The 57056-nt window shown below is 75.4% G+C and carries 46 protein-coding genes and 2 pseudogenes (2 of these 48 only partly in view); 27 read left to right on the top strand and 21 right to left on the bottom strand.

Going from position 1 to position 57056, the window contains the following annotated elements; translation table 11 throughout:
- Positions 1 to 1027: the 5' portion of an MFS transporter gene (locus tag ACOTKD_RS32610; RefSeq protein ID WP_424892596.1), read on the bottom strand. 242 nt of this gene lie to the left of the window's left edge; only the first 1027 of its 1269 coding nucleotides appear in the window; the start codon lies at positions 1025 to 1027; its stop codon lies off the left edge, out of view.
- A 49-nt stretch (positions 1028 to 1076) separates the two neighbouring features.
- Between ACOTKD_RS32610 and ACOTKD_RS32605 the strand changes: the two genes are divergently transcribed.
- Complete coding sequence (locus ACOTKD_RS32605) at positions 1077 to 2399, top strand: aminotransferase class I/II-fold pyridoxal phosphate-dependent enzyme (RefSeq protein WP_424892595.1); 1323 nt, start codon at positions 1077 to 1079, stop codon at positions 2397 to 2399.
- An 81-nt stretch (positions 2400 to 2480) separates the two neighbouring features.
- Here ACOTKD_RS32605 and ACOTKD_RS32600 read toward each other — a convergent pair whose 3' ends face one another.
- Positions 2481 to 4508, bottom strand: a complete 2028-nt coding sequence (locus ACOTKD_RS32600) for an acetoacetate--CoA ligase (RefSeq protein ID WP_424892594.1) — start codon at positions 4506 to 4508, stop codon at positions 2481 to 2483.
- Between the two features lie 326 nt (positions 4509 to 4834).
- On the opposite strand from ACOTKD_RS32600, the gene ACOTKD_RS32595 reads away from it, so the two are divergent.
- The 3 genes from ACOTKD_RS32595 to glpK all read left to right on the top strand — a co-directional run bounded on the left by ACOTKD_RS32595 (position 4835) and on the right by glpK (position 9671).
- Positions 4835 to 7204: a glycoside hydrolase family 31 protein gene (locus ACOTKD_RS32595; RefSeq protein WP_424892593.1), complete on the top strand. Its 2370-nt coding sequence runs from the start codon at positions 4835 to 4837 to the stop codon at positions 7202 to 7204.
- 55 nt (positions 7205 to 7259) lie between these two features.
- A complete protein-coding gene (locus tag ACOTKD_RS32590; protein ID WP_424892592.1) occupies positions 7260 to 8084 on the top strand; it encodes a M15 family metallopeptidase in 825 nt (274 codons plus the stop codon).
- Between the two features lie 90 nt (positions 8085 to 8174).
- On the top strand, positions 8175 to 9671 hold the full coding sequence (gene glpK, locus ACOTKD_RS32585; RefSeq protein WP_424892591.1) for a glycerol kinase GlpK: 1497 nt from the start codon (positions 8175 to 8177) through the stop codon (positions 9669 to 9671).
- Positions 9672 to 9704: 33 nt separating this feature from the next.
- Here glpK and ACOTKD_RS32580 read toward each other — a convergent pair whose 3' ends face one another.
- The 4 genes from ACOTKD_RS32580 to ACOTKD_RS32565 all read right to left on the bottom strand — a co-directional run bounded on the left by ACOTKD_RS32580 (position 9705) and on the right by ACOTKD_RS32565 (position 13740).
- Complete coding sequence (locus ACOTKD_RS32580; RefSeq protein ID WP_424892590.1) at positions 9705 to 10304, bottom strand: GTP-binding protein; 600 nt, start codon at positions 10302 to 10304, stop codon at positions 9705 to 9707.
- A 159-nt stretch (positions 10305 to 10463) separates the two neighbouring features.
- Entirely contained in the window at positions 10464 to 10886 is a 423-nt protein-coding gene (locus tag ACOTKD_RS32575; protein WP_424892589.1) for a DUF742 domain-containing protein, read from the bottom strand.
- Complete coding sequence (locus tag ACOTKD_RS32570; RefSeq protein ID WP_424892588.1) at positions 10883 to 11338, bottom strand: roadblock/LC7 domain-containing protein; 456 nt, start codon at positions 11336 to 11338, stop codon at positions 10883 to 10885. Before ACOTKD_RS32570 ends, ACOTKD_RS32575 begins: the two co-directional genes overlap by 4 nt.
- Positions 11335 to 13740 (bottom strand): nitrate- and nitrite sensing domain-containing protein, encoded by a 2406-nt coding sequence (locus tag ACOTKD_RS32565; protein WP_424892587.1) that lies wholly within the window; start codon positions 13738 to 13740, stop codon positions 11335 to 11337. The genes ACOTKD_RS32570 and ACOTKD_RS32565 overlap by 4 nt, the downstream gene beginning before the upstream one ends.
- Positions 13741 to 13998: 258 nt before the next feature.
- Here ACOTKD_RS32565 and ACOTKD_RS32560 point away from each other — a divergent pair.
- From ACOTKD_RS32560 to ACOTKD_RS32550, 3 genes and pseudogenes are all read left to right on the top strand, one after another.
- Positions 13999 to 14337 (top strand): annotated as a pseudogene (locus tag ACOTKD_RS32560) (hypothetical protein); the annotation flags it as partial.
- A 99-nt stretch (positions 14338 to 14436) separates the two neighbouring features.
- On the top strand, positions 14437 to 15573 hold the full coding sequence (locus ACOTKD_RS32555; protein ID WP_424892586.1) for an L-histidine N(alpha)-methyltransferase: 1137 nt from the start codon (positions 14437 to 14439) through the stop codon (positions 15571 to 15573).
- Positions 15574 to 15585: 12 nt separating this feature from the next.
- Entirely contained in the window at positions 15586 to 16176 is a 591-nt protein-coding gene (locus tag ACOTKD_RS32550; RefSeq protein WP_424892585.1) for a hypothetical protein, read from the top strand.
- Positions 16177 to 16205: 29 nt separating this feature from the next.
- Here the strand turns inward: ACOTKD_RS32550 and ACOTKD_RS32545 are convergent, their stop codons facing one another.
- From ACOTKD_RS32545 to ACOTKD_RS32520, 6 genes are all read right to left on the bottom strand, one after another.
- Positions 16206 to 20951, bottom strand: a complete 4746-nt coding sequence (locus ACOTKD_RS32545; protein WP_424892584.1) for a hypothetical protein — start codon at positions 20949 to 20951, stop codon at positions 16206 to 16208.
- A 71-nt stretch (positions 20952 to 21022) separates the two neighbouring features.
- Entirely contained in the window at positions 21023 to 21934 is a 912-nt protein-coding gene (locus ACOTKD_RS32540; protein ID WP_424892583.1) for a hypothetical protein, read from the bottom strand.
- A 454-nt stretch (positions 21935 to 22388) separates the two neighbouring features.
- Positions 22389 to 23912, bottom strand: coding sequence for a hypothetical protein (locus tag ACOTKD_RS32535; RefSeq protein WP_424892582.1), 1524 nt, complete (start codon positions 23910 to 23912; stop codon positions 22389 to 22391).
- A gap of 67 nt (positions 23913 to 23979) precedes the next feature.
- On the bottom strand, positions 23980 to 24624 hold the full coding sequence (gene pcp / locus ACOTKD_RS32530; protein WP_424892581.1) for a pyroglutamyl-peptidase I: 645 nt from the start codon (positions 24622 to 24624) through the stop codon (positions 23980 to 23982).
- A gap of 52 nt (positions 24625 to 24676) precedes the next feature.
- Positions 24677 to 25645: a DUF979 domain-containing protein gene (locus tag ACOTKD_RS32525; RefSeq protein WP_424892580.1), complete on the bottom strand. Its 969-nt coding sequence runs from the start codon at positions 25643 to 25645 to the stop codon at positions 24677 to 24679.
- Positions 25642 to 26349, bottom strand: a complete 708-nt coding sequence (locus ACOTKD_RS32520; RefSeq protein WP_424892579.1) for a DUF969 domain-containing protein — start codon at positions 26347 to 26349, stop codon at positions 25642 to 25644. The genes ACOTKD_RS32525 and ACOTKD_RS32520 overlap by 4 nt, the downstream gene beginning before the upstream one ends.
- Before the next feature lie 126 nt (positions 26350 to 26475).
- On the opposite strand from ACOTKD_RS32520, the gene ACOTKD_RS32515 reads away from it, so the two are divergent.
- The 4 genes from ACOTKD_RS32515 (at position 26476) to ACOTKD_RS32500 (ending at position 29517) form a co-directional block, all read left to right on the top strand.
- Complete coding sequence (locus ACOTKD_RS32515) at positions 26476 to 27129, top strand: GntR family transcriptional regulator (protein WP_424892578.1); 654 nt, start codon at positions 26476 to 26478, stop codon at positions 27127 to 27129.
- A complete protein-coding gene (locus ACOTKD_RS32510; protein ID WP_424892577.1) occupies positions 27126 to 27899 on the top strand; it encodes a LamB/YcsF family protein in 774 nt (257 codons plus the stop codon). Before ACOTKD_RS32515 ends, ACOTKD_RS32510 begins: the two co-directional genes overlap by 4 nt.
- Positions 27896 to 28525 carry a 5-oxoprolinase subunit B family protein gene (locus ACOTKD_RS32505; protein ID WP_424892576.1) on the top strand — a complete coding sequence of 210 codons (630 nt, stop codon included), beginning with the start codon at positions 27896 to 27898 and terminating at the stop codon, positions 28523 to 28525. Before ACOTKD_RS32510 ends, ACOTKD_RS32505 begins: the two co-directional genes overlap by 4 nt.
- A gap of 86 nt (positions 28526 to 28611) precedes the next feature.
- Positions 28612 to 29517, top strand: coding sequence for a biotin-dependent carboxyltransferase family protein (locus tag ACOTKD_RS32500; protein ID WP_424892575.1), 906 nt, complete (start codon positions 28612 to 28614; stop codon positions 29515 to 29517).
- A gap of 81 nt (positions 29518 to 29598) precedes the next feature.
- Here the strand turns inward: ACOTKD_RS32500 and ACOTKD_RS32495 are convergent, their stop codons facing one another.
- Positions 29599 to 29754 carry a hypothetical protein gene (locus ACOTKD_RS32495; protein ID WP_424892574.1) on the bottom strand — a complete coding sequence of 52 codons (156 nt, stop codon included), beginning with the start codon at positions 29752 to 29754 and terminating at the stop codon, positions 29599 to 29601.
- A 197-nt stretch (positions 29755 to 29951) separates the two neighbouring features.
- Here ACOTKD_RS32495 and ACOTKD_RS32490 point away from each other — a divergent pair, with 197 nt between their 5' ends.
- The 5 genes from ACOTKD_RS32490 (at position 29952) to ACOTKD_RS32470 (ending at position 35592) form a co-directional block, all read left to right on the top strand.
- Positions 29952 to 30383, top strand: a complete 432-nt coding sequence (locus tag ACOTKD_RS32490; RefSeq protein WP_424892573.1) for an SPW repeat protein — start codon at positions 29952 to 29954, stop codon at positions 30381 to 30383.
- Positions 30384 to 30621: 238 nt separating this feature from the next.
- The gene (locus ACOTKD_RS32485; RefSeq protein ID WP_424892572.1) at positions 30622 to 32073 is read left to right on the top strand and encodes a cytochrome P450; all 1452 of its coding nucleotides are present in this window, start codon (positions 30622 to 30624) and stop codon (positions 32071 to 32073) included.
- Positions 32070 to 33455, top strand: a complete 1386-nt coding sequence (locus ACOTKD_RS32480; RefSeq protein WP_424892571.1) for a hypothetical protein — start codon at positions 32070 to 32072, stop codon at positions 33453 to 33455. Before ACOTKD_RS32485 ends, ACOTKD_RS32480 begins: the two co-directional genes overlap by 4 nt.
- Positions 33456 to 33511: 56 nt before the next feature.
- Positions 33512 to 35287 (top strand): peroxidase family protein, encoded by a 1776-nt coding sequence (locus tag ACOTKD_RS32475; protein ID WP_424892570.1) that lies wholly within the window; start codon positions 33512 to 33514, stop codon positions 35285 to 35287.
- Positions 35287 to 35592: a hypothetical protein gene (locus ACOTKD_RS32470; protein ID WP_424892569.1), complete on the top strand. Its 306-nt coding sequence runs from the start codon at positions 35287 to 35289 to the stop codon at positions 35590 to 35592. Before ACOTKD_RS32475 ends, ACOTKD_RS32470 begins: the two co-directional genes overlap by 1 nt.
- Before the next feature lie 253 nt (positions 35593 to 35845).
- On the opposite strand, the gene ACOTKD_RS32465 is transcribed toward ACOTKD_RS32470, so the two are convergent.
- Positions 35846 to 36283, bottom strand: a complete 438-nt coding sequence (locus ACOTKD_RS32465; protein WP_424892568.1) for a hypothetical protein — start codon at positions 36281 to 36283, stop codon at positions 35846 to 35848.
- A 172-nt stretch (positions 36284 to 36455) separates the two neighbouring features.
- Here ACOTKD_RS32465 and ACOTKD_RS32460 point away from each other — a divergent pair, with 172 nt between their 5' ends.
- The 7 genes from ACOTKD_RS32460 to ACOTKD_RS32430 all read left to right on the top strand — a co-directional run bounded on the left by ACOTKD_RS32460 (position 36456) and on the right by ACOTKD_RS32430 (position 45039).
- Positions 36456 to 37139 carry a response regulator transcription factor gene (locus ACOTKD_RS32460; RefSeq protein ID WP_424892567.1) on the top strand — a complete coding sequence of 228 codons (684 nt, stop codon included), beginning with the start codon at positions 36456 to 36458 and terminating at the stop codon, positions 37137 to 37139.
- A gap of 498 nt (positions 37140 to 37637) precedes the next feature.
- Positions 37638 to 38684 (top strand): sensor histidine kinase, encoded by a 1047-nt coding sequence (locus ACOTKD_RS32455; RefSeq protein ID WP_424892566.1) that lies wholly within the window; start codon positions 37638 to 37640, stop codon positions 38682 to 38684.
- Between the two features lie 62 nt (positions 38685 to 38746).
- A complete protein-coding gene (locus tag ACOTKD_RS32450; protein ID WP_424892609.1) occupies positions 38747 to 40129 on the top strand; it encodes an FtsW/RodA/SpoVE family cell cycle protein in 1383 nt (460 codons plus the stop codon).
- Between the two features lie 131 nt (positions 40130 to 40260).
- Positions 40261 to 41451: a cytochrome P450 gene (locus ACOTKD_RS32445; protein WP_424892565.1), complete on the top strand. Its 1191-nt coding sequence runs from the start codon at positions 40261 to 40263 to the stop codon at positions 41449 to 41451.
- Positions 41445 to 41708, top strand: a complete 264-nt coding sequence (locus tag ACOTKD_RS32440) for a ferredoxin (RefSeq protein ID WP_424892564.1) — start codon at positions 41445 to 41447, stop codon at positions 41706 to 41708. The genes ACOTKD_RS32445 and ACOTKD_RS32440 overlap by 7 nt, the downstream gene beginning before the upstream one ends.
- Before the next feature lie 107 nt (positions 41709 to 41815).
- Positions 41816 to 43456 (top strand): carboxylesterase/lipase family protein, encoded by a 1641-nt coding sequence (locus ACOTKD_RS32435; RefSeq protein ID WP_424892563.1) that lies wholly within the window; start codon positions 41816 to 41818, stop codon positions 43454 to 43456.
- Positions 43457 to 43497: 41 nt separating this feature from the next.
- Positions 43498 to 45039 carry an ATP-dependent DNA ligase gene (locus ACOTKD_RS32430; RefSeq protein ID WP_424892562.1) on the top strand — a complete coding sequence of 514 codons (1542 nt, stop codon included), beginning with the start codon at positions 43498 to 43500 and terminating at the stop codon, positions 45037 to 45039.
- On the opposite strand, the pseudogene ACOTKD_RS32425 reads toward ACOTKD_RS32430, so the two are convergent.
- Both ACOTKD_RS32425 and ACOTKD_RS32420 read right to left on the bottom strand, forming a co-directional pair.
- A pseudogene (locus tag ACOTKD_RS32425) lies at positions 45029 to 45214 on the bottom strand (hypothetical protein); the annotation flags it as partial. The gene ACOTKD_RS32430 and the pseudogene ACOTKD_RS32425 sit on opposite strands and share 11 nt — an antisense overlap.
- Before the next feature lie 444 nt (positions 45215 to 45658).
- Positions 45659 to 46072 (bottom strand): ankyrin repeat domain-containing protein, encoded by a 414-nt coding sequence (locus tag ACOTKD_RS32420; RefSeq protein ID WP_424892561.1) that lies wholly within the window; start codon positions 46070 to 46072, stop codon positions 45659 to 45661.
- Between the two features lie 343 nt (positions 46073 to 46415).
- Here ACOTKD_RS32420 and ACOTKD_RS32415 point away from each other — a divergent pair, with 343 nt between their 5' ends.
- Together ACOTKD_RS32415 and ACOTKD_RS32410 are read left to right on the top strand one after the other, a co-directional pair.
- The gene (locus ACOTKD_RS32415; RefSeq protein WP_030365431.1) at positions 46416 to 46610 is read left to right on the top strand and encodes a hypothetical protein; all 195 of its coding nucleotides are present in this window, start codon (positions 46416 to 46418) and stop codon (positions 46608 to 46610) included.
- 50 nt (positions 46611 to 46660) lie between these two features.
- A complete protein-coding gene (locus tag ACOTKD_RS32410) occupies positions 46661 to 48202 on the top strand; it encodes a hypothetical protein (protein ID WP_424892560.1) in 1542 nt (513 codons plus the stop codon).
- A gap of 596 nt (positions 48203 to 48798) precedes the next feature.
- Here the strand turns inward: ACOTKD_RS32410 and ACOTKD_RS32405 are convergent.
- The gene (locus ACOTKD_RS32405; protein ID WP_424892559.1) at positions 48799 to 50322 is read right to left on the bottom strand and encodes a PLP-dependent aminotransferase family protein; all 1524 of its coding nucleotides are present in this window, start codon (positions 50320 to 50322) and stop codon (positions 48799 to 48801) included.
- Positions 50323 to 50475: 153 nt separating this feature from the next.
- On the opposite strand from ACOTKD_RS32405, the gene ACOTKD_RS32400 reads away from it, so the two are divergent.
- Entirely contained in the window at positions 50476 to 51141 is a 666-nt protein-coding gene (locus ACOTKD_RS32400; protein WP_424892558.1) for a YczE/YyaS/YitT family protein, read from the top strand.
- Between the two features lie 256 nt (positions 51142 to 51397).
- Positions 51398 to 51772, top strand: a complete 375-nt coding sequence (locus ACOTKD_RS32395; protein WP_004948858.1) for an RNA polymerase-binding protein RbpA — start codon at positions 51398 to 51400, stop codon at positions 51770 to 51772.
- Between the two features lie 72 nt (positions 51773 to 51844).
- On the opposite strand, the gene fxsA is transcribed toward ACOTKD_RS32395, so the two are convergent.
- From fxsA to ACOTKD_RS32375, 4 genes are all read right to left on the bottom strand, one after another.
- Complete coding sequence (fxsA, locus tag ACOTKD_RS32390; protein ID WP_424892557.1) at positions 51845 to 52444, bottom strand: FxsA family membrane protein; 600 nt, start codon at positions 52442 to 52444, stop codon at positions 51845 to 51847.
- A gap of 70 nt (positions 52445 to 52514) precedes the next feature.
- The gene (locus ACOTKD_RS32385; RefSeq protein ID WP_424892556.1) at positions 52515 to 53276 is read right to left on the bottom strand and encodes a polyprenol monophosphomannose synthase; all 762 of its coding nucleotides are present in this window, start codon (positions 53274 to 53276) and stop codon (positions 52515 to 52517) included.
- Positions 53273 to 55018, bottom strand: coding sequence for an apolipoprotein N-acyltransferase (gene lnt / locus ACOTKD_RS32380; protein WP_424892555.1), 1746 nt, complete (start codon positions 55016 to 55018; stop codon positions 53273 to 53275). Before lnt ends, ACOTKD_RS32385 begins: the two co-directional genes overlap by 4 nt.
- A 512-nt stretch (positions 55019 to 55530) precedes the next feature.
- Positions 55531 to 57056, bottom strand: partial view of an amidohydrolase gene (locus ACOTKD_RS32375; RefSeq protein WP_424892554.1) — the 3' portion only. It continues 118 nt past the right edge of the window; 1526 of the gene's 1644 nt are visible here — the last part of the coding sequence; its start codon lies beyond the right edge, outside the window; its stop codon occupies positions 55531 to 55533.

Below are 57056 nucleotides of genomic sequence, written 5' to 3'. Positions count from 1 at the left end.
GTTCCCAGGACACGGTGGCGTGGAGCATCTCGGCGACGGTGAAGGCGACGGCGGCCAGGGTCAGTGCCGTTGCGGCGAGCCAGGGGGTGCTGGTGGCGGAGGCGGCGAGGGCCGCTCCTCCCGCGAGGAAGGCGGCGGCCAGGGGGAAGAGCGTGCCGCGTGCTTTCGCCGGGGTGCTGCCGAAGCGGGCGAAGGGGACCTGGAAGCAGACGACGAGGACGTTGTTGAGGACGAGGAGGAGGGGAACGGCCTCGTGGGGGAGGGTCGTTGCCGTGACGGCCCACAGGGCGAGGCCGACGTTGAAGACGGAGTCGTCGAGGAAGAGGACGGCTTCGGTGGCGGTGTAGGCGAGGTAGCGGCGGTCGCGCCAGGGGCTGGGTCCGGGGGCGGGGGTCTTCTCCCCCGCTGCCGGGGTGCCGGCCTTCGCTCCGGTGCCGCCGGTGGCGACGACGCGCGACGGCGACGGCGGTTCGCCGCAGCGCAGGGTGAGGAGGGCGATGGTGGCGAAGGAGAGCGCGTCGCCGGTCAGCAGCCAGCGGTAGACGGCGGTCGTTCCGGTGCTGAGGGCCGCGGCGGCGACGAGTCCGCCGACGGCCCAGCCCAGGTTGGAGACGGTGCGGTTGAGGGCTTGGTAGCGGCTGCGGTCGGGGCCCGCGATGCGTGTCGCGTAGAGCTTGGTGAGGACGGAGGACGCGCGGTCGCCGAGGCTGCCGGCGGCGGTGACGGCGAGCAGGAGCCGGAGGTCCGTGGTGGTGAGGAGGGCGAGGGAGGCGACGGCGCGGAGGGCCTGGACGGCGGCGAGCAGCGGCCGGAGGGGGACGCGGTCGGCGAGGAGGCCCGCGAGGGGCGGGCCGGCGATGCCGACGGCGCCGGCGACGCCGAGCAGCAGGCCGATCTCGGTCGTGCGGAGGCCGGCGACGTAGGTGAAGTACAGGGCTGCGGTGGCGGCCCAGAGGCCGGAGCCGGCCTTGTCGACGAAGGTGACGGCCAGCATGCGGCGGCCGTCGCGTCCCCCCGGTATCTGCATGTGCTGATCCCCCTTGACCCGGATATTGTATTGATACATACTCAGATCTGTGGCAACACAATACGAGTTCACGGGGATGAACGCCAAGGGAATCGCCGCGTCCATCGAGCGCGGTGTCGCCGACGGCGCCCTGGCCCCGGGGAGCCCGCTCCCTCCGGTGCGCGCGCTGGCCGAGCGGCTCGGGGTGAGCCCGGGAACGGTCGCCACCACGTACAAGGAGCTGCGCCGCCGGGGCATCGTCGTCACGCGCGGGCGCGGCGGCACGGTGGTGGCCGAGGCCCCCGCGGTCGCCTCCCGGCGCCCGCCGAAGGTGCCGGAAGGGCTGCGCGACCTGGCGGGCGGCCATCCCGACCCGGCCTTCCTGCCCGCGCTCGTGCCGCCCGGGCAGCCGGCTCACGGGGCGCGCTCGCACCGCTCCGCGCCGCGGCTGCCGCGGCTGGAGGAGATCACCCGCGCCTGGTACGAGCGCGACGGCGTCCCGTCCGCGCACGTGACGTTCGCGCACAGTGCGCTCGACTGCGTGGCCCGGCTGCTCTCCACCGAGCTCCGCCCCGGTGACGCGGTGGCGATGGAGGACCCCGGCTACCACCACATGCTCGACCTCGTGCCCGCGCTCGGCCTGCGGGTCGTGCCGGTCGCGGTGGACGACGAGGGGATGCGGCCGGAGGAGCTGCGGGCCGCGGTGCGCGGCGGAGTGCGGGCCGTCATCTGCTGCCCCCGGTCGCAGAATCCGTACGGGGGCGGCTTCACCGCCGGGCGCCGGGACGCCCTGGCCGCGGTGCTCGCGGAGGCGCCGGAGGTCCTGGTGATCGAGAACGACTACGCCGCGGAGGTCTGCGGTGCCCCGCTGCACAGCCTGACCGCCGGGGGCGGTCCGCCGCGCTGGGCCCAGGTCCGTACGGTCACCAAGCACTTGGGGCCCGACCTGCGCTGGGCGGCGGTGGCCTGCGACGCGACCACGCTGGCACGGCACGACGGGCGGCTGCTGCTGACGTCCGGCTGGGTCAGCCACCTGCTGCAGGAGACGGTGGCCGGGCTGCTGACCGATCCGTCGGCCCTGGCCCTCGTGGAGGAGGCACGCGCCGCCTACGCCGCGCGGCGCGAGGCGCTGATCGGGGAGCTGGCCCGGCGCGGGATCCCCGCGTACGGGCGCGGCGGGCTGAACGTGTGGGTGCCCGTGCGGGACGAGGCGGCCGTGGTCAACGGGCTGCGGTCGTCGGGGTGGTGGGTGGCCGCGGGGGCGCGGTTCCGGATCGGGACCGCGCCCGGGGTGCGGATCACTGTGACGGATCTGCGGCCCGACGAGGCGGTTCGGCTTGCCGCCGATTTTTCTTCGGTACTGGGTGAGGCGCAGGCGACGTACGGGGGGTAGGGCGGGCGGTTCCTTGCCCTGCCCGCCCCCTCCCGTGACCGGGCTCCGCCGGGCCCCGTATCGCGCTGAACGCGCTCGTCCTCAATCGCCGGACGGGCTGGATTTGCCGAGCTCCTCGTAGAACTTCAGCAGTTCCGCGTTGTCCACCGAGCCCGGGTTGACCGCCTTCTCCATCGGCGTGCCCTGGAGGAGGCGCTTGACCGGGACCTCGATCCGCTTGCCGGTGAGGGTGTGCGGGATCGCCGGGACCTCGATGACCTCGTCGGGGACGTGGCGCGGCGAGAGGTTCTCGCGGATGGTGCGCTTGATGCGGTCCAGCAGCGCGTCGTCCAGCCGGGCGCCCGGCGTGAGGTGGACGAAGAGCGGCATCCAGTAGCCGCCGTCCGGCTGTTCGGCGCCGATGACGAGGGACTCGCGGATCTCGGGGAGCCGTTCGACGACCTCGTAGATGTCGGCGGAGCCCATGCGGACGCCCTGCCGGTTGAGGGTGGAGTCCGAGCGTCCGTGGATGACGACGCTGCCGCGCGACGTGAGGGTGATCCAGTCGCCGTGCCGCCAGACGCCGGGGAACATCTCGAAGTAGCTCTCGCGGTAGCGGGTGCCGTCGGGGTCGTTCCAGAAGCGGACGGGCATCGACGGCATGGGCTTGGTGACGACCAGCTCGCCGACCTCGTCGACGAGGGGCTTGCCGTGCGGGTCCCAGGCCTGCAGGTCGGTGCCGAGGCAGGGGGCCTGGAGCTCGCCGATGTGGACGGGGAGGGTGGGGACGGCGCCCGCGAAGCAGCTGCAGACGTCCGTGCCGCCGCTGACCGAGGCGATCCACATGTCCTCCCTCCCCTCTTCATGGAATTCCTCGTGGATCCAGCGGAACCCGTCCGGCGGCAGCGGCGAGCCCGTCGTGGCCACGCACTTGACGCGCGAGAGGTCGAAGTCCCGGCCGGGGTGGACCTCCGCCTTGCGGCAGGCCATGACGTACGCGGCCGAGGTGCCGTAGAGGGTCGCGCCGGTGCGCTCGGCGACGCGCCACTGGGCGCCGGTGTCGGGGTGGCCGGGGCTGCCGTCGTAGAGGACGACGGTTGCGCCCACGAGGAGGCCGGAGACGAGGAAGTTCCACATCATCCAGCCGGTGGAGGTGTACCAGAAGAAGCGGTCGCCGGGGCCGAGGTCGCAGTGGAGGGAGAGCTGCTTGAGGTGCTCGACGAGGATGCCGCCCTGGGACTGGACGATGGCCTTGGGCAGGCCGGTGGTGCCGGAGGAGTACAGCACCCACAGCGGGTGGTCGAAGGGGACCTGCTCGAAGACGGCCTCGGTGTCCGCCGCCACCAGGGCGTCCCACTCCAGGGCGCCCTCGGGGGCCGGGGTGCCCAGCAGCGGGATGTGGACGACGGCGCGCAGCGTGGGCAGGCCGGCGCGCAGCTCGGTGACGGTGCCGGCGCGGTCGTGCTCCTTGCCGCCGTAGCGGTAGCCGTCGACGGTGAACAGGACGACCGGCTCGACCTGCTGGAAGCGGTCGAGGACGCTGCGGGCGCCGAAGTCGGGCGCGCAGGAGGTCCACACGCCGCCGACGGCCGCGGTGGCGAGGAAGGCGACGACGGCCTGCGGGACGTTGGGCAGGTAGCCGCTGACGCGGTCGCCGGGGCGCACGCCGAGGCGGCGCAGCTCGGCGGCGAGCGAGCCGACCTGACGGCGCAGCCCGGCCCAGGTGACGGGGCGGGGCTCGTGGGTCTCGTCGACGGCGAGGAGGGCCGGTTCGTCCGCCCGCGCGGGGTCCTCGGCGGCGCGCAGGGCGTGCTCGGCGTAGTTGAGGGCGGCGCCGGGGAACCAGCGCGCGCCGGGCATGGAGCGGTCGGCGAGGACGCGCTCGCCGGGCTGGGAGAAGCGGACGCCGGACCATTCGGTGAAGGCCTGCCAGAACGTCTCCAGCTCCTCGACGGACCAGCGGTGGAGTGCGGCGTAGCTCGCGGCGGGGTCGCCGGGGACGGCGGCCGGGGCGCCGTGCCGCTGGGCGGCCCACTCCTGGAAGCGGGTGACCTGTGCGCGGGCGATGCGTTCCGGGCCGGGGCTCCAGAGGGGCTCCGGGCGGCCGGCGTGCTGCGGTGCGGTGGTCATGACTGCTCCCGGGCTCCTGCGCGTCGTGGGCGGTGCCGCGCAGGGGCCGGGTGAGCGCACGGCGCGGCTGAGCAAGGACGATGCCACGTGATCGACTCCTGCACCAGAGCCGGTGGCGTACATCTCCCTCACTCCTCACCGTGCCTCTCCCTCACTCCTCACCGTGCGTCTCCTTCACTCCTCACCGTGCGTCTCCTTCACTCCTCACCGTGCGTCTCCTTCACTCTGCTCCCTGCGTGCGCGGGCGCTCCCCCGTCCTCCCTGCGCGGGTGAACGCCTTCTGAACGCCGGGCGCCGGCGATCGTGCGGGTGGCAGGCTGAGCAGCATGGATGCGCGTGATCTGCTGCGGTTAGTGAGGACGGTCCGTACGGCGCGGGGGGTGCGGTCCCTTCGGTCGGCGCTGCGGCGGCGGTGCACGGACAGGGCGGGGCTGCCGCGGCCGGGTGCGGAGCGGGCCCGGGTGCCGGGTGCGGCGCGGGGGGCCGATCCCCTGCCGGGCGGCGGGGTGGTGCACTTCGCGCGGTCGTCGCTGCGGGTGCGGGTGGCGGTGGGCGGGGCGGTGTTCTGCGGCTGGGACGGGGCCGGGCCGGAGCCCTCGTACGCCTTGGCCGGGCAGGGGCCGGAGGCGGACGAGCGGGCGGTGCTGGAGCCGGACACCGACGGCGGCTGGCGGGTGGTGTCGGAGCGGGTGCTGGTCGTGGTGGGCCGGCACGGGACGGTGGAGGTGCGGACGCCGGGCGGTGTCCTGCTGCGGCGCGACCTGCCGCCGCGCTGGTGGGAGCCGGCGGGTACGGAGGCCGGTGTGCAGCGGGGCGGGGCGCGCTGGGCGGTCCGGTCGGAGGTGCCGGCGGACGCGCGCTTCTTCGGGCTGGGCGGCCGGTCGGCGGGGCCGCGGCTGCGGGACGGCACGTACCGGCTGTGGAACACCGATCCGGACGGCGCGTTCGGGCCGGGCGACGACCCGCTGTACATCACGATGCCGGTGCAGCTGGTGGTGGCGGACGCGGGGACGCACCTGGTGTTCCACGACGACGCGTGGGACGGGCGGGTCACGCTGGCGGAGGGCGAGGAGGGGGCGGGCTCGGGCCACGACCGGCCGGGCCGGTGCGAGGTGCGGATGGACGGCGGTCCGCTGCGCTACTGGGTGCTGGTGGGGACGCCGGCGCGGGTGCTGCACGGCTGGTCGGCGCTGACCGGGGCCGCGGCGGTGCCGCCGTCCTGGGCGCTCGGGCACCACCACGCGCGCTGGGGCTTCGGCAGCGAGCAGGAGGTGCGCCGGGTGGTGGCGGGGTACGCCGAGCGCGGGCTGCCGCTGTCGGCGCTGCACCTGGACATCGACCACTACCGGGGGCACCGCGTGTTCACGGTGGACCGGGAGCGGTTCCCCGATCTGCCGGGGCTGGCGGAGGAGCTGCGGGAGAAGGGGGTGCGGCTGGTGTCGATCGTGGACCCGGCGGTGAAGGCCGAGCCGGGCCAGTGGGTGTACGACAGCGGTGCGGCGGCCGACGCGTTCGTGCGGGACGGCCGGGGGCGGCGGGTGCGGGGCGAGGTGTGGCCGGGCGAGTCGGTCTTCCCGGACTTCACGGATCCGCGGGTGCGCAAGTGGTGGGGCGGGCTGTACGGGGAGCGGCTGGCGCAGGGCTTCTCGGGGGTGTGGCACGACATGAACGAACCGGTGTCGTTCGCGCCGTTCGGGGATCCGTCGCTGCCGCTGTCGGCGCGGCACTCGCTGGAGGGCCGCGGCGGCGACCACCGCGAGGCACACAACGTGTACGGCCTGTCGATGGCGCGGGCGGGGTACGAGGCGCTGTGCGAACTGCGGCCGGCCGAGCGCCCGTTCCTGTTCTCGCGCTCGGGCTGGGCGGGCATGCAGCGCTACGGCGGCACGTGGTCGGGCGACGTGGCGACGGGCTGGCCGGGGCTGCGGGCGTCGCTGGCGCTGGTGCTGGGCCTGGGGCTGTGCGGGGTGCCGTACTCGGGGCCGGACGTGGGGGGCTTCTCGGGGTTCCCGTCGCCGGAGCTGTTCGTGCGCTGGTTCCAGCTGGGCGCGTACGTGCCGCTGTTCCGCACGCACTCGGCGATCACGGCGGGGCGGCGGGAGCCATGGGAGTTCGGCGCGGAGGCACTGAAGCACACGGCGGCGGCGCTGCGGGAGCGGGAGCGGCTGCTGCCGTACTTCGTGACGCTGGCGCACCTGGCGCAGCGCACCGGGGCGCCGTACGTGCGGCCGGTGTGGTGGCGTTCGCCGGAGGACCGGGCGCTGCGGGACTGCGAGGACACGTTCCTGCTGGGTGACGCGCTGCTGGTGGCGCCGGTGCTGGAGCAGGGGGCGGACCGGCGGGCGGTGCGGCTGCCGCGCGGGCTGTGGTACGACACGGCGACGGGCCGGGCGTACGAGGGGCCGGGGCAGGTGCTGCTGGACGCGCCGCTGTCGCGGATCCCGGTGCTGGCGCGGGCGGGGTCGGTGATTCCGGTGCGGGGAGAGGACGCCGGTTCGGTGGAGCTGGAGGTGTGGGCTCCGGCCCCGGGCCGTACGGGCGGCGGTGTCCTGGTCCCCGACGCGGGGGACGGGTGGGAGTCGCCGGAGGTGGTGCGGTTCACGACGTGCCTGCGGGACGGGGCGGTCGTGGTGGAGCAGGAGGGTGCCGGGGCGGTGGGGTATCCCGTACGGGTGCGGGGCGGGGGCGTCCGGTGAGGCGAGGGGGCGGGCGCTCTTCCCCGGGCGCCCGCCCCGCTGCTATCTGGAGGGCATGGACAGAACCCGGTTCCCTGCCGCCTTGCGGGCCGTCACCCTGCTCATAGCGGCTCTCCTGGCCCTGCTGGCCTTCCCGTTGTCGCCGCCGGCTCAGGCGGCCGCGCACGAGCCGCGCCCGCCCCGCGGGTTCGTCGCCCTCGCCGACGTGGACCCGACGATCCTGCAGGAGATGCGGTACGTCACCGTGCACAACTTCACCGGCCACCGCGTCGACGGCTACCGGCGGCCCCTGTGCGTCCTGACGCGGGAGGCCGCCGAGGCCCTGCACCGGGCGCAGCGCTCGCTGCTGCGCCGGGGCTACTCGCTGAAGGTGTACGACTGCTACCGCCCGCAGCGGGCCGTGAACGACTTCGTGGAGTGGGCGAAGGACCTCGCGGACACGCGGATGAAGGCGGAGTTCTATCCCCGCGTGGACAAGACCCGGCTGTTCGCGGACGGGTACATCGCGGAGAAGTCGGGGCACAGCCGCGGCAGCACGATGGACCTGACGCTGGTGAAGCTGCCGGTCCTGCCGGCGCGGCCGTACGTGCCCGGGGAGCCGCTCGTGCCCTGCTACGCGCCGCGGTGGCAGCGCTTCCCCGACAACTCTGTCGACATGGGGACGGGCTTCGACTGCTTCGACACCCTCGCGCACACGCTGGACCCGCGGATCACGGGCGCGCAGCGGGCGAACAGGCTGCTGCTGAAGACCGCCCTGGAAGGCGTCGGGTTCGTCAATCTGCCGGAGGAGTGGTGGCACTTCACGCTCAAGCCGGAGCCGTTCCCGGACACGTACTTCGACTTCCCCGTGCTGCACCGTCCGGGCCGCTCCACGCCTTGACGCTCCGTCACTGCGGGTGAACACTTCCCGTCCGGACAGGTCCGGGCGGGAACGCCGCGGCCCGGACAGACTCCCAGGTCAGGAGGCGCCATGACGGGTCCGTACGTCGCCGCGATCGACCAGGGCACCACCTCCAGCCGCTGCATCGTCTTCGACCGCGAGGGCCGGGCCGTCGGCTCGGACCAGCGCGAGCACCGGCAGGTCTTCCCCCAGCCGGGCTGGGTGGAGCACGACGCCGCCGAGATCTGGGCGAAGGTGCAGGCGGTGGTGGCGGGCGCGCTGGCCGCGGCGGGCCTGCGGGCCGGCGAGCTGAGCGCGCTGGGGATCACCAACCAGCGGGAGACGACGGTCCTGTGGGACCGCTCGACGGGCAAGCCCGTGCACAACGCGATCGTCTGGCAGGACACGCGCACCGACGCGCTCTGCCGCGAGCTGGGCGGCGCGGACGGGCAGGACCGGTTCCGGGCGGCGACGGGCCTGCCGCTGGCGAGCTACTTCTCCGGGCCCAAGGCGGCCTGGCTGCTGGAGCACGTGCCGGGGCTGCGGCGGCGGGCGGTGAACGGCGAGATCGCGTTCGGGACGGTCGACTCCTGGCTGGTCTGGAACCTGACGGGCGGCACGGACGGCGGGGTGCACGTCACGGACGTGACGAACGCGTCGCGCACCCTGCTGATGGACCTCGGCACGCTCCAGTGGGACGCCGGGATCCTGGCCGCGATGGGCATCCCGGAGGCCGTCCTGCCGGAGATCCGCTCGTCCAGCGAGGTGTACGGGCGGGCCGTGGGGCCGCTCGCCGGCGTTCCGGTGGCCGCGGCGCTCGGCGACCAGCAGGCGGCGGTCTTCGGCCAGACCTGCTACGGGGTGGGCGAGGCCAAGAACACCTACGGCACGGGCAGCTTCCTGCTGCTGAACACCGGGACCCGGCCCGTCCCGTCGAAGAACGGCCTGCTGACGACGGTGGGCTACCGGCTGGGCGGCGAGGACGCCGTCTACTGCCTGGAGGGGTCGATCGCGGTCACGGGCGCGCTCGTGCAGTGGTTCCGCGACCAGCTCGGCCTGATCCGCTCGGCCGGCGAGATCGAGGCACTGGCGGCGAGCGTCCCCGACAACGGCGGCGCGTACATTGTGCCCGCCTTCTCCGGCCTCTACGCGCCGTACTGGCGCGCGGACGCACGCGGCGTGATCACGGGCCTGACCGGCTACGTGACGCGGGCGCACCTGGCGCGGGCGGTGCTGGAGGCGACGAGCTGGCAGACGCGGGAGGTGGTCGACGCGATGTTCCAGGACTCCGGCGTGCGGATCAGCTCGCTGAAGGTGGACGGCGGCATGACCGCCAACGGCCTGCTGATGCAGCACCAGGCCGACGTGCTGGGGGTGCCGGTGATCCGGCCGGTGGTCGCCGAGACCACGAGCCTGGGTGCGGCGTACGCGGCCGGTCTCGCGACGGGCGTGTGGCGCGATCCGGACGAGCTGCGGGCGCACTGGCGGCGGGACGCGGAGTGGACGCCGCGGCGGGCGCCGGAGGAGCGGGAGGCCGAGTACCGGGTGTGGCGCAAGGCGGTGGAGCGGAGCTTCGGCTGGCTCTAGCCGCGCGGGCGGCCGCGGCCGGCCGCGGGGGCGCTAGCCGGCCCGGTCGGCGAGTTCGGCGAAGCGCTGCTCCACCACCGACACCAGCACCCCCTTCACCGACTCCTTCTCCCGCGCGTCGCAGAGGATCACCGGCACCCCGGGGTCCAGGTCGAGGGCGGCGCGCACGTCCTCCTCGGGGTAGCGGGCGGCGCCGTCGAAGCAGTTGACGGCGAGGGTGAAGGGGATGCCGCGGCGCTCGAAGTAGTCGACGGCGGCGAAGCAGTCCTGCAGCCGCCGGGTGTCGGCGAGGACGACGGCGCCCAGGGCGCCGCGGGCCAGCTCGTCCCACAGGAACCAGAAGCGGTCCTGGCCGGGGGTGCCGAAGAGGTAGAGGACCAGGTCCTCGCGGAGGGTGATGCGGCCGAAGTCCATGGCGACGGTGGTGGTGCGCTTGCCCTCGACGCCGGAGGTGTCGTCGACCGGCCGGCCCGCCTCGGTGAGCAGTTCCTCGGTGCGCAGCGGCCGGATCTCGCTGACCGACCCGACGAGGGTGGTCTTGCCGGCGCCGAAGCCTCCGGCGACCAGGAGCTTGAGGGCCACCGGGGCCGGCGCGGGGCGCGTGCGGCCGCGGTCGGAGCGCAGGAGCCTCATGGTTGTTCGTCCTCCGGTCGTGGTGTGCTCCGGGGTCCGGCGCCCCCGGTGGTTGGTGATCGTTCCGTAAAGACCATGGCCACGACAAGTCTCGCCGGAAGTCCCGTCAGATCGGTGCGGAGGTCCCGTCAAGGTGCTCCGGCGGGCCCGCGGGCCGTCTCAGAGGGCCCGCAGGCCGTCGATCACCTCGCGCAGAATGCTTTCGTCGGGCAGTTCGGCCGCCGGCACGGGGCGGGTGACCCGCACCAGGCCCGCGTTCAGGAGGTCGCCGACGAGCACCCGCACCACGCCGACCGGCAGGTCGAGCCCCGCGGCCAGCTCCGCGACGGAGCGCGGCAGGTCCGTCGTGAGGTCCACGATGTCGAGGTGTTCCGGGGACAGCGACTGGTCGGCGAGGGCGGCGGCGGGGCGGCCGGCGGGGTCCTCGGCGACGACGACCGCGATGAGGTCGAGGCCGGCCCCGTCCGCGAGCCGGGTGCGCCCGCGGGTCATGGCGTACGGGCGGACCACCGGGCCCGCCGCGTCGTCGTACCAGCGCACGTCCCCGTCGCCGGAGCCGTCCCCGGGCAGGCCGGCGGTCACCCGTCGGCGGCCACGCCGGTGCGCGGAGCCGTGGCCAGGTGCGTGCCCACCCGCTTGACCAGCAGGGTCATCTCGTAGGCGACCTGGCCGATGTCGGAGTCGGCGTCGGCGAGAACGGCCAGAGCGCTTCCGTCACCGGCGGCGGTGACGAAGAGGAACGCCTCGTCCAGCTCGACGACGGTCTGGCGGACCTTGCCCGCGTCGAAGTGGCGCCCGACGCCCTTGGCGAGGCTGTGGAAGCCGGAGGCCACGGCCGCCAGGTGCTCGCCGTCCTCGCGCGAGAGGTCCTTGGAGGTGCCGGTCGCCAGGCCGTCGCCGGAGAGCACGAGCGCCTTGCGGATGCTGCCGACGCGCTCGACGAGTTCGTCGAGGAGCCAGTTCAGCTCGCCCGTGGCGGCCGGCGAGCCGCCTGCTGCGGTGGTTGTCGCGTTCTCGGCCTTCGGTGCGGTCATCGACCGTCCCCCTCAGATGTGGTTCGTGGTGCTGTTTTCGGTGATCTTTCCGGTGTGTCCGCCTCATTGTGCTCCCGGGCGCGCTGCCAGCCTCGCTGGAGTGCGGCCATCCTGGCCCGCACCTCGTCGGCGTCGCGCTCGGGTTCCGGACCGGCGGGGTCCGGGCCGGTGGTCCCGCCCCGGGTGCGGGGGGCCTCCGGATCCTTCTTCAGCTGGGGGGCCAGGCTCGCCTGGCGCACGCGCCGGGGCAGCCCGCCGGTGGGGGTCGGCTCCGCCCCGGGCTCCTCGGAGAGCGCAGGGGCGGGCCTGCGGCGGGGCAGGGGCACGAGGGCGCCGCCGGCCCGGTGGTGCTCCTCCCCCTCGTCCGCGCGCGGCTCGAACGGGCAGAGCACGTCGTCGTGCACGGCCGGGGAGAGCGCCTCGCGCCGGGGCGGCGCCGTTCCGCGGTTGCGGGCGAGGAGTTGCTCGCCGGTGTCCTCGTCCCCGGGGCGGGAGGCGCCGCCCGGCCCGGCCCCGTCCTCGGTGAGGAGGTCCAGGGGGATGAGGACGACGGCGGTGGTGCCGCCGTACGGGGAGGTCTGGAGCGTGACCTTGACGTCGTGGCGGCGCGCGAGGCGGCTGACGACGAACAGGCCGAGCCGGTCGGTGTCGGAGAGCTCGAACTCGGGGGTCTCGGCGAGCCGGAGGTTGGCCTCCAGCAGGGCGTCCGGGGACATGCCGAGGCCCCGGTCGTGGATCTCCAGGGTGAAGCCGTTGGCGACGCGCTGGCCGTGCACCTGCACGGCGGTGTGCGGCGGGGAGAACACGGTGGCGTTCTCCAGGAGTTCGGCGACGAGGTGGGTGAGGTCGCCGACCGCGGGGCCGCGGACGGCCAGCCGCGGCAGGCGCCGCACCTCGATCCGCTCGTAGTCCTCGACCTCGGCGACGGCGGCGCGGACGACGTCCATGAGGCGGACGGGCTTGCGCCACTGCCGGGCCGGGGCGGCCCCCGAGAGGATGACCAGGCCCTCCGCGTGGCGGCGCATGCGGGTGGTGAGGTGGTCGAGGCGGAAGAGGTCGGCGAGTTCCTCGGTGTCCTCGGTGCGGCGCTCCATGGCGTCGAGGAGGGTGAGCTGACGGTGCAGCAGGACCTGGCTGCGGCGGGCGAGGTTGACGAAGACGTCGGAGACGCCGCGGCGCATGTCGGCCTGTTTGACGGCGGCTTCGACGGCGGCCCGCTGCAGGGTGTTGAGGGCCTTGCCGACCTGGCCGAGCTCGTCCGGCCCGAACGCGCGCAGCGGGGCCTCGGCGGCGAGGTCGACCTTCTCACCCGCGGCCAGGCGGCGCATGACGGCGGGCAGCCGCACGCCGGAGACCTCGTGGGCCTCCTTGCGCAGCTGCCGCAGGTCGCGCACGAGGCCGCGGCCGATGCGCAGCGAGATGACGAGGGAGGCGATGAGCGCGGCGGCGCCGAGGACGCCGGCGACGGCGGCCTTGGTCAGGACGCGGGCGGCGATGGGCTCGACGCGGTCCGCGTAGCGGTCGGTGGCCTCGGTGTTCATCCGGGCGAGCTCGTCGAGGACGACGCCCGCGGCCTTCTCCCAGCGCTGCGGGTCGATGGTCTGCGGGGCGCGGGTGGAGCCGGCGAGGATCGCGGTGTCCTCGGCCGCGCGCAGGGTGTGCGGCGCGGTGCCGCGCCAGTACTCCTCGAAGATCTTCTGGTCGGCGGCGGGCAGGACGGCGAGGTTGGTGCTGTAGAGGATCTGCCGCTCGGCGACGCGGTCGGAGACGGCCCGCAGGTCCTGGCGGCTCATGGTGCCGGCGGTGAGGGCGGCGGCGAGGAGGGCGTCCTCGCGGGAGAGCGCCTCGCGGGCGCGGGCCACGCCGATGAGGGCGCGGGCCTGCTTGTCCATCTCGGCGTCCTCGAAGGCGCCGAGGCTGCCGAGGAAGGCGTAGTACGGCTCCACCAGGTCGTTGTAGGCCTGGAAGGCGCCGTGCCGGCTGATGGAGGCGTCCCGGACCTTGCCGCGCAGGCCGTCGAGGTCGCCGAGGGCCTTCTCGATGCGCCGGAACCGCACGTCCGTGGCGGGGCTCATGTCGTCGCGGACCTTCGCGGCGCCGGTCCGGAAGGCGGCGGCCGCCCGGTCGGTCGCGGCCTGCTGCTCGCTCAGGAGGGCGGCGTGGTCGGCGCGGCGCGGGTCGGCGAGGAGGACGAGGCTCTGGCGGCGTTCCTTCTGCAGCGCGCGGACGAGGTCCTCGGCGGGGAGGCCGGCCGTGCGGATGGCCTCGGCGGCGGAGAGCAGCCGGGCGGCCTCCGTGCCGGTGATCACGGTGGCGAAGACCCACAGGCCGGTGAGCGACACCAGCGGCACCAGCAGCAGCGCCACGATCTTCCGGCGGATGGACTTCCCGCGAAAGCGCATGGCCTCCCCAACGTCGACCCCGCTCCGGAGGCGTGGTGTTCCGACAACAATGCGGCGTGAGCCTACTACTGCGCGGTACGGGACTCGAAGACCAGTACGGTGATCAGACTGCCGGGACGGCCACCCGTATGGCGGTAATTCCTTGCCCATGGGAACTATCGGGCACCCTCCTTCGCTCTTGTGGAGGGAGCCGGACCGCTACGGCCGGCCGTCGGCACGGGAGGCGGCGGAGCGGTCCGCCGACGAGGGGGTGAGCTCGTGGAGCGGGATCATGACGTCCCGTCGGACCGGGCGCGGCCGCCGCTGTGGGTGGAGGAGCCCGCCCGCAGGCGCCGGATGCCGGATCCGGTGCGCACGGCCGCGGTGCGTGCGGTCCTTTTCGTCGCCGTCACGCTGGTGCAGGGCATGGTGGCGGCGCTGTTCGCGCTGGCCGAGCTGTGGCTGGCCCTGCCCGCGCTGCTGTGCACCCTGGCGAGTGTGGTGGCCACCACATGGGCGGTGCTGGACGTGTGGGTGACGCGGCAGGTGTGGCGGCAGCGGCACGGAGTGGTGTCCGTGCCCAGCAGTACGGCGCGTGCGGGCAGACGGGCCCGTCGCCCCGGCTTCCCCTGATCGTCAACTGCCCGGTAGGTTCGGCAGTTGACGGTGGCGTACGCCGGGCACGGGCGGGCTGACGGGCCATGGGGGGATGTACGGATGGCGGAGCGGGACCGGGCGGTACATCGGATTCCGGAGATCCTCCGGGACGCCGGCTGGACGGTGTGTCTGGTGGGCGAGGAGCAGTCGGGCAAGCTGGCGCAGGTGACGGCCGGGCTGCGGCGCGGCCCCGACCCTTCGGGCTCGGGCAAGCTGATCACCTCCGGCTTCTCGTACTGGGGCCTGGAGTCGACGGTGGCGTGGGCCCACGCGTGCAACGACCTGTACTACCCGGTGATGCGCGAGAGCATCGCGTCGTTCAGCCGGCGCTGGCGCGGTCTGAGCGAGCGGCTCCCGGACGGCCCGCTGCACTATGTGAGCCTCGGTCCGGGCACCGGGCAGAAGGACCAGGCGCTGCTGCGCTCCCTGGACAGCCGCGGCCACTGCGGCTGTTACCTCCCCGTGGACGTCAGCGCGGAGATGCTGCGCCTCGCCCAGCGCGAGGCGCTGCAGCACCTGCACGTGCCCCCCGCGGACGTGCTCCCCGTCCAGCTGGACTTCTCCATGCCGGCCAACCTCGACCGGCTGGGCACGCTGATCCGCAGCACGGTGGGCGACGAGCCGGTGGTGTACTCGCTGCTGGGCAACACCCTGGCGAACTTCGACAGCGACACGCAGTTGCTGACCCTGCTGGCCGAGAAGCTGCTGCGGCCGCAGGACCGCTTCCTGCTGGAGGTGGCCAGCACGGCCGGGCAGGACGAGGTGGCGGCGCGGGCCGCGGCGCAGGAGTACGAGAACAGCCCGCGCTTCCGCGAGTTCGTCACCAGCGCCCTGCTGCAGTACACCGACCTGCAGATCGACATGAACAGCCTCACGTGCGAGGGGCTCGTCGAGGACGACCGGGCACTGCTGATCAAGGTGGTCTACCGCAACCGGACCGGCACCGAGCTGGAGCTGACGCTGCCCGACCGCAGCACGGTGCCGTTCCCCGACCAGGACACCATCCGCCTCCTGCTCAGCCGGAAGTACACCCGGGCGGGGCTGGAGAAGATGCTGGTGGACGCCCGGGTCACCATGGTGGGCGAGACCCACGAGGCCGGGCACACGTCCTTCGACCGGCCCGCCTTCGGGATGACGCTGCTGCTCCTGGCGAAGGGTGACGGCGTGCGGCCCGACGGGCCCAACCCCTTCGACTGACGGGGCGTCACCGTGACCGGGTTCCTCGGCCGGTTCAGCCGGCAGTTCTTCGCCGCCGCCACCATCGCCTGCCTGTTGCTCGCGCTCGGCATCTGCGGCTGGTGGCTGACCGTCGCCCAGGGCCGCGACGGCCGCTTCGAGCCCGCGACCTCCGGGCTCGCGCTCGTCGCCGCCATCACCGGGGTGTACGCCGAGCGGCGGGCGGCCGCCCGCGAGCGGCGCGCCCAGGTACTGCACGCCCTGGCCGGCGAGCTCGTGAAGAACACCGAACTGCTGACGGGCGGGGGCTTCGCCCCCTTGGACCGCTTCGCGCCGAAGGCGCGTGTGTACCCCCGCCTCGTGCAGTCGGCGACGGACGCGGCCCTGGTGTCGGGGGTGTTCTCCGAACCCGGGCACGCCGAGCTCATCTCCCTGCTGCACCGCTGGCGGGACGCGGTGCACGACTTCAACCGGCGGCTGGACCTCACCGAGCTGCGCACGTACGTCTCCCGGGTGCCCGCCGAGGAGCTGCTGGCCATCGACGAGGCCATGCACCGCCCGGGCGGGCAGCTCGACAGGCTGCGGCAGCTGCGCGACAGCATCGAGGAGGTGCTGCGGGCCTAGCGGAGCGGGGGGCCGCGGGGCCCGGCCGGTCAGGCCTGTGCCGGTGCCTCCTCCGCCGGGCGGCGGTACATCCGCGTCGCCGTGATCTGGCCGTGGACCTGCTCCCCGTCCGGGTCCTGCTGCTGGGGCAGACCGGGGCGCAGGTGCTCCTCGACGCTGATGTACTTCAGGCCCGCCCTCAGGTCCGCGTCGTTGCGCAGCCGGATCACCAGCGGGAACTCGGCCAGGGCCGTGGTGTCGAACAGGCCGGTGGTGTAGAGCAGCTGCACCCCGAGGGCGTCCGCGACGGCCCGCTGGAGCTCCAGCAGGTACGTGGCGTTGGCGCGACCGATGGGGTTGTCGAGGAACAGGGTGCCCGCGTGGCGCTGCTTGTCGCGGCCGCGGTCGTTGCTGCGCAGCGCCGCCATGGTGCAGTACAGGGCGATGGCCGCGGTCAGCAGCTGGCCTCCGGAGAACACGTCGCCCATCTGCCGGACGGGCACCCGCTCGGCGCGCAGCACCGCGTCGGGCTTGAGGATCTCCACGGCGACGCCGCGCGGCTGCAGGGCCGCCTGGACGCCGCGCAGCAGCAGGGACATGCCGTCGCGGCGCAGGTCGGAGTTCTTCTTGACCGCGGAGCGGGTCGCCTCGTCGATGACTTCGCCGAGGCGCTCGGTGAGGGTGCTCTGGTCGGGGTCGTCGAAGCGGATGCGCAGGAACTCCTGGCCCGACCACTCCCCCAGGCCCTCGGGCAGCCGGGACAGGCGCTGCGCGGAGCGCAGGGTGGTGAGCGAGGACTCCACGAGGCCGCGCAGCCGGTCCACGATGCTGTCGCGGTTGCGCTCCAGCTGCTCCAGCTCGTCGGTCAGCACGCGCAGGCGGGGCGCGAACGCCTCGGCCCACGCGGCCGCGTGCTCGGGCAGGGCGGCCGCGGGGAGCTCGCGGATCTGCTGGCGGGCGGGGGTGCGCACCTGCTCGTAGCGGGTGGAGTTGGCGTGCCGGACGAGGACGTCGCTCGCCTCGCGGACGGCGGACTCGGCGGCCGACAGGTCGCCGGCGCAGCCGCGCAGGGAGCGGCGGGCCTCGGCCGCGGCCTGACGGGCCTCCTCCAGGCTGCCGCTGTACGGCTCGGGCTCCTCGGTGTCGTCCTCCGGGGAGTTGTCGCGCAGCAGGTCGCGCAGGAGGGCGGCGGTGTCGTCGAAGCCGGTGGCGGCGTCCTCGGCGGCGCGGTGGGCGCGCAGCAGGTCGCTGTGGGCGGTGCGGGCGCGCTCCAGGGCATCGGTGCGGGCGGCGAGTTCGCCGGTGACGGTGCGCAGGAGCTCCTTGGCGCGGTCGGCGTCGCCGGGGACGAGCTCCTCGGGGAGCTCGGTGTGGGCGTCGCCGTCGGCCGGGGCGAGGCGCTCGGCCTCGCCGCGCAGCCGGCCCAGCTGCTCGCTGGCCGCGGAGGCGCGGCTCTCCAGCATGTGGACGAGCTCCTCGGCGCGGGCCGCGGCGGCCTGCCGGGAGGGCCCGTCGGCGCCTTCGGTGCCCTCCAGGAGCTGGGCGGCGCGGGTGCGCACCTTGTTGGTGAGCCGGTCCAGTTCGTTGCGGGCGGCGCTCTCGTCGCTCTCCGCGCGGGCCTGTTCGGCACGGAGGTCGGCGCCGACGCCGACCTTCTCGTAGACCTGGGAGGCGGCGCGGTAGGCCTCGCGCAGGGCGGGCAGCGAGGCGGTGGGGGGCCCGGCGGCCTCGGGCACCTCGTCGGGGGCGCCGGCGATCTCCGCGCGCTCGGCGCGCAGGGCGCGGGCGGTGCGGCGGGCGTCGTCGGCGGCGCGCTGGGCGGTGCGGCGGGCGTCGTCGGCGGCGCGGGCGCGGTCGACGAGCTCGGCGGCGCGTTCCTCGGCCTCGGCGGCCTCCTCGGCGAGCTCGCGGGCCTGCGCCTGCCAGTTGGCGCGCTCGCGCAGGCGGTAGGCGAGCCCGGCGAGGGCGTCGGCGACGCGGCGGGCGCGCTGGGCGGTCTCCTGCCGCTCGTCGCGCACGCGGGCGGCCTCGGCGGCGGTCTCCTCCGCCTCGGCGCGGGCGGCGCGCAGGCCGGTCAGCTCCTCCTGGGCGGTGTCCGCGGCGGCGCGGGCGCGGGCGGCCTCGGCGGCCAGCTCGGCGAGGCGGCCGGCGGGGCAGCCGGCGCGCCACGAGGAGAGGCGGGCGGCGAGGGTGCGGTCACCGGCGAGGCGGGCCGCTATGGCGCGGATCTCCTCGTCGCGGGCGAGGGCCCGCTCGCGCAGGGTGTGCCGCTCCTCGTCGGCCGCGCGCTCGTCGTGCATGGCGGGGTTCGGCGGTACGAGGAAGACGCCCGTGTCCTGCTGCTCCGTCTCCGGGACGGGGGCGAGCAGGGCGCCTGCGGTGCCGACGGCGAGGGCGGAGCGGGGCAGCAGGGAGGCGGTGCCGAGGACTTCGCGCGCGCGGGCGTGGGAGTCGGTGTCGGTGATGACGACGCCGTCGACGAGCTCGGGGCGCGCCGCGAGGACGGCGGCGTGCCGGGCCGGGTCGACGGCCTGGGCGAGGTAGCGCCAGCCGGGCAGGGCGGGGATGCCGTGCTCGCCGAGGTACTCCACGGCCGCGAGGACGTCGGGGCGGGGCGGCAGCAGTCCGCCGTCGCCGAGGGCGCCCAGGATGCGGGAGTCGTCGGCGGCGGCCGTGCGCAGGTCGAACAGGTGGCGCTCGGAGGCGGCGACGCTCTCGTCGAGCAGCTCGCGCAGGGCGTCGGCGTTGCGGTCGAGCTCCTCGGCGGTGAGCGGGCCCGTCACGGGCGGCAGCTCCGCGCGGCCGCGGGCGGCGGCCGCCCGTACGGCGCCGGGGTAGTACAGGCCCGTGGCCTGCGGGTCGCCCTCGGCGGAGCGGCGCGGGGCGGGCGGCTGGCCGTCGCCGTGCGGGCCGTCCGCCACGCGCGGGCCGGGCACCTGGCCGGCGGCGGCCGGCTCGGGCAGGCCCAGCAGTTCGGTCAGGCGCTGCTCGGCGCCGATGGACTCGGCGGCGCGCCGCTCAGCGTCGTGGGCGGCCTCGGCGGCCGTGGCGGCGTCCGCGGCGCGGGCCGCGGCCAGCTCGGCGCGGCTCTCGGCGGCGGCCGTCTCCTTGGCCCGGTCGGCGGCCTGGCGGGCGGCCTCGCGGGCGGCCTCGTAGGCGGCGACGGCGGGCTTCTCGGCGTCGCTGGCGGCGAGCGCGGCGCGGGCCGGGTCGGCGTCGCCGGCCTCGTCGATCCAGCCGGCGCGGACGGCCTCGGCGGTCTCCTGCTCGACCTCGGCCAGGCGCTGGCGCAGGTGGCCAGCCTCGCTGCGGGCGCGCTGGGCCTCGGTGGCGGCGGCGGTCGCGTCGCGGTGCGCGGCCTCGCTCGCCTCCTGAAGGGCGGCGGAGCGCTCCTCCTCCTCGTTGGCGCGCCGCTCGCCGTTCTCGGCGGCGGTGTTGAGGGCCCGTACGAGCTCGGTGGCGGCCTGGGCGCGGGCGGCCAGGGCGGGGGCGGCGTCGCGCTCGGCCTCGCGAATGGCGGCGGCGACGCGCGCGGAGCGGTCGGCGGCGGCGCGGTGGCGCAGCACGGTCTCGGCGGCCTGCCAGGCGGAGTGCAGCGTGCGGGCGTCGTTGAGCTCGCGGCGCTGGGCGGCGGCGGCCTTCTCGGCCGCGGCCAGGGCCAGGGAGGCGTGCCGGTAGGCGATCTCGGCGGCGATCAGGGAGCTGCGGCCGCGCTCGGTCTCGGCGTCGGTCACGGCGTGGGCCGCGGCGGCCACCTGGTCGGCCAGCTCGGCGGCCCGGCCGCGCTCCTCGAACGCGCGGGCGGACAGGCGGCGGGCCAGGCCGCGGGTGCGGCGCTCGGCGCCGGCGTGCACGCCGCGGGCCTGCTCGCGCTTGACGGCGGCGTCGGCGATGCGCGACAGCAGGTCGAGGGAGCCGGCGGTGAAGTCCCGCTCGGCGGTGAGCTCGGCGCGGCGGCCCAGCTTGTGGGCGAAGCCGTGCACGAGGTCGGCGAGGCCGTCGGTGTCGCGGGTGTCGGTGACCGCGCGCAGCAGCAGGTCCGTGAAGTCGGAGTCGTTCTTGACGGCGAAGAGGCCGGCGGCCTCGCCCTCGTCGGCGTTCATCTCGCGCTGGTAGCGGAAGAGTTCGGGGTCGAGGCCGAGCTCGCCGAGGTGCTCGTTCCAGCGCTCGTGGATCTCCTCCCACACCACGTCCAGGTGCGGGTAGGCCTTGCCGGCCTCGGTGAGGGCGTCGCGGAAGCCCTTCATCGTGCGCCGGCGTCCCCGTGCGCCCGAGGTGCCGTCGGCGGCGGCGCGCATCGCGCTGGACTCGGCCACGGGCAGGGCGTCCAGGCTCAGGCCCGGGCCGGGCCGGAACGAGTACCAGGCCTCGGCGAACTTCCGCGGGTCGTTGGAGACCTGGCGGCCGCGCCACTCGCTGACCTTGCCGACCACGATCGTCTCGCCCGTCAGGACGTGCTGCCACTCCAGGGCGACGTGCCCGCAGTCGTCGGCCAGCAGGAACTTGCGCAGCACGCCCGAGCTGGCGCCGCCCAGGGTGTTGCGGTGGCCCGGCAGCATGACCGAGAAGATGAGCTTGAGGAGGACGGACTTGCCGCCGCCGTTCTCCAGGAAGAGCACGCCGGCCGGGGCGGGACGGCGCGGCGGCCCGACGGGCTCCTCCTCGAAGAACTCCGCCTGCGCCGGTGCGGGGGTGGGCACGGGCGCGCCCACTCCCCGGAGGTCCAGCACGGTGTCGGCGTAGCGCGCACCGGCGGGCCCGATGGAGTAGAGGCGGACCCGGGACAGCTCGTACATGGCGGCGGACTCTCGCTTGTCGCAGTGGAAGGGGCAGGAGGGGGCGGCGGGGCCGGGAGACGCCGGAGGCGTCAGGAGGCGTGGAAGGGCAGGCCGGCGTCGGCGACCAGGTCGAGGTCGTCGGCGTCGTCCGGCGGCAGGAGCGTCGCGCCGCCGTCGCCGACGGGCACGACCCCCAGCTCCAGCAGTTCGGTCATGGCCGCGCTGCCGGCCATGTCGCGGACCTGGAGCTGGTAGCGGGCGGTGGTGCGGAAGGCGCCGCCGGCGTCGTCGCCGGTGCGCTGCAGGAACCCGGAGTCGACGAGGAAGGCGACGGCCTTGGCGATGATGCCCGTCGTCGAGCCGGCCAGGCGGCGGGCGTCCTTGGTGGCGCCCGTCGCGCTGCGGCGCGCGTAGACCCGCCAGGCGGCCTCCAGGCCGGGGGCGTCCGTCGTCGGGTCGGTGTTCTCGCCCTGTTCGGCGGCGCGCTCCTCCAGGCGGCGGCAGGCCTGCCGGACGAACGCGTCCACGCCGTTGACGGTGATCCGGCCGATGTAGCCGTCGTCAGCGAGGTCCTCCGGGCGCGGGAAGGCCAGGGCGGCGACGGCGAGGTGGGCGAGGCCGTGCAGGAAGCGGTCGCCGGAGTCGACGGTGGCGCGGCGGGCGTAGTCGCCCATGCGCACGGCGAAGACGGAGTCCTCCGCGGCGGTCACGGCCATGCCGGCCCGGGTGGACACCTCCAGGACGACCAGGCCCAGGCCGGCCGCGACGGCGTCCGCGAGGCGGGCGAACGCGGGGTCGTCGCGGTGGCGGCGCAGCAGCTCGGTGTACTCGGCGTCCCGCGCGGGCGCGAGCTTGGGCTGCAGCCCGAACGCGATGAGCCGCGCGGCGTCGGCCGCGTCCGCGGGGGTTACGGTGCCGGGGGCGCTGCCGCCGGGCGCGGGTGCGTCGGCGTCGCCGGCGACGTCCGGCTCCGCCGGGGCTTCGGCGTCGTACTCAGTCACGGTGTGCTCCTGCGGATGTGAGACTTGCGGTGGTCCGGCACCGCCGGGGTGCGCCGTCGTGGCCGGTCACCGTCGCGGCGGAAAGGGCCTCGCGGCCCTCCCCGGAGTGAAGGGCCGGCGTCGGCCGCAGCGGCTCGAAGCCGCGCCCGGCCCGGCACTGCGGCTCCGCGGCCCGGCCACGGCAACTTGCGGTCGGCCCGGCACCGCCGGGATACGGCGTCGTGGCCGGTCACCGTCGCGGCGGAAGGAAAAGCCCGGCTCCCGAAGGACGCACGGGTCGCCGTTGCATCGGCGATGCCCCCGTGCCGGTACGGCTGCCTGCCGCACCTTCTCGCCCGCCGCAACGGCAAGCAGGCGTATGGCGCAGCCCGGCGGTGCCGGACCGGCACCGAGCCGCCGGGGCCCGCCGGAGCCGGGCCATGGCCGCCCCGGACCGCTCGCCGCAGGCGCCCCGTCATGACGCCTCCGCGCGGTCCGCCGCCATGCCCGCCGCGTCCAGCAGGGCCGTGCCGACGATGAGGTCGGCGCCGCCGAATTCGGGGTCGTCGAGGACCGTGCCGTCGTCGACGGCGAAGAGGAGGGACTGCTCTCCCTGGCGGTAGGTCGTGCCGACCGCGGGGCTCGCGGCGTGGACGGCCAGGAGGGCGACGAGGTAGGGCAGTTCGGGGTCGCGGCGGCGGGCGTCGGCCAGGAGGCCGGAGAGGCGGCGCGGCGCGTCGGGCGGGAGGGTGAGCAGCTCCATGGCGCTCGCGAGCTGCTCCTCGCTGAAGCGGCTGTCGTCGGGCGTGGCGATGAGGTCCGGCTCGGGCATCTCCGCGCCGAGGTGCTCCCGCTCGGCGGGCGGGCTGAGGAGTATGTCGACGAGGTCGACGACACGTACGGAGACGGGCGTGCGCAGCCCCGTGCCGCGGGCGAAGAAGGCGTCGGTGACGCGCCCGGCCGCTTCGAGCGGCAGGGGGAGCACGGGGGCGAGCAGCTGGCCGTACAGGTCCAGGCCGGAGCGCCCGGAGGAGACGGCGAACGCCTGGCGGTCCTGTTCCGCGCGGAAGAGCGGGCCGGCCTCCAGGAGGCGGGACTGCAGCTGCGTGTGGCGGCGGATGCAGTCCTTGACGATGTCGACGAGCTCGGCGGCGCGGCGCTTGTGCTCGGGCTCCTCGGCCTCGTCGCGGGCCTTGCGGATGTTGGTGAGGATCGCGTTCTCGTGGCGGTAGCGGTCGGCGACGTGGTCGAGCGCTTCGGCGATCATGTCGGGGACGGCCCGCAGCCAGTCGACGGCGCGGACGTTGCGCCGGGTGGCGTCGAGGGTCTTGCGGAGGGTCTCGGCGTACTGCACGGTGCGGTAGCGGGCCTGCTCCGCGGCGAGCTGGGCGTCGGCGAGCCGGCCCCGGCTGATGAGGACCTCCAGCTTCACCTCGGCGGCGATCTGCGCGCTGGTGACGTCGGTGTCGAGGGCGCCGACGAGGACGTTGACGGCTTCGTCGGTCGTGCGCAGGAAGACCGTGCCGCCGGGGCCGGGCACCTCCTCGACGAGCTTGAAGTCGTAGTCGCGCCGGACGTAGACCCCGTCGGCACCGAAGGTGCCGTAGACGGCGCGGAAGCCGCGGTCGACACTGCCGACGTTGATGAGGTTCTCCAGGACCCAGCGGGCCACCCGCTCGTGCTCGGCCTGCGGCCGCTCGGGCGCCTGGGCGGCGACGCGCGGCTGCAGCCGGGCCACTATCTGCTCGTGGTCGGCGCCGGTGTCGAAGTCCATGTTGAGCGTGACCAGGTCGATGGCGGCGAGCGCCACCTCCGCCATGGCGTAGACGCCGTACTCGCCCGCGAGGTTGGCCTTGCGCGCGTCCAGGTCGTGCAGCGGCGCGGTGCAGGCGAGCGCGCGCAGCCGGCGGGCCAGGCCCTCGTCGGCGGCCGGGCCCGGGGCCGGCCGCGACGGCCCGTTGAGCTGGGGCGGAGCGGCCGCCGGGGCTGGAGAAGTCACGTCGCACAGAGTAGGCGGTCACACCGACAACGGACGAAACGGCACGGGCGGAATGTCCGCCACGCCCCTAGTGTGTGGCTCCGCCTTCCGCACGGATGTCCGTGGTGCGCCCCGCGGCGGTGACGGCGATCACACAGAGTGCCTCCGCGACGGTGGCGACGGGCAGCGAGGGCAGGGCCCGGTCGGTGACCTGCGCGGGCGCGTAGGGGACGTGCACGAACCCGCCCCTCAGCCCGGGGCGTTCGGTCGCGGCGAGGTGCATCAGGCCGTAGAAGACGTGGTTGCAGACGAAAGTGCCGGCGGTCTGGGAGACGGCGGCGGGCAGCCCGGCCTCGCGCACGGCCGCGACGCACGCCTTGACCGGCAGGGTCGCGAAGTAGGCGGCGGGGCCGCCGGGGACGACGGGCTCGTCGACGGGCTGTGCGCCCGCGTTGTCGGGGATGCGGGCGTCGTCGATGTTGACGGCGATGCGTTCGACGGTGACGTGGGGGCGGCCGCCCGCCTGCCCCACGCAGAGCACGAGGTCCGGTGCGGTGCGGTCGACGGCCTCCCGGAGGGCGTCGAGGGCGGTGCCGAAGGCGCAGGGCAGCCGCGCGGTGGAGAGGACGAGCCCTTCGGGCGGTCGTGCGGCGGCGGCGCGGACGGCCTCCCAGGAGGGGTTGACCTCCTCCCCGCCGAAGGGCTCGAACCCGGTGAGCAGGACACGGGTCATGGCGCTGGCTCCCTCCCGGCCGTGCGTCCCGGCCGTGTTCCCTTCCCGGCCGTCAGACGGCGAAGAAGTACATGATGGCGATGTTGCAGCCGAGCAGGGCGACGGCTGTGGGCAGCTGGGCCTTGATGGGCCCGTACTGGTCCTTCAGTTCGAGGAGCGCGGCCGGGACGATGTTGTAGTTGGCGGCCATGGGCGTCACGAGCGTGCCGCAGAAGCCGGCGAGCATGCCGACGGCGAGGACGGCCGGGGCGTTGCCGCCCTCCTGGACGACGAGGACGGGCCAGCCGACGGCGGCGGTCATGACGGGGAAGGCGGCGAAGCCGTTCCCCATGACGACGGTGAAGAGGAACATGCCGGCGCAGTAGACGACGACGGCGAGGAAGAGGGAGCCGTCGGGCAGCACGGCGGTGGTGATCCGGCGGACCTGGTCGCCGACGCCGGCGACGGAGAAGAGGGAGCCGAGCGTGGCGAGGAGCTGGGGCAGCAGCATGGCCCAGCCCATCGACTCCAGCATGGACCGCCCGGCGTGCACGGGGGTCGAAAGCCGCTTCTCGCGCAGCATCACCATGCCCACGACGAGGGCGACGACGGCCCCGATGCCCAGGCCGAGGATGGTCTCGCTGCCCTTCTGGAGGACGGGTTCGCCGTCCATGGAGAGCTTCTTGACGCCGACCGCGCAGACGAGGGCGACGACGGGGATGGTGAGGGCGGGGACGAACAGGCGGCTCCCCCACCGCGCCGCGCGCGCCTCCCGCTGCCCGGGCGTGGCGGCGGTGCCCTTGCCGCGGCCGGTGAAGCCGAAGCCCGCGAGGCAGACCATGACGAGGACGGCCGCGCCGAGCGGCTCGGCCGGGGCGGACTTGTCGGCGACCCAGGTGCCGTAGACGAAGCCGAGCCCGAGCAGGCCCCAGAAGGCGGCGGTGCCGACGCGCTTGGGGTTGGTGCGGTCGGTGAGCATCTGCGCGGCCATCACCAGGAAGATGCCGCCGACGAGCCAGTAGAACCACTCCGCCTTGATCACTTGACGGTCTCCCCGAGTTCGGCGGTGCGGCCGGCCCGGGGGGCCGCCCCGGACAGCTGACGGTCGAGCCGCAGCAGCCGCCAGCCGTGGACGGCGAGCGCGCACAGGGCCGTGGGGATCGCCCAGAGCGCGAGCTGCAGCGGTTCGAGGTGCGTGTGGTAGGTGGTGTTGACGAAGCCGGTGATCAGCAGGATCGAGCCGACGGCCAGGAAGACGTCCTCGCCGAAGAACAGCCCGACGTTGTCCGCGCTCGCCGCGAAGGAGCGCACCTTCTCGCGGGCCTTCTCGCCCAGCGGCCCGTGGCGGCGCTCGGCGGCACCCTCGGCCATGGGCGCGGCGAGCGGCCGGACGGTCTGGGCGTGCCCGAAGACGTTGTTGAGGCCGACGGCGGCGGCGATCTGGCGCAGCAGGAGGTAGAGCGCGAGGAAGCGGCCCGCGGTGAGCCCGGCGAAGCGGGTGATCAGGCGGCGGGCCTGTTCCTGGAGGCCGTGGTGTTCGAGCAGGCCGATGACGGGCAGCGTGATCACGAAGATCGTCACCGAGCGGCTGGAGGCGAACCCGGTGCCGAAGGCGGCCAGGACGCGCTGGGGGGAGAGGCCGCCGAGGAGGCCCGTGACGATGCCGGCGGCGCCGACCACCAGCAGAGGGTTGCGTCTCGTGGCGAAGCCGAGCACGACCACGACGACGCCCAGGAGAACGATCATGCGCTCCGCCTTCCGGGGTCCCGGACGGCCCTCACCCGATCGGGTGAGGGGATTGGCGAGGAGGCTAAGATATTGTTCAACAATTCTCAATAGGTGTGGGCGATCAACAAGTACTTGGGGATGCCGATGACCTTGTCCACCGCACAGCGCGTCGCGGGCGTGCTCCGCGACCGCATCGAGGGCGGCGCCCTGCCGCCCGGCACCCGGCTCTCGGAAGAGGCCCTCGGCCGGGACCTCGGGGTCTCGCGCAACACGCTGCGCGAGGCGTTCCGCCTGCTGATCCACGAGAGCCTCGTCGTGCACCGGCTCAACCGCGGGGTCTTCGTCCGCGTCGTCGACCCCGCCGACGTCACCGACATCTACCGCGTGCGCGCCGCACTGGAGTGCGCCGGCGTCCGGGCCGCGGCCGGGGCCGGACGGCCGCTGCGCGAGGCCGTGACCGCGGCGGTGGACGAGGCCGAGCGCGCCGCCTCCGGGGGCGACTGGCAGGAGGTCGGCTCGGCCGACCTGCGCTTCCACCGGGCGCTCGCCGCCCTGTCCGGCAGCCCGCGCATCGACGCCGCGATGGACCGGCTGCTGGCCGAACTGCGCCTGGCCTTCCACGCGATGCCCTCGGCGCACCGCTTCCACGAGCCGTTCCTGGCGCGCAACCGCGCCCTCGCGAGGCTCCTGGAGGACGGCGACTACGCGACGGCGGAGCGCGAGCTGACCACTTATCTGGACGACGCCCTGGAGCTCATACTGGGCGCCCTGCGGGAGCGGGAAGAGGAGAACGCATGATCGCCCACGGCACCGCCGTGCTCGACCTCAACGCCGATCTCGGGGAGGGTTTCGGGCGCTGGCCCCTGACCGACGACGACGCCCTGCTGTCGGTCGTGACCAGCGCGAACGTCGCGTGCGGCTTCCACGCCGGCGACCCCTCCACCATGCGGCAGGTCTGCGAGCGGGCCGCCGAGCGCGGCGTGCGCATCGGCGCCCAGGTCTCCTACCGCGACCTGGCCGGCTTCGGGCGGCGCGCCATGGACGTGCCCCCGGACGAGCTCGCCGACGAGATCACCTATCAGGTCGGCGCGCTGCGCGTCTTCGCGCGGGCGGCCGGCACGGACGTCACCTACGTCAAGCCGCACGGCGCGCTCTACAACCGCACGGTCGCCGACGCCGAGCAGGCCGCGGCCGTCGTCGCCGGAGTGGTGCGCGCGGGCGGGGCCCTGCCCGTCCTGGGCCTGCCGGGCTCGCGGCTGCACGAGGCCGCCGCGCAGGCCGGACTGCCGGTGGTCGGCGAGGCGTTCGCCGACCGCGCGTACACGGCCGCGGGCACGCTCGTGCCGCGCCGGACCCCCGGCGCGGTCGTCCCCGACCCGGATGCCGTCATCGCCCGCTCCGTACGGATGGCCCGGGATGCCGCCGTCACCGCCCTGACGGGCGAGGAGGTCGCCGTACGGGCCCGCTCCCTGTGCCTCCACGGGGACACGCCCGGTGCCGCGGACCTCGCCCGGCGGGTGCGCGCCGCGCTGGAGGCCGCGGGCGTCCGCCTGGAGGCCTTCGCATGACCACGCCCCGCGCCCGTGCCCTGCGCGTCGGCCCGCACGCCCTGCTCGTCGAGGTCGCCGGCGGCGAGGAGGCCCAGGCGCTCCACACCGAACTGCTGCGCCGCCGGGCCGCCGGGACCCTGCCGGCGGTGACCGAGATCGTGCCCGCGGCGCGCACCGTCCTCCTCGACGGCCTGGCCGACCCGCAGGCCCTCGCCGCCGACATCGCGCACTGGGACCTCCCGCCGCTCACGGCCGCCGACGGCGATCCCGTCGTCCTCCCCGTCCGCTACGACGGGGCCGACCTCGCCGAGGTGGCCGCCCTGTGGGGGGTCGCCGCGGACGAGGTGGCAGCGATCCACTCCGGTCTCGAATTCCGCGTCGCCTTCTGCGGCTTCGCCCCCGGCTTCGGCTATCTGACCGGCCTCCCGGCTCACCTGCACGTGCCGCGCCGGGCCACGCCCCGCACCGCGGTGCCCGCCGGCGCGGTCGGCCTGGCCGGCCCGTACACCGGCGTCTACCCCCGCTCCTCCCCCGGCGGCTGGCAGCTCATCGGACGCACGGACGCGGTCCTGTGGGACGCGGGACGGGAACCGGCGGCGCTGCTGGCCCCCGGCACCCGCGTACGTTTCGAGGTGAGCTCATGACCGGATCCGGACCGGACAGCCGAGCGCCCGGAACGGGCGGCCGTACGTCCGAAGCGGACGGCCGAGCGCCCGGATCGGACGACCGCGTGTCCGAAACGGACGGCCGGGCGACCGGAGCGGGCAGCGGCGCGCCCGCCCTGACCGTCGTCCGGCCCGGCGCCCTGACGACCGTGCAGGACCTCGGCCGGCCCGGCCACGCGCACCTGGGCGTCGGCCGCTCCGGCGCCCTGGACCGGCCCGCGCACGCGCTCGCCAACCGCCTCGCCGGCAACCCCGCGGGCCACGCCGCGCTGGAGACCACCGTCGACGGCTGCGCCGTGCGCGCCTCGGCGGCCGTGACCGTCGCGGTGACCGGCGCGCCCTGCCCGGTGCGGGTCGACGGCCGCCCCGTGGCGTGGGGCGCCGCGGTGCGGGTGCCGGCGGGCGCCGTGCTCGACGTGGGCCGGGCCGCCTCCGGGCTGCGCAGTTACGTGGCGTTCGCGGGCGGTCTCGCCGTACCGCCCGTCCTCGGCAGCCGCTCCCGCGACCTGTTGTCGGGCCTCGGACCCGAGCCCCTCGCCGCGGGTGCGGTCCTGCCGCTCGGTGCGCCCTGCGGGCCGCCCGCGCACGCCGACGCCGTGCCGTGGGCGGGCCCGCCCGTCGGCGAGCTGGTGCTCCCGGTCGTCCTCGGCCCGCGCGACGACTGGTTCACGCCCGCCGCGCTGCACACGCTGGCCCGCCGCGCCTTCCGCGTGGCGGCCGCGAGCAACCGGATCGGCCTGCGGACCGAGGGACCGGCCCTGGAGCGCGCCGCGGACGGCGAGCTCCCGAGCGAGGGCATGGCCCTGGGAGCCGTCCAAGTCCCCCCGGACGGCCGCCCCGTCGTCTTCCTCGCCGACCACCCGACGACCGGCGGCTACCCGGTCGTGGGCGTCGTCCCCGAGGCGGAACTGGCCGCCGCGGCCCAGGCCGTGCCCGGTACGCCGGGGGGGTTCGGGCCCGTACGGGGCTGAGGCCGCCGCGCGTCCCGGCCGCGACCGGCCCCGGGTCAGTCGCCGACCGGCCCCGGGGCCGGTCGGCGGGCGGTCCCGGGGTCAGTCGAGGCCGCGGATGATGTGCGACTCGGCATCGGGGTCCTCGCCGGTCCGGTCCGGCGTCTCACTCTGGACCGGACGGCGGGCCCGTGCGGTCTCCTCCCGGGCCTCGCCCCGGTGCTGCATCCGCTCGCCCTGTCCCTTGAGCTGTTCCACGGCCGCCTCCTCGTAGTGCCGAGCCTTCGCCTGCCCCCGGAAACCGACTGCCCGGGTTCCCCCAGGGTGACGGGATGAAACCGGGCCCCAACACAGGGGAAATCGCCAGATATGACGACCTCCATTCAGGTGAAAATCCGTCCAATCAGGTTAAAATGCAGGCAGGTCAGACCTGACACGGAAAGAAGGTGGCCGACGTGACCGCCCCTACGTCGCCCCGGATAGACCAGCACCCGGACATCCTGGCGCTCCGCGCCCACTCCGAAGCGGCGACGAGCACCCCCGTCGCCCAGGCCGTCGAGGCGCTCGCCCTCCTCTGCGGCGTCTACCTGGCCGCCTCGCCGTGGATTGTGGGCTTCAGCGGCGCTTCCACTCTTGCCATCCACAATGTGATCGTGGGTGCAGCCTTCGCTTGCCTGGTCGGTGGTTTCGGCCCCGCCTACGAGCGCACCCACGCGATGAGCTGGGCGGCCCTCTGCCTCGGCGCCTGGACGATCATTTCGCCCTGGGTCGTCTCCGGTCACGCGTTCATCACGGCCGCGGTCGTCAGCAATGTCATCACCGGAGCGGTGGCATGCCTGGTGGCCCTCGCCCTGGCACGCATGGGGATGGCGAGGTCACGACGCTGACCGCCACCCGTCCCGAAAAAGTCCGAATCTCGCCGTTCCGCGGTTCTCGCTGTTCCCACGCCCGCCGTTGCTGTTGCCGTGACCGTCCGACCGGGACGGCCGGCAACGGCAACGGCAATCACCGCTTTCACCCTCAGGGATGAAAACTCGGGTGATCTTCCTACCCGATGACTCCACCGGACCTGAAGTGGCAATGCTCCCCTCTCACTGATCACTTCAACCTCACGAGGTCCGACGCATGACGATCGCGCCCGGGGTCGGCACGGGCCGGGGGACGGCACTGCCCGCCGCATCCGCGGGAGAGAACCTCCGGCTCACCCTCACCTACTTCCTCCCCAACTACCTCAAAGGCGTGTTCCGGTCCCGGCCCCGGATCGCCGCGCTCGTCGCACGGGCGGACACCGCCCGCCGCGCCCCGGAGACCATGCGCCGGCTGCGGCGGCGGCACGGCCGCGGCCCCGTCATGGTGCGCGGCGCCGCCGGCCCCACCCTGCTCGTGCTCGACGCCGACGACGCCCGGCAGGTGCTGTCCGGCCCGGTCGCGGTCTACGCGGTCGACACCTGGGAGAAGGTGAGCGGGTTCGCCCCCGTCCAGCCCGAGACCCTCGTGGCCTCGCACGGCCGGCAGCGGATCGTGCGCCGGCTGTTCAACGACGCGGTCCTGGACGCCGGTTGCCCGGTGCACCGGCTCGCCGACCGCTTCCTGCGCGTCACCGGCGAGGAGGCCGCCGCCCTGCTGGGCCCCGGGGCCGTGGCCGGGCTGCGCCCGGAGGCCCTGCGGGAGGGCTTGGAGCGCGTGGGCCGGCGCTGCTTCCTGGGCGAAGCGGCCGCCGACGACGAGGAGTTCTCCCGGCTGCTCGGCGAACTCCTCGCCGAGGCCAACTGGATGGGCGCCCGCCGCTGGCGCGCCGGCCGCACCCGCCGGCTGCGCCGCAGAATGATGCAGCGGCAGGCGAGATATCTGTACGAAGCGGATCCGCGCAGCCTGGCCGGTCTGTTCGCCGCCGCGCCCCGGGGCCCCGAGACCGCTCCGGAGTGCCAGGTCAGCCACTGGTTCATGGCCCTCGGCGCGCTGACCGCGGTGACGGTGCAGACGCTCGCGCTGCTCGCCACGCACCCGCGCCACCACGAGCGCGTCATGGAGGAGATCCGCGCGGCGGACCGCACCCACGGCCCCCGCACGGTCCCCGGCTTCCTCGGCATGCCCTACCTGCGCGCCTGCGTGCAGGAGGCGGCCCGGCTGTGGCCCCCGGTCACCGGCCTCGCGCGCCGGACCACGGGCGAGACCCGCTGGCGGGACGCGGTCGCGCCGGGCGGGGTCAACGTCCTCGTGCCGGCCGCCTTCCACGCCCGCGACGGCGAACGCCTCGACTACGCACACCGGTTCGCGCCCGAGAAGTGGCTGGACGGCACCGCGGAGCGCGACTGGGCGGTCGCCCCGTTCAGCCGCGGCGAAGCCCAGTGCAGCGGCATGGAGCTCGCCCTGCAGCTGGCCACCGGGTTCGTCGCCGAGCTGCTGCGCGGCGGCGAGCTCGCCGTCGCCGGGGTCCGGCTCGGCCCCGGCCGGCCGCTCCCGCACACCTTCGACACCTCGCGGCTGCGGATCGGGATCCGCGCCCCCCGGACGACGGAAGCCGGCACGGCGGAAGCCCGGGTCACGCAGTCCCGCACGCCGGAGGAGGGCGCATGACGGCCGCAAGCACCCCGGGACCCCGGGGCACCACGGGAACCGGCCCGGAGGACGCGGCGGCCGCGGAGCGGCTCGCCGCCGTGGCCCGCGAGCTGGCCGGGGCCGCCGGGGCGGTCCGTGCGGCGGGACGGGCGGTCACGGCCGTCGCGAGCGACCCCGCGCTGCTCGCCTCGCTCGGCCGCTCGCCCCGCCGCGGCCTGCTGGCCGCGGGCGCCCTGGCCCGCGGCCTCACCGACCCCGCCGGGCTCGGCCACGCCCCGGACGGCGGGCGGGCCGGGCGCGCCGCCCGGATCGCCGGCGTGGCGGCCCGCCGCGGGAGCCTCGCCACCGACCTCGCGGCCACCGCGCTGCGGCTGCGGATCCGGCTGTGCGCGACCCGGCACGCCGAGTACGGGGCCGAGAGCGCTGTCCGGCGCATGCTCGTGGCCGTCGAGGCGGGCCTTCCCGCCCTGGCCCTGCGCATCCTCAGGGAGGACGTCCGCGTCCGCAGCGCCGGGCACGCCCTGGCCGCGCTCGCCCCGTCCTGGGAGGAGGTGACGGCGTGGCACGCCCTGACCGACGGCAATCCGTTCAACGACGCGGCGGCCTGGCACACCGTCACGGGCACGCGGGCGGCGAGCACCCTCCCGTCCGTCCCCCGCTCCCGCGGCGCCCGTCTCTTCGCGGAGCCGCCGGAGATCGCGTTCCCGGACGGCCTGGACGACGGCGGCGGCATCTCCGCCCACCTGCGCAACCTGGCGGCCCTGGGCCCCGGCAGGATGCTCACCCAGCAGGTCACGGGCCCGGACGGCACCACCCGGTGCCTGGTGCTCCTGCCCGGCCCGAAGTTCGTCCCGCCGCGCACCGCCTCCCCCGAGGGGCTGGTGGCGGCCGTCGCCGCACTCGGCCGCGGCGGCTCCCCGTACACCCTGGCCGTCCGCGACGCCCTCCGCCGGACGGTGCCCGACGGGATGCCGGTCGCGCTCGTCGGCCACGGCCTGGGCGGGGTGACGGCCCTGCACCTGGCCGGCGGCCCGGGGCGGACCGGCCGGGCCGTCGAGCTCGTCGTCACGGCCGGGTCCCCCACCGGCTCCGGGCGGCTGCCCGCTCCCCGCGCCCGCGTCGCCGGGCTGGCCGAGGAGCACGACCTGATGCCCCGTCTGGAGGGCTGCGGCCCGGCCCCGGTCCTGCCCCCGGGCCGGCTGGAGCTCGCCTGGACGGATCCCTCCTACGACGTCCCGCGGTGCCTCGGCGCGGAGGCGTACGCCCAGAGCCTCGACAAGACCGCCACCGAGGCCCGCGACCGGGTGGACGAGCTGCTCGCCCCCTACCGGGGCCGGGCCGGGAAGACCGTCGTCCACCGCCTCCCCGGCGGCCGGGCCGGTACGCCCGAACGCCCGTGACCCCTTCCGCACCCACCTCTGCGCACACCCTCTGCAACCCTCACGGAGACCTGTCGATGACGCCGGTACCGCGCCGCCGCGAGTGGCACGACCTCCCCTTCCCCCTCGCGCTGCTGGAGCTCAGAAGACAGCGGCAAGCGCTGCGGGCGCACAACCTGTACGACACCTACGGGGCCGGCGGGGAGCGCCCCCGCACGCCCGTCGCCGACCTCCTCCCCCACCGCAGCTACGACGGCTCCGGCTACGACCCGGGGGACGCCGACATGGGCCGCGCGGGCACCCGCTTCGACCGCAACTGCCCTCTGCCGGAGACCCACCCCGAGCCCGAGGACGACGGGCTGCTCTCACCCAGCCCCCGCGAGGTCAGCCGGCAGCTGCTGCGCCGCCGCTCCGGCTTCCGCCCGGCGACCGGGCTCAACCTGCTGGCCGCGGCCTGGATCCAGTTCCAGAACCACGGCTGGTTCAGCCACGGCGACAACAAGACCGACCAGCCGCTCGACGTGCCGCTCACCGCGGACGACGACTGGCCGCAGTGCCCGATGCTCGTGCGCCGCTCCCGCCCCGACCCCGTCCCCCGCACGGACACCACCCGGCCGCCCACGTACGAGAACACCGTCAGCCACTGGTGGGACGGCTCCCAGCTCTACGGGTCGAGCGAGGAGCGGTGCCGGGCCCTGCGCACGGGCGAGCGCGGGAAGCTCGCCCTCACGGACGGGCGGCTGCCCGACGAGACCGCGCCGGGGGTGTCCGGCATCGACCTCACCGGATTCAACGACAACTACTGGGTCGGGCTGTCCCTGCTGCACACGCTCTTCGCCAAGGAGCACAACGCCATCTGCGACCGGATCGCCGCCGCCCACCCCACCTGGGGCGACGAACGGCTCTTCCAGACGGCCCGGCTGGTGAACGCCGCCGTCATGGCCAAGATCCACACGGTCGAGTGGACCCCGGGGATCATCGCCCATCCGGTCACGCGGGCGGCCATGCACATGAACTGGTACGGGGTCCTGCCCGCGCGGGTGCGGCGCCGCGTCGGCCGGTTCGGCACCGGCGAGACGCTGTTCGGCATCCCCGGCTCCCCCACCGACCACCACACCGCGCCGTACTCGATGACGGAGGAGTTCGTCGCCGCGTACCGGCTGCACCCCCTGATCCGCGACGAGTACGCCGTCCACTCGCACCGCACGGGCGCGCTCGTCGAGCGGACCGGCTTCGACGACCTGCAGGCCCTGGCCACCCGGCCGGCCGTCGACAAGTTCGGCCTCTCCGACCTGCTGTACTCCTTCGGCATCATGAACCCCGGCGACATCACCCTGCACAACCACCCCGACTGCCTGCGCGACCTCCTCCGGATCTCCGGCGAGCACGTCGACGTCGGCGCGGTGGACGTGCTGCGCGACCGCGAGCGGGGCGTGCCCCGCTACACCGCCTTCCGGGCCGCGCTGCACCGCCCGCCCGTCTCCGGCTTCGAGGAGCTGACCGGCGGTGACGTGGGGCTCGCCGCCGAGCTGCGCGAGGTCTACGACGGTCGGCTGGACCGCGTCGACACCATGGTCGGCATGTACGCCGAGCGGCGGCCGCGGGGGTTCGCGTTCAGCGACACGGCGTTCCGGCTCTTCGTCCTGATGGCCTCCCGGCGGCTGAAGAGCGACCGCTTCTTCACCCGGGACTACCGCCCGGAGATCTACACGCCCGAGGGCATGGAGTGGATCGACCGCACCGGCATGACCGACGTGCTCCTGCGCCACCACCCGGAGCTGGCCCCGGCGCTGCAAGGGGTGCGCAACGCGTTCGCGCCCTGGCGGATGCTGCGGCCCGGGGGGATCCGGTGATGGGCGCCGGCGCGGAGCACGCGCCTTGGTCGCAGCCCGTCCGGGCGCAGGCCTGCTCGCTGCGGGAGCAGGCGGCCCGGCTGCGGTCGAGCGCCGAGGAGGTGGCGTCGCTGGGGGCGGAGGGCGCCGCGCTGCGCAAGCGGATGATCGCCCATGCGGACCGGGCCGAGACGGCCGCGCGGTCTTTGGAACGCGCGGCCGAGGCCCTGGCCCGGCACGAGGTGGTTCTGGCGGCCCTGGACCGCCGCTTGGAGGACGACGGCTTCAGCCCGCCGGGCGGACCGTCCCGGCCCCGGTGGCGGTAGCCCTGCCGGGCCGGCCGTGAGCGGGCGGACGGGAGCCGTCGGCGACCGGGCCGCCGCCCGGATTCCGCCGGACCCTCACCGTCGTGGTCGCGCGCCGTCGCGGCGGGGGTTCTTGCACTGTCGCAGGCATGTGAGCACCGTCGCCGCTGCGGCGGAGTGAGAGAGCGCCCCACGCCCTCCCCTCCGCCGTCGCGGCGAGCAACCGCCACGGTGGAGCCCGGCGGTGCCGACGCCGGGGCGGCCCGGCGAAGCCTCAGCGCGCGGCGAGCGCCTCGCGGGCGTACCAGCGTTCGTCGCGGAGCTCGGCCAGGCCCTGGTCCGCGAGGCCCTGGACGTGCTTCGTGACGGTGCGCGGCTGGTAGCCGGCGGCCGCGCACAGCTCTTCCAGGGAGGCTCCGGCGGCGCCGCACGTCCGCAGGCTCTCCCAGGTGCGCGCGGCGTGCCGGCCGAGCTCGGCGGCGGAGGCCGCGGGCCGCGTCTCCTGCTCCAGGGGCCGCTGCCGGGCCGCGGGCGCGACGGGCGCTGCCGGAGCGGCCGGCGCCGCCGGGGCGGCCGACCCGGCCGGCTGCGCGGCCATGGGCGCGACGGCCGCCTGCACGGCCGCCGCCATGGCGCGGGGGCGGGCCGCGCCGACCGGGCGCGGTGTGCGGTTGACCCTGCGGTGCCTGCGGCCCTTCTGGCGTTTGCTCATGGATGTACCACTGCTCCGTCCTGTGGCGGGGTGCGTTCTGCGTGCTCTCCCCCGGGTCAACCCGGCGGTCATCAGGCGGTTACGGCCCTTTCTCCGAGTGTGCGGGACATCACGCGCGAGCCCGGAAGGGCGCGCCGCAAGTGCTTCTGGTGGCATATGTGACGCTTGGGGCGTGCGCATTCTGATAGTGGAGGACGAGGCCGGGCTGGCCGACTCGCTGCGGCACGGCCTGGCCGCCGAGGGCCATCTGGTGGACGCCGTCCACGACGGCCACCGCGGCCTCACGGCGGCGCTCACCGGCGTGTACGACGTGATCGTCCTGGACGTGATGCTGCCGGGGCTGAGCGGCTACGAGATCTGCCGGCGGCTGCGCGGGCTCGGCCAGTGGACGCCGGTGCTGATGCTCACCGCCAAGGACGGCGAGTACGACGAGGCGGAGGGCCTGGACGCGGGGGCGGACGACTACCTGTCGAAGCCGTTCTCCTTCGTCGTGCTGCTCGCCCGGCTGCGCGCGCTGGGCCGCCGCCGCGGCCCCGGGGCGGCGCTCCCGCTGCGCGCCGGGGACCTCGTACTGGATCCCGCGGCGCGCCGCTGCCTGCGCGGCGGACAGGAGATCGAGCTGACCGCGCGCGAACTGTCGGTCCTGCGGTACCTGATGACGAACGCCGGGCAGGCGGTCGCCAAGCGGGACATCCTGGACGAGGTCTGGGACTTCCCCGGCGACACGGACCCGAACATCGTCGAGGTCTACGTCTCCTCGCTGCGCAGGAAGATCGACGCGCCGTTCGGCCGGCGCACGATCGTGACCGTGCACGGCACCGGCTACCGCATCGACCCGGGCGACGGATGCGCGTGACCCTGCCGCCGGCCCTGCCGCGCGGGGTGCGGCCGCCCCGTACGGTACGGGGCCGGTGCGCGGCAGCGGCGGCCCTGGCGATGGCCGTGGTCCTCGGCGTGGGCGGCACCTGGCTGTACACGGTGCTGCGCGCCAACCTGCTGGACACCACGACCGGCCGCACCGAGCTGGCCGCCCGCGAGGTGGCGGCGCAGGCGGACGCCGGGGAGCTGCCCGCGCTGCTGGCCTCGCCGCGCGCGGGCGTCGACATCGTGCTCGTCCTGGACGCGGGCGGGCGGGGGGGGGGGGGCCGGCCCCCCGCCCCCGCCGGCCCCCCCCCGGGGCGGGCCCGCGGCGGGCGGGGGCGGCGCCCCCCCCCGGCCGTCCGCGGAGGCCCTCGCCGAGGAGCTGGCGCCGATCCGTCCGGAGGCCGGCTCGGACGCCGCCCACCGCATCCTGTCCGGGGCCCGGGCGGCGGGCGGCGACCGCGGCCGGGCGCACGATCCGGACCGCGCCGACGTGGTGGCGGTGCGGGCCTCGGCGCCGCCGGGGCCGGGCGGGGAGCGGCACGAGCGGTACGTGTACGCGCTGACCGTCCTGAACGACGTCGACGGCGCCACGCACGCCGTCGCGGTCGGGCTCCTCGCGGGCGCGCCGCCGCTGATCGCCCTGGCCGCGGCCATCGCGTGGGCGGTGACGGGGCTGGCCCTGCGGCCGGTGACCACGATCCGCACGGAGCTGGCCGCCGTCACGGCGAGCGCGCTGGACCGGCGGGTGCCGGTGCCGGCGGCGGGCGACGAGGTGGCCCAGCTGGCCCGTACGGTCAACGCCACGCTGGACCGGCTGGAGCTCGCGGTCGGCCGGCAGCGGCAGTTCGTCGCGGACGCCTCGCACGAGCTGCGCAACCCGGTGGCCGCGGTGCGCTCCCGGCTGGAGGTCGCGCTGGCCTCGCCCGGCGGGCCGTCGCCGCAGGCCGTCCGCGCGGCGCTGGAGGACACCGTCCGGCTGCAGGGCGTGGCGGCGGACCTGCTGCTCCTGGCCCGGTTCGACGCGCGGGCGCCGATGGCCGCCGCGGAGCCGGCGGACCTCGCGCTGCTGGCGGCCGAGGAGGCGGCCCGCAGGCCGGCGGCCCGGGTGCCGGTGAGCGTGCGCGCCGGCACCCCGGTGCCGTTGCGCGGCCGGACGGGCCAGCTGGAGCGCCTGCTGGCGAACCTGGTCGACAACGCGCTGCGGCACGCCGCCTCCCGCGTGGTGATCTCCGCGTCGCTGGACGAGGCGGCGGGGCAGGCGGTGCTGGAGGTGGCCGACGACGGGCCGGGGATCCCGGAGGAGGAGCGCGAGCGGGTCTTCGAGCGGTTCGTGCGGCTGGATGCGGCGCGCACCCGGGAGAGCGGCGGGAGCGGGCTGGGCCTGGCGATCGCCCGGGAGATCGCGCGCGCCCACGGCGGGAGCCTGGAGGTGGCGCCGGGCGGGGAAGGGGCGCGGCTGGTGGCGCGGTTCCCGGTGCCGGGCTCCGCGCCGGGCGGGCCGGCGGGCCCCGCACCGAGCGGAATGCCCGATTCCTGAAAGTTCGTTCAGGATTCTCAGGTTTTCTTCAGCCCGGGCCGCCGATAGTGATCGGTGTGACCGTGGATTCCGTGCACCTCGACGGCAGTGACGAGCACCGCGTACGGGCGCGGGGCCCGTCGGCGGCGGCACGGCGGGGACGCGAGGCGCTGCTGCTCGGCCTGGCCGTGCTGATCAGCTGCTTCGGCTACGTGTACACGGGCCTTGCGACGGTGGACCGGATCCCGGACGGCTTCGCCGGGTTCACGGGCGCCATGCTGTGCCTCGCGCTGGTGCCGCACCTGGCCGCGCGCCGCTGGGCCCCGTACGCCGACCCGCTGATCCTTCCGCTGGCCGTGCTGCTGTCGGGCATCGGCCTGGTGCTGCTGTACCGGCTGGACTTCTCCTACAGCGCGCGCTACTCGTCGGATCCGACGGCCTCGGGCCAGCTGATGTGGACGGTCATCGGCGTGGGCCTGTGCGTGGGCGTGCTGATCGTCCTGCAGGACCACCGCAGGCTCCAGCGCTACATCTTCCTGACGATGGCCGTGGCGCTGGTGCTGCTGATGGCCCCGGCGTTCTTCCCCGGCGACACCTACGGCGCCAAGCGGTGGATCTTCATCGGCTCGCTGTCGTTCCAGCCGGGCGAGTTCGTCAAGACCATGATCGCGGTGTTCTTCGCGGGCTACCTGGTGATCCACCGGGACGCGCTGGCCCTCACGGGCCGCAAGGTGCTGGGGGTGCGGCTGCCGCCGGGCCGGCAGCTCGCGCCGATCCTGACGGTGTGGGTGCTGAGCCTGCTGGTGCTCGTCTTCGAGCGCGACCTGGGCACCTCGCTCATCTTCTTCGGGCTGTTCGTGGTGATGCTGTACGTGGCCACCGAGCGGTTCAGCTGGGTGCTGTGCGGGGTGCTGATGGCGGCGGCGGGCGCCGTCGTGGTGGGCTCGGCCGAGCCGCACGTCAAGGGCCGCATCGACGCCTGGCAGCACCCGTTCGCCGCGCTGCACAGTCAGAACGCCGGCTCGGACCAGCTCGCGAAGGCGCTGTTCGGCTTCGGCAGCGGCGGGGTGACCGGCACGGGCCTCGGCCAGGGCCATCCCGATCTGATCGGCTTCGCCGGCCGCAGCGACTTCATCCTCACCACGGTCGGCGAGGAGCTGGGCCTGGCCGGCACGATGGTCGTGCTGATGCTCTACGCGCTGCTGGCGCAGCGGGGCCTGAGCACGGCCGTGGCCCTGCGCGACCCGTTCGGGAAGCTGCTGGCGGTGGGGCTCTCGGCGGCCCTGGCCCTGCAGGTCTTCGTCGTGGCGGGCGGCGTGCTGGGCCTGATACCGCTGACCGGCAAGGCGCTGCCGTTCCTCGCCAAGAGCGGCTCCTCGCTCGTCGCCAACTGGCTGATGGTGGCACTGCTGATACGGATCAGCGACAGCGCGGGCCGGGCCCGCGCGGCGGGACCGGCCGGGTGACGCCTTGTTGACTGAGGCACCCATTTTTGCGGAGGCTTGAGGGGTCACCGCGGCCGCGGGCCGCGATGGTGCGGGGGAGCCAGGGAATCGCAGGAAGACCAGGCAGGAAAAGGCAGGAAAGAGGCGCCCGGATGTCCATCGCCCACGACGAGCCCACCGCCTATCCCTTCAACGACCCCGCCGGACTGGACCTGTCCGGCAAGTACGCGGAAGCGCGCAGCAGCGAGGGCCTGCTGCGCGTCCGCATGGAGTACGGCGAGCCCGCCTGGCTCGTCACCCGCTACGCCGACGCCCGGCTCGTCCTCGGCGACCGGAGGTTCAGCCGCGCCGAGGGCGTCCACCACGACGAGCCGCGGCGCGGCGAGGGGCCGCGCGACACCGGCCTGCTGAGCATGGACCCGCCCGACCACACCCGGCTGCGCACGCTGGTCACCAAGGCGTTCACCACGCCGCGGGTCGAGAAGCTGCGCCCGGACGTGCGCGCGCTCGCCGAGGGCCTGGTGGACGCGATGGTGGCGGCGGGCCCGCCCGCCGACCTGGTCGAGGACTACGCGCTGCCCATCCCCGTGGCGGTGATCTGCCGGCTGCTCGGGGTGCCGGTGGAGGACCGGCCGCGGTTCCGCAGGTGGAGCGACGCCGCGCTGACGACGAGTTCGCTCACCGCCGAGGAGAAGACGGCCAACCGGGACGAGCTGCGGGCCTACATGGCCGGGCTCGTCGAGGAGCACCGCGCGCACCCGGCCGACGACCTGATGACGGCGCTGATCGAGGCGCGCGACGTGGACGACCGGCTCTCCGAGCTGGAGCTGATCGACCTGTGCGTGGGCATCCTCGTCGCCGGCCACGAGACCACCGCGACCCAGGTCCCCAACTTCGTGCTCACCCTCTTCGGCCACCCCGGCGAGCTGCGGCGGCTGCACACCGACCCGGGCCTGCTGCCGGCCGCCGTCGAGGAGCTGATGCGCTTCGTCCCGCTGGGCGCGGGCGCGTCGTTCGCCCGCTACGCCCTGGAGGACGTCGAGGTGGGCGGGACGACGGTGCGCAAGGGCGACGCGCTGCTGGTGGCCGTCGGCGCGGCCAACCGGGACCCCGAGCGGTTCGCGGACCCGGAGAACTTCGACATCGGCCGCACGGGCAACCAGCACCTCGGTTTCGGCCACGGCGTGCACCACTGCCTCGGTGCGCCGCTGGCCCGGCTGGAGCTGCAGGAGGCGCTGCGGGCACTGGTCCTGCGGCTGCCGGGGCTCCGCCCGGCCGGTGACGTCGTCTGGAAGACGGGGATGCTGGTCCGCGGGCCGCGCTCGATGCCGGTGGCGTGGTGAGCCCCGTGGCGGACGCGGCGGCGGGAGCGGCGGCGGACGCGGCGGCGTGGCGGGTGACGGTGGACCGGAGCGCGTGCCTCGGCTCGGGGATCTGCGCGGCCCTCGCCCCGGAGTCGTTCCGGCTGGAGGACGAGCGGTCCCGGCCGCTGAGAGAGGCGGCGGGGCCCGACGAGGCGCTGCTGGACGCGGCGGACTCGTGCCCCGCGGCGGCCATCACCGTCACCGAGGGAACGGAGGTCATCGGGCCCCGGCCATGACGTGACGCGCGGTGATGGTGCGGTGCGGAGATACCTCCGGGCCGGGATGGGTACCTACCCCGGTGCCCGGGCCGACCGCGTGCCCGCCTGCCGAAAGGACATACGCAATGCAGCATGTCCGGATCCCGTACCGCAGAGGCGGGGCTCTGCTCGCCCTCCTCCTCGCGCTGTTGTCCGTCACCTCCGTGGCCGCCGCGGCGCCGCCGGGGCCGCGGACCCGCACGCCGGACGGGCCCGTCGTGGGCACCGACCACGGCCAGGTGCGCGGCAGATCGCACGGCACGTACACCACGTACGAGGGCATCCCGTACGCCGCGCCGCCGACCGGCCCGCTGCGGTGGCGCGCGCCGCAGCCCGCACGCCCCTGGGAGGGCGTGCGGGACGCGGGCGCGCCGGGCCCGAAGTGCCTGCAGCTGCCGGTGTTCGGCACCGGGTCCGTCACCGGCTCCGAGGACTGCCTGTACCTCAACGTCACCACGCCGACCGGCCGTGCCCCGGGCCGGGGCCGGCCCGTCATGGTGTGGGTGCACGGCGGCGGGTTCACCAGCGGCTCCGGCGGCGAGTACAACGCCGGGCGGATGGCCGCGCGCGGCGACGCCGTCGTCGTCACGCTCAACTACCGGCTGGGCGCCCTCGGTTTCTTCGGCCACCCGGAGCTCGGCGACGCGCCCGCCTTCGGCCTCGCCGACCAGCAGGCGGCCCTGCGCTGGGTGCAGGCCAACGCCGCCCGCTTCGGCGGCGACCCGCGCAACGTGACCCTGTTCGGCGAATCGGCGGGCGCCATGAGCACCTGCGCGCAGCTCACCTCGCCCACCGCCGCCGGCCTCTTCCACAAGGCCGTGCTCCAGAGCGGCTCGTGCACCACGGCGTTCCCCCGCGGCGCCATCGTTCCGGGCACGCCCGGCTCCGGGTTCTTCGAGCCGCAGAAGACCGTCCAGGACGCGGGTGCCGCGGCGGCCGCACGGCTCGGCTGCCCGGCGGGGCCCGGGGCGCTGGACTGCCTGCGCGGGCTGAGCGCGGAGAAGCTGATCACGCCCGAGTTGTCGCAGGCGTTCGGCAAGCCCGCCTACGGCAACGCCCTGCTGCCGGTGGCACCGGCCCGCGCGCTGGCGGCCGGCCGCTTCCACCGGGTGCCGGTGGTCCAGGGCACGACCAGTGACGAGATGCGGCTGTTCGTGGGGCTCAGCCTGGGCCAGTACCCGCTGCGGGACGAGCACGACTACCGGGCCCGGCTGACGGAGTCCTTCGGCGCGGCGGCGGGCGCCGTCGAGGCGGAGTACCCGCTGGGCAAGTACCCCACGCCCGCACTGGCCTGGTCCGCGGTGCTCACCGACACCACGTTCGTGTGCTCGGCGTTCCGGGCGGACAAGGCGATGGCCGGGCGCGTGCCCACGTACGCCTACGAGTTCGCCGACCGTGACGCGCCCGTCATGGACGGGATCGCCACCGTGCCCGGCTTCCCCTACGGCGCCTCGCACGCCTTCGAACTGGCCTACCTGTTCACCGGCTTCCCGCTCCAGAAGCCGCTGAACGAGGCCCAGGTCGCACTGTCGGACCGCATGATCGACTACTGGACGCGCTTCGCGCGCACCGGCGACCCGAACGCGCCCGGCGCCCCGCGCTGGCCGCTCTTCCGGGAGAGGGCCCCGCTCGCGCAGTCCCTCGCGCCGGGAGCGGACGGCATCCGGCCGGTCGGCTTCGGTGCCGCCCACCACTGCGCGTTCTGGGAGAAGCAGCAGCAGGGCTGAGCCGGACTGCGCGCCGGGTGCGCCCGTAGCACGATGAAGGCATGCTCCTCGCCGATGTCGCCCGCGTGTCCGCCGAGATGGCCGCGACACCCGCGCGGTCGGGGAAGACCGCCCTGCTGGCCGGCCTCTTCCGCGGCGCGGACCCGCACGAGGCGCCGGTCGCCCTGACGTACCTGTCGGGGCGGCTGCCGCAGGGCAGGGTCGGCATCGGCTGGAGCGCGCTGCGCGACGCCCCCGCGCCCGCGGCCGTCCCCGTGCTGACCGTCGCGGAGGTGGACCGGGCGGTCGACGCCCTGGCCGCCGTCGCCGGCAAGGGCGCGCAGGCCGAGCGGCGCCGCCTGGTGGACGCGCTGATGTCCGCGGCCACCGCGGAGGAACAGCGCTTCCTGCGGGGCCTGCTCGGCGGGGAGCTGCGCCAGGGAGCCCTGGACGCGGCTGCGGCCGAGGGGCTCGCGGCCGCCGCCGGCGCGGACCCCGCCGAGGTGCGGCGGGCCGTGATGCTGGGCGGCTCGCTCGGCGCGGTCGCCCGGGAGCTGCTGGCGCGGGGCCCGGCGGCGCTCGCGGACTTCCGGCTGGAGGTCGGTCGCCCGGTGCTGCCGATGCTGGCGCACACCGCCAAGGACGTCGACGAGGCGCTGGACCGGCTCGGGCCGTGCGCCGTCGAGGAGAAGCTCGACGGCATCCGCGTCCAGGTGCACCGCGACGGCGGTTCCGTACGGATCTGGACGCGCCGGCTGGAGGAGATCACCGAGCGGCTTCCCGAGCTCTGCCGCGCGGCACGGGAGCTGCCGGTGTCGTCCGCCGTGCTCGACGGCGAGGTGATCGCGCTGGACGCGGAGGGCCGGCCGCGCCCGTTCCAGGAGACCGCGGGCCGGGTCGGCTCGCGGCTGGACGTGGCCGGGGCGGCGGTGACGGTGCCGCTGTCGCCGGTCTTCTTCGACCTGCTGGCCGTGGACGGCCGCGACCTGCTGGCGGTGGACGCGGCCGGGCGCCACGCGGAGCTGGCGCGGGTGGTGCCCGGGCCGCTGCGGGTGCGGCGCCTGGTGGTCGCGGACCCGGCGGAGGCCGCAGCCCGCGCCGCGGCACGGGACTTCGCGGAGGCGGTGCTGCGGCGCGGCCACGAGGGCGTGGTGGTCAAGGCGCTGGACGCGCCCTACACGGCGGGGCGGCGGGGCTCCGCGTGGCTGAAGGTGAAGCCGGTGCACACGCTGGACCTGGTGGTGCTGGCGGCCGAGTGGGGGCACGGGCGGCGCACGGGCAAGCTCTCGAACCTGCACCTGGGCGCGCGGCGGCCGGACGGCTCGTTCGCGATGCTCGGCAAGACGTTCAAGGGCATGACGGACGCGATGCTGGCGTGGCAGACGGAGCGGCTGCGGGAACTGGCCGTGAGCGACGACGGCTTCGTGGTGACGGTGCGGCCGGAGCTGGTGGTGGAGGTCGCCTTCGACGGCCTGCAGCGGTCCTCCCGGTACCCGGCGGGGGTGACGCTGCGGTTCGCGCGCGTGGTCCGGTACCGGAAGGACAAGCGGGCGGAGGAGGCCGACACGGTGGATGCCGTGCTGGCACTGGGCGCTACGGGTTGACGTTCACCGTGGAGGGACAGGGCCGCCGCGGCTTGTCGTCACCCTTGAGCTTCGCGTCGAGGCAGCCGCCGGGCAGGTCCTCGTACGCCTTCGTGCCGAAGTTGGCGGTGACGGTGAGGGTGCCGTCGCCGAAGGCGGTGCGCTGGACGCCGCGGTCGCCGGTCAGCGTGCGGAAGTCCAGTGACGGCGCCGGGGGCGGTCGCGGACGGCGCGGAGAGCTCCACGGTGCCGCCCGTGGCCGTGCGGGCGGTGACGCGAAGGGTGGCGGTGTCGACGGCGGCGGTGCCGCGCACGGGGATGTCGACGGACCGGCCGTGCACGCGCACCGCTTGCGCGGGCCCGGCCGCGGCGTGCGCGGGCCCGGCGAGGGTGAGGCACGGAAGGGTGGCGGCCAGCACGAGGGCGGCGGCGCGGCAGGTGTTGAGGGGCACGGGGAGTTGATAGCGAGCGGAGCCAGGAGGGTTTTAAGAGGCGGCTGTTGGGGCGGCTCACCGCAGGGCTTCCCGGGGGCCGCGCCGGGCCGCCGGGAAGGCGTGAACGGCCGGTCCGGCGGTGCCGGACCGGCCGTCGCGGACGGGTACGGTCCCCGCCGGAACGGCAACGGCGGCCCCGCGCGGGCTCACTCGCCCCGGAAGAGCTCCAGCAGGTCCTGCCGCCCGAACACGCCCGCCGCCTCCACCGCGGACGGCGCTCCCGCCGAGGGGTCCGCGCCGTGCGCCAGGAGCGTGCGGACGATCTCGTCCTCGCCCTTGAAGACGGCGCCCGCGAGGGGCGTCTGCCCGCGGTCGTTGGGCCGGTTCGGGTCCGCCCCGCGCTCCAGGAGGGCCAGGACCGCGTCGAGGTGGCCGTGGTAGGCGGCCAGCATGACCAGCGAGTCGCCGCGGTCGTTGGTGAGGTTGGCCGGCACGCCGGCGTCCACGTAGGCGGCGAGCGTGTCGGTGTCGCCGTGGCGCGCCAGGTCGAAGACCTTGGCCGCGAGCTGGAGCACCTCGGGGTCGTGGGCGGGCTCGGCTTCGGGGGTCTGCTCGGTCATGGGTCCGCGGTCCTCCGGTCAGTGCGCACGGGTGCACGCGATATCGGTGTACCCCCACCCTATGTACGGGCGCCGCGCGCTGTCCGGCAGGCACGGACGCGCCCGTTCGGGTGAATCACCGGACAGCTGCGCGGGAAGTCTCGCAGCCGGTCGGCGCCGGTGCGGGAGGGCGGCCCGCCGCCCCGGACAGGCGGTTTGCATTTTTGCGGGCTCTTACCACCCCTCCGTCGATCACGACGAGGGCCCCACTGATCGAACTGCGCTGTCTTTTTTTCGCATTAATACTTTCCGTGAGTCCTGAGGCGCTCATGGTGAACCCCTCGACCCACTCAGGAGAAACGTCATGATCCTGTCCATCTCCGGCGTCGTGCTGTTCGGTGTCATCGTCTTCCTGTTCTTCCGCAAGGACAGCCTGAAGGCCAGCCACGCCATCGTCTGTGCCCTCTTCGGCTTCTACCTCTCCAGCACGGCCATCGCCCCCAGCATCAGGGCCGGCAGCGCCAGCCTCGCGGGGCTCCTGGGCGGCCTCAAGTTCTGACCCCGCACCGACCGGCGCCCCGGCCGCGACCCCCGCAGGAGGAGACCGACGTGGACCCACGACAGCTCCCCCGCACCCTGGCCGGCGGCCGGCCCGTCGCCCGCGGGCAGGAGCTCGCGCGCACGGCGGCCGACGGCGCGGCCGACATATTCCACCCGCTCTGCGTCATCGCGCGCGGCCTGCGCGTCCTGGCCGCCGGGGCGTGGCGCAGGTGGCAGCGGACACCGGGCGACCGCCGCGGCCCCACGCTGCTGCTCGCGGGTTCGTGCACGGCCATCGTGATGCTCGTGCCGTACGGGCCGCTGCTCGCCGGCATCGCCCTCATGACGCTGGCGGCCTGGGCCGGGCGCGACCGCGACCCGGCGTACGAGACGGTCCGCGAGAGCGAGGGCGAGCGGCTCCAGGCGCTCTACGAGGCCCTCGTGCCCTACCTGTCCGTCCCCGAGGACCCGGCGCCGCTCTACGCCCACGACGGCGACTGGGAAGAGGCCTTCCCCGCCCACTCCTTCGACCACGGGGGCCGGCTCGTCTCCCTGGAGCTGCGCTACCCGGCCTACTTCACCGACGGCGAGCCGGAAGCCCGGGCCAGGATCGAGCAGTTGCTCCAGATGAAGGCCGGGCGGGGGCGCGAGTACCGGTTCGACTGGGACGCGGAGGCCAACCGCCTCCACGTGCACGTGCTGCCCGCCCTGCCCGCCGACATCTTCGCCCAGCGGTTCGTGACCGCGCCCGGCGAGACCGTCCTCGGCTTCACCGACCCCGGCGCCGTGCACCGCACCCTGCCCGTCTTCGACGGCACCGACCGCCGTGACGAGCCGCCCGTGCTGTGGCGCACGGGCCCGCGCTCCACGGAGCCGCACCTGCTGGTCCTCGGCCGGCCCGCCGCCGGCACCAGCACGCTGCTGCGCTCCCTCGCCCTCCAGGCCCTGCACCAGGGCGACGTCGTGGCCGTCGACGGCAGCGGGTCAGGCGAGTTCTCCTTCCTCCGCGGCCGGGACGGCGTCCTGGCCGTCGAGTCCTCGGCCGCCGGCGCCCTCGCCGTCCTCGAATGGGCCTCCCACGAGACCGAACGGCGGCTCATGACGGCCAACCGCGCGCGCCAGGAGGGCCACCAGCCGCCCGAGGACGTCCGCCGCCCCCTGTGGATCGTCGTCGACCGGCCCACCGCGCTCGGCCACCTGGCCGCGGCCGAGGGCCGGGCCGACCCCCAGGTGCTGCTGCAGGTGCCGCTGCGGCACGGGCGGATCGCGAACGTCACGGTCGTCCTGGGCGATCACCTGGACGACGCGGCGGCCCAGTTGGCGGAACCGGTGCTCGCGCTCACCCGCGCCCGCGTGCTGCTGGGCGCCGTCACCGACGAGCAGGTGCGGGCCGTGCTCGGCGCCCCGCCGCGCACCACGCCCCCGCCGGAGGCACCGCCGGGGCGCGGCTACGCCCGCCTGGGCACGGGCCCGGTGCACCGGCTGCAGGTGCCGGCGACGCCCGACCCGTACGACGAGGAAACGTCCGACCACGAACGCCTGGCCGTCCTGGCCCTCCTCCCGTCCGGCGGCCGCCCCGACGACGACCCCCTCCCGGCGGGAGCGGCGTAGCCACTCGCCCCGGTCCGGCTCCGCCGCGGCGACGTGGCCCGGCGGTGCCGCGCACTCGGCGGTGACCGTGTACCGGGCCGCTCACCCCGGCTCCGCCGCGACGAGGACACGCGGACCGCAGACCGGCCCGCGCACCCCCACTCCGCCGCGACGGCGCAACCCCCGCAACGCGGCCCGGCGGTGCCACACCCGCACCAGCCAGGCCCGGCACCGCCGGACAGGCCGCAGCTGGCTGATCGCCGCCGCGGCGGGACGCAGGCACGGCGACCGTAAACCGGCCTGCGCCTCCCACTCCGCCGCCACGGCGCGCAACCCCCCGCGACGCGGCCCCGCGGTGCCGAACACACACCAAACAGGCCCGGCACCGCCGGACAGGCCGCGGCTGGCTGCTCGCCACCCCGGCGGGACGCAGGCCCGGTGACCACAAACCGGCCCGCGCCTCCCACTCCGCCGCCACGGCGCGCAACCCCCCGCAACGCGGCCCGGCGGTGCCACACCCGCACCAGCCAGGCCCGGCACCGCCGGACAGGCCGCGGCTGGTTGCTCGCCGTCGCGGCGGGAACAAAGCGCCGCGGCACCCGCGCTCCGGACCGTCCTCAGGCCACGAACGTGCGCGGTGCCTCCACCGCCGCCGTCGCGCCGCTCGCCACCAGGCGGGCCGCCTCCGCCAGGCGGGACGCCGCTTCCTCCGCGACCGCGCCCGTGACGGTGAACGGCAGGCGGACGTAGCCCTCGAACGCGCCGTCGACGCCGAAGCGCGGGCCCGACGGCACGCGGACCCCTAGCCGCTCGCCCGCCTCGGCGATGCGGGAGCCGGACAGGCCGCCGGCGCGGACCCACAGCGTGAGTCCGCCGCGCGGCACGGTGAACTCCCAGTCGGGCAGGTGGCGGCGGACCGCCGCCACGAGCGAGTCGCGGCTCTCGCGCGTCGTCGTCCGCCGTATCCCGACGGCGGCGTCCCAGCCGTCGGTGGTCATCAGCCAGGTGACGGCGAGCTGTTCGAGGACGGGCGTGCCGAGGTCGGCGTACGCGCGGGCGGCGACGAGGCTGCGGATCACGTCGGGCGCGGCCCGCACCCAGCCGATGCGCAGCCCGGCCCAGAAGGACTTGCTGGCGGAGCCGACCGTGATGACGGCGCTGCCGGCGGGGTCGAAGGCGCAGACGGGGCGCGGCAGTTCCAGGCCGGGCTCCAGGCAGAGGTCGGCCATGGTCTCGTCGGCGACGAGCAGGGTGCCCGCGGCGCGCGCCGCCTCGACGAGCTGCCGGCGCTGCTCCTCGGTGGCGAGGGCGCCGGTGGGGTTGTGGAAGTCGCCGATGACGTAGGCCATGCGGGGGGCGGCGTCGCGCAGCACCTGGCGCCAGGCCGGCAGGTCCCAGCCGGCGAGGCCGTCGCCCATGGCGACGGGCACCAGCCGGGCGCCGGCCTCACGCATGAGCTGGAGGACGTTGGCGTACGAGGGCGAGTCGACGGCGACCCGCTCGCCGCGGCCGGCGAAGAGCCGGCAGATGGCGGCGACGGCGCCCATGGCCCCCGTGGTGATCATGATCTGCTCGGGCATGGTGGGCACGCCGCGGGCGGTGTAGCGGTCGGCGACGGCCTGGCGCAGGGCGGGCAGGCCGGCGGGGTAGTCGCCGTGGGTGGCCGCGTAGGGCGGCAGCTCCTCCAGCGCGCCCTGGACGGCGCGGCCGAGCCAGGGCTCGGGGGCGGGCAGGGCGGCGCAGCCGAGGTCGATCACGGAGCCGGCGGCCTCGGGGGGCAGCGGGTCCAGGGCGCGGGTGGGCAGCGGGTTGCCCGCGGGGACCGCGGTCCAGCTGCCGGCGCCGCGCCGGGATTCGAGGAAGCCCTCGCTGCGCAGGGCCTCGTAGGCGGCGGCGACGGTGGTGCGGCTGACGGAGAGGGCCGCGGCGAGCTCCCGCTCGGCGGGCAGCCGGGCGGCGACGGGCACGCGCCCTTCGAGGACGAGGAGCCGTATGCCGTCGGCGAGCGAGCGGTAGGCGGGGGCGCGGCGGCCGCCGAGGGGCGTGACCGTGCCGCGGACGCCCTGCGCCTCGCGGTCCCGCTGCGAGCCGAGGAGGCGCGCGAGCTTCTGCGCACCCACCGACGAGGTCCAATGACTCATCTGAATCGGTCCACCTTTCGGGGATTGGCCATGGATCTTCCGTCCACCTGTTCTCCAGACTGACATGCGGCAGGCCACTTGCACCACTGCGGGTGGCCGCTCAGTGTGCTGTGCGCGTGCTTTCGGGGCCGCGCCGACCGTCAGGAGGAACCGTTGTCCGCATCAGGGGGACCGTCGGGAGGGGCATCCCTCACCCGCCGGCTGCTGCAGCTCTACGTCGGGCTCGCGCTGTACGGGGTGAGCGGCGCGCTGCAGCTGCGGGCGGGGCTGGGGCTCGCGCCGTGGGACGTGCTGAACCAGGGCGTCGCGCGCCACACGGGCATCTCGATCGGCGCGGCGTCGATCGCGATCGGCGCGCTCGTCCTGCTGCTCTGGATCCCGCTGCGGCAGCGGCCGGGCCTGGGGACGGTCTCGAACGTGCTGGTCATCGGCCTGGCGATGGATGCGACGCTGAGCGTGGTGCCCGATCCGCGGTCGCTGTGGCTGCGGATTCCGCTGCTGGGCTTCTCGGTGGTGCTGTGCGCGGTGGCGACGGGGCTGTACATCTCGGCGCGGTTCGGCCCGGGCCCGCGGGACGGGCTGATGACGGGGCTGCACCGGCGCACGGGCCGCTCGGTGCGGCTGGTGCGGACGTGCATCGAGGTGGTCGTGCTGGCGACGGGGTTCGCGCTGGGCGGCTCGGTGGGCGCGGGCACCGTCTTCTACGCCCTGGCGATCGGCCCGCTGTCGCAGTTCTTCCTGCGACGGTTCGCCCTTCCGGAGCGGACTGCTCCGGCTCCCGCGGTCCCGGCCGGGGAGAAAGTTCCGGACCTGGTTTAGGCCAGACCGAAGCGGCCCGGTAGTGTACGCCTTCGACCCACCGAACGAACCGTTACTGCACGCTAAAGCGACAGAAACGCAGGGTGACATCCGTTGCCAGATGTGACAAAACGGGCGTTGGTGGGTACAACAAGGGGCGGCACGACGGGCGACGCATGTCCCTCAACGGGAATCTTCACCGCCGACCGGACGTTGACCGGATGACGACGACAGCGACACCTGTCCTGTGGGCGACTAAGCCCGGGAGGCACGATTCATGAGTGAGCGAGCTCTCCGCGGCACGCGACTTGTGGTTACCAGCTACGAGACCGACCGCGGCATCGATCTGGCCCCGCGCCAGGCGGTGGAGTACGCATGCCCGAACGGCCATCGATTCGAGATGCCGTTCTCGGTAGAGGCGGAGATTCCGCCGGAGTGGGAGTGCAAGGCGTGCGGCGCCGTTGCACTCCTGGTGGACGGCGACGGTCCTGAGGAGAAGAAGGGCAAGCCTGCGCGTACGCACTGGGACATGCTCATGGAGCGGCGTACCCGCGAGGAGCTGGAGGAGGTGCTGGCCGAGCGGCTGGCGGTCCTTCGTTCCGGCGCCATGAACATTGCCGTTCATCCGCGGGACACCCGCAAGTCCGCCTGAGCGGGCACCACGCAGTACCCACAGGGCCCGGGCCACTGCCGAAGCAGTGGCCCGGGCCCTTTTGCGCGTCTCTCAGCGCGGCAGCTGCGGGCCGCCCGGGCGCGGGGCGGGCGGCTCGTCGTCACGGATGACCTCGCCCTGGACCACCTTGCCGCCGGGCCCGCCCGGTCCGGCCGGGCCGCCCATGCCCATGCCGCCCAGGTCGGCGCTGCGGGCCTGCCGGAAGGCGTCCCCGAGCGTGCCGGGCGCCGCCGGCCGGCCCAGCCACCGCTCCCCCGCCTTGCGCAGCAGGGCGCGGGTGGGCGGGAAGAGGCAGAGCAGGCCGGCCGCGTCGGAGAGCAGCCCGGGCAGGATGATCAGCAGGCCCCCGAGCATCGTGAGGGCGTTGCCGCCGGTCTCCTGGCCGGGCCCGGCGGTCGCGGCGCCGGGCTGCAGGGAGACCGTGAGCCGCTTCCAGGCCCGCCGCCCGGCCCGCTTGATCACGTAGGAGCCGAGGACGACGCCACCGGCCAGCAGGGCGAAGACGGTCAGGCCGCCGGCGGCACCGGCCACCAGCGTGAGCAGCCAGATCTCCAGGACGGCCCAGAGGGCCACTCCCAGGGGGATGAGCCTGCGGGCGCGCCGCCGCTGCGGCGGGCGGCCGTTCATCGTCTGCTGTGCTCCGAACGTCATGCCTCAAGTGTGCCTGGCCTGCAGCGGAAGCCGGGGGCCGCGCTTATGACCCGCTTACGCCGCAGGCGGGCTACTTGCGGCCGAGCGCCTTGCCGACCCGGGAGCCGACGCCCCAGGAGGTGACCCGCCACAGTGCCTCGGCGACGATGTCGCGGCTCATCTTGCTGTCGCCGAGCTCGCGCTCGACGAAGGTGATGGGCACCTCCACGACGTGGAAGCCGGCCTTGACGGCGCGCCAGGCCAGGTCGACCTGGAAGCAGTAGCCCTGGGAGGCCACGTCGTCCATGCCGAGGCCCTCCAGGGTCTCCCGGCGGAAGGCCCGGAAGCCGCCGGTGACGTCGCGGATCGGCACGTCGAGGAGCAGCCGGGAGTACGTGGAGCCGCCGCGGGAGAGGAACTCGCGCGACTTCGGCCAGTTCACGACCCGGCCGCCGGGCACCCAGCGGGAGCCGAGCACCAGGTCGGCGCCCTTGAGGGCGGTGAGCAGGCGGGGCAGCTCCTCGGGCTGGTGGGAGCCGTCGGCGTCCATCTCGACGAGCACGCCGTAGCCGTGGTCGAGGCCCCAGCGGAAGCCCGCGAGGTAGGCGGCGCCGAGCCCCTCCTTGCCCTTGCGGTGCAGGACCTTGACGTGGTCGTCCTCGCCCGCGAGCTCGTCGGCGAGCTTGCCGGTGCCGTCGGGGCTGTTGTCGTCGGCGACGAGGACGTGCGCCTCCGGCACGGCCGACCGCACCCGGCCGACGATGCTCTTGATGTTCTCCGCCTCGTTGTAGGTCGGGATGATCACCAAGGTCGTGCCGAGCGGACCGAATCTCCGCTGCCCACCGTCGTTCACTGCTGGCCTCTCTTTTCCGGCTCGTCCGTCCGTCCCCGACGGCCGATCAGGAGTGCGGCCGCACAGGACAGAAGGCCCACCATAGCGAGCGCCCATTCGGGCGCCGCACCCACGCGGTCGGCCACGGTCGTCCCGTCCCGCAGGGGGAGGGTGGCGCTGATCACGTCGCGGGTGAATTCCTCGCTCCGCTGCTGCACCGCGCCGTCCGGGGCGACGACGGCGCTGATGCCGCTGGTGGCGACGGTGACGACGGCGCGGCCGTGCTCGACGGCCCGCAGCCGGGACATGGCCAGCTGCTGCTCGGGCTGGCCGGTGCGGCCGTAGGTGGCGTTGTTGGTCTGGACGACGAGGGCACGGGCACCGGCCTTGACGGTGTCGCGGACGATCTCGTCGTAGGCGACCTCGAAGCAGATGACGTCGCCGAGCCTCGCCGGACCGATCTGCATCACTCCGGTGTGGTCGCCGGGGTAGAAGTCGCGCTGGACGCGCTGGAGGCGGGTGATGACCTTGCTCAGGGCGCTGCGGAAGGGCACGTACTCACCGAACGGCACGGGGTGCTGCTTGGCGTAGGAGGCGCCGGGGCCGGTCTTCGGGTCCCAGACGATGCCCTTGTTGTCGATGTAGCCGCTCCGGCCCGGGTGGTCCACCAGGGCGCCGACGAGGACGGGCACGCCCACCGCCTTGACCGCCTCCTCGATGCGGTCGTAGGCCTGCGGGTACTGGAAGGGGTCGAGGTCGGAGGAGTTCTCCGGCCAGATGACGAGGTCCGGCTTCGGCACGCGGCCGGCCTTGACGTCCCGGGCCAGCTGCAGGGTGGCCTCGACGTGGTTGTCGAGGATCATCATCGGGCGGCCGAGGAAGTCCATGCCGGCGTGCTGGACGTTGCCCTGGACGAGCGCCACCTTGACCTCGTCGCGGGCCTTGACCGGCACGGGCACCGCGTGGCCCGCGAGCAGCACGGCGACGGCGAGGGCCAGCGCCTCGACGCCCGGCAGGACCGCCCGGAACCGGCCCGTACCCGAGGCCGTGCGCAGCTTCGGGGCGACGGTGACGGCGTACGCGAGGAGGCCGCCGGTGAGGGCGACGGCGAAGCTCACCAGCGGGGCGCCGCCGAGGGCGGCGAGCGGGGTGAACGGCGAGCCGGTGTTGGCGAAGGCGAGCCGGCCCCAGGGGAAGCCGCCCAGCGGCAGCCGGTCGCGGGCCAGCTCCTGCGCGACCCACAGGCAGGCGCCCCACAGCGGCCACGCGGGCAGCCGGGAGACGAGGGCGAGGGCAGCGCCGAGGGCGGCGACGAACAGCGCCTCCGCGAGCGACAGGCCGGTCACGGCGTCGTAGCCGACGACGTGCAGCCAGCGCAGCAGCACGAAGAAGAAGGGGAGGGCGAAGGCGAAGCCGGTCCAGGCGGCCTGCCGGGCGGTGCGCCCGCGGGTCAGCAGGGCCAGCGCGGCGACGGCCACGACCGACAGCGGCCACACGTCGTAGGGCGGGAAGGACAGGGCGAACGCGATGCCGGAGAGCGCGGCGATCCCGGTGCGGGCCGCCTCGCGGCGCGCGAGCCGGGCGAGGCGCACGGCCCGGCGGGGGCGCGCCCGCGGGGCGGGCGCGGTCTCCTCCGCGGGCGTCTCCCCCGCGGCGGTCTCCCCCGCGACGGGTGCGGTCTCCTCCGGGGCGGCCGGGGAGCGCTCGTCGCCGGGGGCGGATGCCGCGTCGGCTCCGGCGGTGGTTTCGGGACCCGGGGGCACGGGCGAGCCTTCCTGCTGTCTTGCGGTGGTGAGCCCGACGGTACATCGCTCGGGGCACCGTGCCCGCCCTGGGTGCGCGCGCAGGGGCGGAGGAAGGCCGGGAGCGGGGGTGGGGCGAGTGGGGGCCCGGCGTCCTTCGGGCCGACCTGGGACCCGCTGGCTGCGGGTCGACCGAGAGCCGTTGTCTACTGAACGTCCGGGCCCCACCCGGGTCGCACCTGCCGGCCCGGCGGCACCTCCCTGCCCCCGTGCGCTGGAACCTGGCTGCCAGTGGCGGTGGCCGCTCCCCGGCGCACCGCCCCATGGCCCAGCGGCGTTCGACGACTGTGTGGAAGTGCACCGGCCGGACGTCCTGTGGTGGACTCCGCAGAACCTACCGGCCGCCGCCCGGACCCTGTCAACACCTCTGTGACCTGGGGACATGCACTAAATCAGCAGGTCAGTACGGCGAGTGATCACGGGCGGCGACAGGCCGACCTGTCATCGTTCGGCGGTACGCACCGCGCGCGGAGTCACTCGTTCGGACGCTCGTAGACGGTGTGCCCGCCCACGACGGTGCGCAGGCAGACCGGGAGCCCGGTGCCGGGGGTCAGGTCGGGCAGGCCCGGGGTGCCCGAGCGCGGGTCCGTGGACCAGCTCGCCACGCGCTCGTCCGGCACCTGCACGACGAGGTCGCCGGCCCGCCAGACCGCGTAGTCGGCGGGTGCGCCGGGCACGAGGACGCCGGCGTCGTCGCGGCCGGTGGCCCGCCAGCCGCCGCGCGTGTGCGCGGTGAACGCGGCCCGGACCGAGATCCGGTGCTCGGGGGTGCGGTGGAAGGCGGCGGCGCGGACGGTGCCCCACGGGTCGAGCGGGGTGACCGGGCTGTCGGAGCCGAGGGCGAGCGGGACGCCGGCGCGCAGCAGGGCCGCGTACGGGTTGAGGGTGCGGGCCCGCTCGACGCCGAGGCGCCGGGCGTACATGGCCGTGTCGCCGCCCCAGGTGGCGTCGAAGGCCGGCTGCACGGAGGCGGTGAGGGCGAATTCGGCGAAGGCCGCGATGTGCTCGGGGGTGAGCATCTCGGCGTGCTCGACGCGGTGCCGGGCCGCGCGGACGCGGGCCAGGCCCAGCTTGTCGGCCGCGGCGCGGACGCCCTCCACGACGGCGGTCAGCGCGGCGTCGCCGATGGCGTGGAAGCCGGCCTGGATGCCCGCCTCGGTGCACGCGGCGACGTGGGCGGCGACGGCGGCGGCGTCGAGGTGGGCGGTGCCGGTGCTGCCGGGCAGGTCGGCGTACGGCTCGTGGAGGCACGCGGTGTGCGAGCCGAGGGAGCCGTCCACGAAGAGGTCGCCGGCGGCGCCCGTCGCACCGAGCTCGCGGATGCGCTCCGCGTCGTTCGCGGATGCGACGGCCTCCGCCCAGTAGCCGACGACGCGCGGGCCCGGGCGGCCGGCGGCGAGGCGCAGCAGCCCGGTGAAGTCCTCGGTGCCGGAGATCTGCGGGCCGGCGCACTCGTGCACGGAGCCGATGCCGAGCGAGACGGCGCGGTCGAGCGCGGCCGTCTGGGCCGCGGCGCGCTGGGCGGGGGTGGTGCCGGCGTGCGCGGCGGCGCGCACGGCGTGGTGGGCGTCGCCCGTCAGAGGCGCCTCGGCGTCGTATCCGGCCAGGCCGGCGAGGCCCGGCACGAGGTCGAGCAGGGCCGTGGTGACGACGGCCGAGTGGACGTCGGACCGGGTGAGGTACAGCGGCCGGCCGCCGGTGGCCTCGTCCAGCTCGCGGCGGGACGGCGGGCGCTGCTCGGGCCACGCGCTGGCGTCCCAGCCGTGGCCGAGGAGGACGCCCTCGGCGGGGCGCGCGGCGGCGTGCGCCCGGATCCGGTCGAGGGCCTCGGCCAGGGAGCGGGAGCCGGTGAGGTCGAGGCCGGTGAGCGCGAGGCCGGTGGCGGTGGTGTGCACGTGTGCGTCCGTGAACGCGGGGGTGACGAGGGCACCGCCGAGGTCCACGACCTCGTCCACTCCTTCCGCGAAGGAGTCCGCGGCCCCTTCGGAGCCGACCCAGG

This window comes from Streptomyces sp. XH2 (assembly GCF_049725035.1).
Taxonomy (GTDB): Bacteria; Actinomycetota; Actinomycetes; order Streptomycetales; family Streptomycetaceae; genus Streptomyces; species Streptomyces roseoverticillatus.
This window is presented reverse-complemented; position numbering and strand designations above follow the sequence as displayed.

Excerpts from the sequence above, each read along its gene's own strand:
- ACOTKD_RS32600 (WP_424892594.1), bottom strand. The coding sequence starts at position 4,508 with ATGACCACCGCACCGCAGCACGCCGGCCGCCCGGAGCCCCTCTGGAGC.
- ACOTKD_RS32595 (WP_424892593.1), top strand. The coding sequence starts at position 4,835 with ATGGATGCGCGTGATCTGCTGCGGTTAGTGAGGACGGTCCGTACGGCG.
- ACOTKD_RS32590 (WP_424892592.1), top strand. The coding sequence starts at position 7,260 with ATGGACAGAACCCGGTTCCCTGCCGCCTTGCGGGCCGTCACCCTGCTC.
- glpK (WP_424892591.1), top strand. The coding sequence starts at position 8,175 with ATGACGGGTCCGTACGTCGCCGCGATCGACCAGGGCACCACCTCCAGC.
- ACOTKD_RS32580 (WP_424892590.1), bottom strand. The coding sequence starts at position 10,304 with ATGAGGCTCCTGCGCTCCGACCGCGGCCGCACGCGCCCCGCGCCGGCC.
- ACOTKD_RS32570 (WP_424892588.1), bottom strand. The coding sequence starts at position 11,338 with ATGACCGCACCGAAGGCCGAGAACGCGACAACCACCGCAGCAGGCGGC.
- ACOTKD_RS32565 (WP_424892587.1), bottom strand. The coding sequence starts at position 13,740 with ATGCGCTTTCGCGGGAAGTCCATCCGCCGGAAGATCGTGGCGCTGCTG.
- ACOTKD_RS32555 (WP_424892586.1), top strand. The coding sequence starts at position 14,437 with ATGGCGGAGCGGGACCGGGCGGTACATCGGATTCCGGAGATCCTCCGG.
- ACOTKD_RS32545 (WP_424892584.1), bottom strand. The coding sequence starts at position 20,951 with ATGTACGAGCTGTCCCGGGTCCGCCTCTACTCCATCGGGCCCGCCGGT.
- pcp (WP_424892581.1), bottom strand. The coding sequence starts at position 24,624 with ATGACCCGTGTCCTGCTCACCGGGTTCGAGCCCTTCGGCGGGGAGGAG.
- ACOTKD_RS32520 (WP_424892579.1), bottom strand. The coding sequence starts at position 26,349 with ATGATCGTTCTCCTGGGCGTCGTCGTGGTCGTGCTCGGCTTCGCCACG.
- ACOTKD_RS32515 (WP_424892578.1), top strand. The coding sequence starts at position 26,476 with ATGACCTTGTCCACCGCACAGCGCGTCGCGGGCGTGCTCCGCGACCGC.
- ACOTKD_RS32510 (WP_424892577.1), top strand. The coding sequence starts at position 27,126 with ATGATCGCCCACGGCACCGCCGTGCTCGACCTCAACGCCGATCTCGGG.
- ACOTKD_RS32505 (WP_424892576.1), top strand. The coding sequence starts at position 27,896 with ATGACCACGCCCCGCGCCCGTGCCCTGCGCGTCGGCCCGCACGCCCTG.
- ACOTKD_RS32485 (WP_424892572.1), top strand. The coding sequence starts at position 30,622 with ATGACGATCGCGCCCGGGGTCGGCACGGGCCGGGGGACGGCACTGCCC.
- ACOTKD_RS32480 (WP_424892571.1), top strand. The coding sequence starts at position 32,070 with ATGACGGCCGCAAGCACCCCGGGACCCCGGGGCACCACGGGAACCGGC.
- ACOTKD_RS32475 (WP_424892570.1), top strand. The coding sequence starts at position 33,512 with ATGACGCCGGTACCGCGCCGCCGCGAGTGGCACGACCTCCCCTTCCCC.
- ACOTKD_RS32470 (WP_424892569.1), top strand. The coding sequence starts at position 35,287 with ATGGGCGCCGGCGCGGAGCACGCGCCTTGGTCGCAGCCCGTCCGGGCG.
- ACOTKD_RS32465 (WP_424892568.1), bottom strand. The coding sequence starts at position 36,283 with ATGAGCAAACGCCAGAAGGGCCGCAGGCACCGCAGGGTCAACCGCACA.
- ACOTKD_RS32445 (WP_424892565.1), top strand. The coding sequence starts at position 40,261 with ATGTCCATCGCCCACGACGAGCCCACCGCCTATCCCTTCAACGACCCC.
- ACOTKD_RS32435 (WP_424892563.1), top strand. The coding sequence starts at position 41,816 with ATGCAGCATGTCCGGATCCCGTACCGCAGAGGCGGGGCTCTGCTCGCC.
- ACOTKD_RS32430 (WP_424892562.1), top strand. The coding sequence starts at position 43,498 with ATGCTCCTCGCCGATGTCGCCCGCGTGTCCGCCGAGATGGCCGCGACA.
- ACOTKD_RS32420 (WP_424892561.1), bottom strand. The coding sequence starts at position 46,072 with ATGACCGAGCAGACCCCCGAAGCCGAGCCCGCCCACGACCCCGAGGTG.
- ACOTKD_RS32415 (WP_030365431.1), top strand. The coding sequence starts at position 46,416 with ATGATCCTGTCCATCTCCGGCGTCGTGCTGTTCGGTGTCATCGTCTTC.
- ACOTKD_RS32405 (WP_424892559.1), bottom strand. The coding sequence starts at position 50,322 with ATGAGTCATTGGACCTCGTCGGTGGGTGCGCAGAAGCTCGCGCGCCTC.
- ACOTKD_RS32395 (WP_004948858.1), top strand. The coding sequence starts at position 51,398 with ATGAGTGAGCGAGCTCTCCGCGGCACGCGACTTGTGGTTACCAGCTAC.
- fxsA (WP_424892557.1), bottom strand. The coding sequence starts at position 52,444 with ATGACGTTCGGAGCACAGCAGACGATGAACGGCCGCCCGCCGCAGCGG.